General features: G+C 71.7%; 44 protein-coding genes and 1 pseudogene (1 of these 45 running past the window's edge). 21 read left to right on the forward strand and 24 right to left on the reverse strand.

All coding sequences use genetic code 11. The features are described from left to right. Positions 1–83: 83 nt before the first annotated feature. The 3 genes from ABZ078_RS01510 (at position 84) to ABZ078_RS01520 (ending at position 4,363) form a co-directional block, all read left to right on the forward strand. Entirely contained in the window at positions 84–1,142 is a 1,059-nt protein-coding gene (locus tag ABZ078_RS01510) for a salicylate synthase (RefSeq protein WP_356570484.1), read from the forward strand. Between the two features lie 387 nt (positions 1,143–1,529). Then, a complete protein-coding gene (locus ABZ078_RS01515; protein ID WP_356570486.1) occupies positions 1,530–3,356 on the forward strand; it encodes a gamma-glutamyltransferase in 1,827 nt (608 codons plus the stop codon). A 161-nt stretch (positions 3,357–3,517) separates the two neighbouring features. Further along, positions 3,518–4,363, forward strand: coding sequence for an inositol monophosphatase family protein (locus ABZ078_RS01520; protein WP_356570488.1), 846 nt, complete (start codon positions 3,518–3,520; stop codon positions 4,361–4,363). Here ABZ078_RS01520 and ABZ078_RS01525 read toward each other — a convergent pair. Continuing rightward, positions 4,275–4,901, reverse strand: coding sequence for a hypothetical protein (locus tag ABZ078_RS01525; RefSeq protein ID WP_356570490.1), 627 nt, complete (start codon positions 4,899–4,901; stop codon positions 4,275–4,277). The two genes, ABZ078_RS01520 and ABZ078_RS01525, sit on opposite strands and share 89 nt — an antisense overlap. A 97-nt stretch (positions 4,902–4,998) precedes the next feature. Between ABZ078_RS01525 and ABZ078_RS01530 the strand changes: the two genes are divergently transcribed. From ABZ078_RS01530 to ABZ078_RS01570, 9 genes are all read left to right on the forward strand, one after another. After that, a complete protein-coding gene (locus tag ABZ078_RS01530) occupies positions 4,999–6,411 on the forward strand; it encodes an NAD(P)/FAD-dependent oxidoreductase (protein ID WP_356570492.1) in 1,413 nt (470 codons plus the stop codon). A gap of 130 nt (positions 6,412–6,541) precedes the next feature. Next, positions 6,542–7,582, forward strand: coding sequence for an SCO3242 family prenyltransferase (locus tag ABZ078_RS01535; protein ID WP_356570494.1), 1,041 nt, complete (start codon positions 6,542–6,544; stop codon positions 7,580–7,582). Positions 7,583–7,616: 34 nt separating this feature from the next. Continuing rightward, on the forward strand, positions 7,617–8,474 hold the full coding sequence (locus ABZ078_RS01540; protein WP_356570496.1) for a sugar phosphate isomerase/epimerase family protein: 858 nt from the start codon (positions 7,617–7,619) through the stop codon (positions 8,472–8,474). 62 nt (positions 8,475–8,536) lie between these two features. Beyond that, complete coding sequence (locus ABZ078_RS01545; RefSeq protein WP_356570498.1) at positions 8,537–9,232, forward strand: EboA domain-containing protein; 696 nt, start codon at positions 8,537–8,539, stop codon at positions 9,230–9,232. A 2-nt stretch (positions 9,233–9,234) separates the two neighbouring features. After that, the gene (locus ABZ078_RS01550; RefSeq protein WP_356570500.1) at positions 9,235–10,089 is read left to right on the forward strand and encodes a TatD family hydrolase; all 855 of its coding nucleotides are present in this window, start codon (positions 9,235–9,237) and stop codon (positions 10,087–10,089) included. A 7-nt stretch (positions 10,090–10,096) separates the two neighbouring features. Continuing rightward, complete coding sequence (gene eboE / locus ABZ078_RS01555; protein ID WP_356570502.1) at positions 10,097–11,254, forward strand: metabolite traffic protein EboE; 1,158 nt, start codon at positions 10,097–10,099, stop codon at positions 11,252–11,254. Next, on the forward strand, positions 11,251–12,639 hold the full coding sequence (locus ABZ078_RS01560; protein WP_356570504.1) for a nucleotide pyrophosphatase/phosphodiesterase family protein: 1,389 nt from the start codon (positions 11,251–11,253) through the stop codon (positions 12,637–12,639). Before eboE ends, ABZ078_RS01560 begins: the two co-directional genes overlap by 4 nt. Positions 12,640–12,695: 56 nt before the next feature. Then, positions 12,696–13,880: a cytochrome P450 gene (locus ABZ078_RS01565; protein ID WP_356570506.1), complete on the forward strand. Its 1,185-nt coding sequence runs from the start codon at positions 12,696–12,698 to the stop codon at positions 13,878–13,880. A gap of 41 nt (positions 13,881–13,921) precedes the next feature. After that, positions 13,922–14,431 carry an O-acetyl-ADP-ribose deacetylase gene (locus tag ABZ078_RS01570; RefSeq protein ID WP_356570508.1) on the forward strand — a complete coding sequence of 170 codons (510 nt, stop codon included), beginning with the start codon at positions 13,922–13,924 and terminating at the stop codon, positions 14,429–14,431. A 55-nt stretch (positions 14,432–14,486) separates the two neighbouring features. Here the strand turns inward: ABZ078_RS01570 and ABZ078_RS01575 are convergent, their stop codons facing one another. From ABZ078_RS01575 to ABZ078_RS01595, 5 genes are read right to left on the reverse strand one after another with little or no spacing between them, the layout of a single operon-like run. Next, positions 14,487–15,752, reverse strand: a complete 1,266-nt coding sequence (locus ABZ078_RS01575; RefSeq protein ID WP_356570510.1) for a cation:proton antiporter — start codon at positions 15,750–15,752, stop codon at positions 14,487–14,489. Then, on the reverse strand, positions 15,749–16,555 hold the full coding sequence (locus ABZ078_RS01580; RefSeq protein WP_356570512.1) for an alpha/beta fold hydrolase: 807 nt from the start codon (positions 16,553–16,555) through the stop codon (positions 15,749–15,751). Before ABZ078_RS01580 ends, ABZ078_RS01575 begins: the two co-directional genes overlap by 4 nt. Positions 16,556–16,567: 12 nt before the next feature. Continuing rightward, complete coding sequence (locus ABZ078_RS01585; RefSeq protein WP_356570514.1) at positions 16,568–17,359, reverse strand: alpha/beta hydrolase; 792 nt, start codon at positions 17,357–17,359, stop codon at positions 16,568–16,570. Positions 17,360–17,369: 10 nt separating this feature from the next. After that, the gene (locus ABZ078_RS01590) at positions 17,370–18,701 is read right to left on the reverse strand and encodes a hypothetical protein (protein WP_356570516.1); all 1,332 of its coding nucleotides are present in this window, start codon (positions 18,699–18,701) and stop codon (positions 17,370–17,372) included. Next, positions 18,698–31,003 carry an amino acid adenylation domain-containing protein gene (locus tag ABZ078_RS01595; protein ID WP_356570517.1) on the reverse strand — a complete coding sequence of 4,102 codons (12,306 nt, stop codon included), beginning with the start codon at positions 31,001–31,003 and terminating at the stop codon, positions 18,698–18,700. The genes ABZ078_RS01590 and ABZ078_RS01595 overlap by 4 nt, the downstream gene beginning before the upstream one ends. Positions 31,004–31,658: 655 nt before the next feature. On the opposite strand from ABZ078_RS01595, the gene ABZ078_RS01600 reads away from it, so the two are divergent. Beyond that, entirely contained in the window at positions 31,659–33,122 is a 1,464-nt protein-coding gene (locus tag ABZ078_RS01600; protein ID WP_356570519.1) for an MFS transporter, read from the forward strand. A gap of 110 nt (positions 33,123–33,232) precedes the next feature. On the opposite strand, the gene ABZ078_RS01605 is transcribed toward ABZ078_RS01600, so the two are convergent. Further along, positions 33,233–34,423 carry an acetyl-CoA C-acetyltransferase gene (locus ABZ078_RS01605; protein WP_356570521.1) on the reverse strand — a complete coding sequence of 397 codons (1,191 nt, stop codon included), beginning with the start codon at positions 34,421–34,423 and terminating at the stop codon, positions 33,233–33,235. A 153-nt stretch (positions 34,424–34,576) separates the two neighbouring features. Further along, on the reverse strand, positions 34,577–35,635 hold the full coding sequence (locus tag ABZ078_RS01610; RefSeq protein ID WP_356570523.1) for a helix-turn-helix domain-containing protein: 1,059 nt from the start codon (positions 35,633–35,635) through the stop codon (positions 34,577–34,579). 245 nt (positions 35,636–35,880) lie between these two features. Between ABZ078_RS01610 and ABZ078_RS01615 the strand changes: the two genes are divergently transcribed. Further along, positions 35,881–36,267: a hypothetical protein gene (locus tag ABZ078_RS01615; protein ID WP_356570525.1), complete on the forward strand. Its 387-nt coding sequence runs from the start codon at positions 35,881–35,883 to the stop codon at positions 36,265–36,267. A gap of 116 nt (positions 36,268–36,383) precedes the next feature. Here ABZ078_RS01615 and ABZ078_RS01620 read toward each other — a convergent pair whose 3' ends face one another. From ABZ078_RS01620 to ABZ078_RS01640, 5 genes are all read right to left on the reverse strand, one after another. Next, on the reverse strand, positions 36,384–37,094 hold the full coding sequence (locus ABZ078_RS01620) for a GntR family transcriptional regulator (protein ID WP_356570527.1): 711 nt from the start codon (positions 37,092–37,094) through the stop codon (positions 36,384–36,386). A 63-nt stretch (positions 37,095–37,157) separates the two neighbouring features. After that, entirely contained in the window at positions 37,158–38,489 is a 1,332-nt protein-coding gene (locus ABZ078_RS01625) for a Gfo/Idh/MocA family oxidoreductase (protein WP_356570529.1), read from the reverse strand. Positions 38,490–38,593: 104 nt separating this feature from the next. Next, a complete protein-coding gene (locus tag ABZ078_RS01630; protein ID WP_356570531.1) occupies positions 38,594–39,877 on the reverse strand; it encodes an extracellular solute-binding protein in 1,284 nt (427 codons plus the stop codon). Between the two features lie 22 nt (positions 39,878–39,899). Next, complete coding sequence (locus ABZ078_RS01635; protein ID WP_356570533.1) at positions 39,900–40,790, reverse strand: carbohydrate ABC transporter permease; 891 nt, start codon at positions 40,788–40,790, stop codon at positions 39,900–39,902. A gap of 1 nt (position 40,791) precedes the next feature. Next, complete coding sequence (locus ABZ078_RS01640) at positions 40,792–41,769, reverse strand: sugar ABC transporter permease (RefSeq protein WP_356570535.1); 978 nt, start codon at positions 41,767–41,769, stop codon at positions 40,792–40,794. Between the two features lie 423 nt (positions 41,770–42,192). Here ABZ078_RS01640 and ABZ078_RS01645 point away from each other — a divergent pair, with 423 nt between their 5' ends. From ABZ078_RS01645 to ABZ078_RS01660, 4 genes and pseudogenes are all read left to right on the forward strand, one after another. Continuing rightward, entirely contained in the window at positions 42,193–42,486 is a 294-nt protein-coding gene (locus ABZ078_RS01645) for a hypothetical protein (protein ID WP_356570537.1), read from the forward strand. Positions 42,487–42,528: 42 nt separating this feature from the next. Next, a pseudogene (locus ABZ078_RS01650) lies at positions 42,529–42,687 on the forward strand (transposase); the annotation flags it as partial. Positions 42,688–42,811: 124 nt separating this feature from the next. Then, positions 42,812–44,356, forward strand: coding sequence for an FAD-dependent monooxygenase (locus tag ABZ078_RS01655; protein WP_356570539.1), 1,545 nt, complete (start codon positions 42,812–42,814; stop codon positions 44,354–44,356). 32 nt (positions 44,357–44,388) lie between these two features. Continuing rightward, positions 44,389–44,871: a hypothetical protein gene (locus tag ABZ078_RS01660; protein ID WP_356570886.1), complete on the forward strand. Its 483-nt coding sequence runs from the start codon at positions 44,389–44,391 to the stop codon at positions 44,869–44,871. A 23-nt stretch (positions 44,872–44,894) separates the two neighbouring features. Here ABZ078_RS01660 and ABZ078_RS01665 read toward each other — a convergent pair whose 3' ends face one another. Further along, positions 44,895–45,257, reverse strand: a complete 363-nt coding sequence (locus ABZ078_RS01665) for a metalloregulator ArsR/SmtB family transcription factor (protein ID WP_062147904.1) — start codon at positions 45,255–45,257, stop codon at positions 44,895–44,897. A gap of 176 nt (positions 45,258–45,433) precedes the next feature. Between ABZ078_RS01665 and ABZ078_RS01670 the strand changes: the two genes are divergently transcribed. Together ABZ078_RS01670 and ABZ078_RS01675 are read left to right on the forward strand one after the other, a co-directional pair. After that, complete coding sequence (locus ABZ078_RS01670; RefSeq protein WP_356570888.1) at positions 45,434–46,912, forward strand: AlkA N-terminal domain-containing protein; 1,479 nt, start codon at positions 45,434–45,436, stop codon at positions 46,910–46,912. Between the two features lie 18 nt (positions 46,913–46,930). Further along, complete coding sequence (locus tag ABZ078_RS01675) at positions 46,931–47,458, forward strand: methylated-DNA--[protein]-cysteine S-methyltransferase (protein WP_356570541.1); 528 nt, start codon at positions 46,931–46,933, stop codon at positions 47,456–47,458. Positions 47,459–47,617: 159 nt separating this feature from the next. Here the strand turns inward: ABZ078_RS01675 and ABZ078_RS01680 are convergent, their stop codons facing one another. The 4 genes from ABZ078_RS01680 to ABZ078_RS01695 all read right to left on the reverse strand — a co-directional run bounded on the left by ABZ078_RS01680 (position 47,618) and on the right by ABZ078_RS01695 (position 51,109). Next, positions 47,618–48,268: a GPP34 family phosphoprotein gene (locus ABZ078_RS01680; protein ID WP_356570543.1), complete on the reverse strand. Its 651-nt coding sequence runs from the start codon at positions 48,266–48,268 to the stop codon at positions 47,618–47,620. Between the two features lie 230 nt (positions 48,269–48,498). Then, the gene (locus ABZ078_RS01685; RefSeq protein WP_356570545.1) at positions 48,499–49,263 is read right to left on the reverse strand and encodes a Sir2 family NAD-dependent protein deacetylase; all 765 of its coding nucleotides are present in this window, start codon (positions 49,261–49,263) and stop codon (positions 48,499–48,501) included. Positions 49,264–49,423: 160 nt separating this feature from the next. Beyond that, the gene (locus ABZ078_RS01690) at positions 49,424–49,930 is read right to left on the reverse strand and encodes an NUDIX hydrolase (RefSeq protein ID WP_356570547.1); all 507 of its coding nucleotides are present in this window, start codon (positions 49,928–49,930) and stop codon (positions 49,424–49,426) included. A 105-nt stretch (positions 49,931–50,035) separates the two neighbouring features. Continuing rightward, on the reverse strand, positions 50,036–51,109 hold the full coding sequence (locus ABZ078_RS01695; RefSeq protein WP_356570549.1) for an ADP-ribosylglycohydrolase family protein: 1,074 nt from the start codon (positions 51,107–51,109) through the stop codon (positions 50,036–50,038). Between the two features lie 179 nt (positions 51,110–51,288). On the opposite strand from ABZ078_RS01695, the gene ABZ078_RS01700 reads away from it, so the two are divergent. Beyond that, positions 51,289–52,419 carry a glycerate kinase gene (locus ABZ078_RS01700; protein WP_356570551.1) on the forward strand — a complete coding sequence of 377 codons (1,131 nt, stop codon included), beginning with the start codon at positions 51,289–51,291 and terminating at the stop codon, positions 52,417–52,419. 139 nt (positions 52,420–52,558) lie between these two features. Here the strand turns inward: ABZ078_RS01700 and pssA are convergent, their stop codons facing one another. From pssA to ABZ078_RS01730, 6 genes are all read right to left on the reverse strand, one after another. Continuing rightward, entirely contained in the window at positions 52,559–53,419 is an 861-nt protein-coding gene (pssA, locus tag ABZ078_RS01705) for a CDP-diacylglycerol--serine O-phosphatidyltransferase (protein WP_356570553.1), read from the reverse strand. Further along, a complete protein-coding gene (locus tag ABZ078_RS01710; protein WP_003996602.1) occupies positions 53,406–54,065 on the reverse strand; it encodes a phosphatidylserine decarboxylase in 660 nt (219 codons plus the stop codon). Before ABZ078_RS01710 ends, pssA begins: the two co-directional genes overlap by 14 nt. Positions 54,066–54,235: 170 nt before the next feature. Continuing rightward, positions 54,236–55,441, reverse strand: coding sequence for an acyl-CoA dehydrogenase family protein (locus ABZ078_RS01715; RefSeq protein ID WP_356570555.1), 1,206 nt, complete (start codon positions 55,439–55,441; stop codon positions 54,236–54,238). Continuing rightward, a complete protein-coding gene (locus tag ABZ078_RS01720) occupies positions 55,441–55,968 on the reverse strand; it encodes a MaoC family dehydratase (RefSeq protein WP_356570890.1) in 528 nt (175 codons plus the stop codon). The genes ABZ078_RS01715 and ABZ078_RS01720 overlap by 1 nt, the downstream gene beginning before the upstream one ends. A 5-nt stretch (positions 55,969–55,973) precedes the next feature. Next, positions 55,974–56,936 (reverse strand): CoA ester lyase, encoded by a 963-nt coding sequence (locus ABZ078_RS01725; protein ID WP_356570557.1) that lies wholly within the window; start codon positions 56,934–56,936, stop codon positions 55,974–55,976. Continuing rightward, positions 56,933–57,671, reverse strand: the final stretch of a protein-coding gene (locus tag ABZ078_RS01730; protein WP_356570559.1) for a protein meaA. It continues 1,310 nt past the right edge of the window; the window shows 739 of its 2,049 coding nt (coding positions 1,311–2,049); the start codon falls outside the window, past its right edge; it ends in the stop codon at positions 56,933–56,935. Before ABZ078_RS01730 ends, ABZ078_RS01725 begins: the two co-directional genes overlap by 4 nt.

Raw genomic sequence — 57,671 nt, forward strand, 5'->3', positions numbered from 1 at the left:
TGAGGTGTGAAAAACCAATAAAATCCCAAACTGGGCAAACCGGGTGGGGGGGCGCCCCCCCCGCGCCCCCCCCCCACTCCCCTGTGGTCCCCGAGTCGCGCCACCCAGCCCCGGCACCGACTGATCTGCTTCCCGCACGTGGGACGTGGGTCGAGCCGCTACCGCACCTCGGCGGACCGCCCGGCACGAGGACTGCGCACCTGAGCGATCCGAACCTGCTGCGCGAGGACGGCGTGCTGATCCGCAGCCAGGACCCGCACACCGCCCGCAGAGCCGAGGAGATCCTGGCCACCGCCGACGACCTGCCAGACGCGCCCCGCGCCCGGGTCGACCTGGAAGCGGGTGCCGAGGAATACTCCCGCAGCGTCACCGCCGCCGTCGACGACATTCGCGCCGGCCGGCTGCAGAAGGCGGTGCTGTCGCGCAAGGTCCCGGTCGAGGAGGAGATCGACTTCCCCGCCACCTTCGTGGCCGGCCGCCGGGCCAACACCCCCGCGCGGTCGTTCCTGCTGGACATGGACGGCCTGAAGGTCGTCGGTTTCAGCCCGGAGATCGTGGTGGGCGTGCGGGCCGGGGGAGAGGTGGTCAGCCAGCCGCTGGCCGGCACCCGCAGGCTCACCGGAGACCCCGACACCGACCGGCGACTGCGCGAGGAGCTGTGGTCCGACCCCAAGGAGCTCCACGAGCACGCCATTTCCGTGAAGGTCGCCGTGGACGAGCTGGCCGGGCCGTGCAAGCCCGACACCGTCGTCGTGCGGGACTACATGGTGATCAAGCGCCGCGGCTCCGTGCAGCACCTGGCGTCGGAGGTGGCGGGCCGGCTGCCCGAGGGCGGCACCGCGTGGGACGCGTTCGCCGCGGTGTTCCCCGCGGTCACGGCCTCCGGGGTGCCGAAGTACGCCTCCTACGAGCTGATCCGGCGCCACGAGCCGCCGCGCGGCCCGTACGCCGGCACGGTGCTCGTGGCGGGCTCGGACGGTTCGCTGGACGCCGCCCTGGTGCTGCGCAGCGCCTACCACGCCAACGGCCGCACCTGGCTGCGGGCGGGAGCCGGCGTCGTCGAGCACTCCCGTGCGGAACGTGAGTTGGAGGAGACCCGGGAGAAGCTCGGCACCATCGCGGCCCACCTCGTCCGGGCCTGAGCCGCGAACCGGCCCCCGCTCCGCCGGAGCAGGCGAGGAACGGCGACGCGGAACCGTCGCGGCGGTCGCCGCCGCGTGCCGCCCGTGTCGCCGTACTCGCCTGCTCCCACCTCACCGGCGGCCAGATCGGACGCATGATGGCTCCGGCCCGGAAGCTTCGTGCTGGAACAACCGGGACTCGAACCGGGCTCGCCGGGAGACGGGCCGCCAGACGACCATGCCCGAGGCGGGGAAGAAGGGAACGCGGGACGATCGATAGCCTGCTGGGGGAGCGGACGGAGGAGAGCCTGGCCCGAACTCCCCAGACTCTCCCCAGGACTGTCCCCAGGGCCGGTCCTGAGCGCCCACCAGCGGGCCAACGCACGAGACAGCGAGGTGAGAGGCCCTATGTTCACGTCCCGCCCCACTCTCCAGGGCACCTTCGGCATGGTGTCCTCCACCCACTGGCTGGCCTCCCAGTCGGCGATGGCGGTCCTGGAAAGCGGCGGCAACGCGTACGACGCCGCCGTGGCGGGCGCCTTCGTGCTGCACGTCGTCGAGCCGCACCTCAACGGCCCGGCGGGCGAGGTGCCGATCCTGCTCGCGCCCGCGGGCGGCGAGGTGCGGGTGCTGTGCGGGCAGGGCGTCGCGCCCGCGGGGGCGACGGTCGCGCACTACCGAGGGCTCGGCCTGGGCCTCGTACCCGGCACCGGGCCCCTGGCCGCCGCCGTCCCCGGCGCCTTCGACGCCTGGATGCTGCTGCTGCGCGACCACGGGACCAGGACGCTCGCCGAGGTGCTCCAGTACGCCATCGGGTACGCCGAACACGGGCATGCGCCCGTGGAGCGCGTCGGGGAGACCGTCGAGACCGTGCGGGAGCTGTTCGAGACGGAATGGACCTCGTCGGCCGAGGTGTATCTCCCGGGCGGGAAGGCGCCCCGCCCCGGGGAGCTGTTCCGCAATCCCGCCCTCGCCGCCACCTGGAAGCGGCTCCTCGACGAGGTCGCCGGGGCCGGGGACCGCGTCGCGCAGATCGAGGCCGCGCGGGAGGTGTGGCGCACCGGGTTCATCGCCGAGGCGCTGGTACGGCAGGCCGAGCGGCCCACGAGGGACACCAGCGGTGAACGGCACTCCGGCACGCTCACGGCCGCCGATCTCGCCGGCTGGTCCGCGACGTACGAGGTGCCGGCGACGTACGACTTCAACGGCTGGACCGTGTGCAAGGCCGGCCCCTGGAGTCAGGGCCCGGTCCTCCTGCAGCAGCTCGCGCTGCTGCCGCCCGAGCTGCCCCGGTACGGGTCCGCCGAGTACGTCCACCTGCTGATCGAGGGCTGCAAGCTCGCCATGGCCGACCGGGAGGCCTGGTACGGCGACGCGGCGGAGGTACCGCTCACCGAACTGCTCTCGGACGAGTACAACGCGGCCCGGCGGAAGCTGGTCGGCGAGAAGGCCTCCCATGAGCTGCGCCCCGGCAGTCCGCGCGGGCGGGCCCCGCGGCTGTGCGCGCACGCGCACGCGGTGGCCTCCGACGAACCCGGCTTCGACGTGCTGGGAGTGGGGGAACCGACGGTCGCCAAGCGCCCCACGTCCCCGGTGCCGGGCGAGCCGGACGTCGGCGCCGACGGGGGCACCCGCGGCGACACCTGCCACCTCGACGTCGTCGACCGCTGGGGCAACATGATCGCGGCCACCCCCAGCGGTGGCTGGCTCCAGTCCAACCCCGTCGTGCCCGAGCTGGGCTTCCCGCTCGGCACCCGGCTCCAGATGACCTGGCTGGCGGAGGGCCTGCCGAACTCGCTGACTCCGGGCCGCCGCCCCCGCACCACCCTCACGCCCTCGATCGCCCTGCGCGACGGCGTGCCCGTCATGGCCTTCGGCACGCCCGGCGGGGACCAGCAGGACCAGTGGCAGCTGCACTTCTTCCTGGCCGTGGCGCTGCGCGCACAGGTCCGCGGCGGCCTCGACCTCCAGGGCGCGATCGACGCCCCGAACTGGCACAACGACAGTTTCCCCGGCTCCTTCTACCCGCGCGGGATGCGACCGGGCAGCGTGACGGTGGAGTCCCGCATGGACGCCGAGGTGGTGGAGGAGCTGCGCGGGCGCGGGCACGTGGTGACCGTCGGTGACGCCTGGTCGGAGGGGCGGCTGTGCGCCGTCGCGAGGGACCCGGAGAGCGGCGTCCTGTCGGCGGCGGCGAATCCGCGGGGGATGCAGGGGTACGCCGTCGGACGCTGACGACGGCCGCCACGGCGGTGCCCGTGTCGGCGGCCGGTACCTGGCCGGCCGCCGGACGACGCCTTTGACCTGCCGGAACGCGCCCCTTGAGTTCACGCCGACGCCACCTGCCGTCCACCGGGCGGGCGGGGGTTGTCAGTGGGGCGTGCTCTCATGGAGGGGTGATCGAAGACAACGAAACCATCGAAGAGTTTCTCGCACAGCACTCGGCCGACGTGGAGGAAGCGGTCCGTGAGGCGGCCGCGGCCGAGATCATGCCGCGCTTCCGGCAGCTCGCCGAGCACGAGGTCGACCAGAAGAGCGGACCGCACGACCTGGTGACCGACGCCGACCGGCTCGCCGAGCAGCACCTGACCAAGGCGCTCGGCGCGCTCCTGCCCGGCTCGATCGTGGTCGGCGAGGAAGCGGTGCACGCCAACCCGGCGTCCTACGACGCGATACAGGGCGACGCCCCGGTCTGGATCGTCGACCCCGTCGACGGCACCCGCCAGTTCGTGCACGGGGACGACGGCTTCTGCACGCTGGTCGCGCTCGCGCGACGCGGCGTCCTGCTGGCCTCCTGGACATACGCCCCCGCCCGCGACCAGCTGGCCACGGCGATACGGGGCAGGGGCGCCTTCCTCGACGGGGAGCGGCTGCGCTCCGGCGCGCCCGAGCCCGGCCGGGACCTCCGGGTCGCCACCTCCCACCCGGACTACACGACCGACGAGGAGAAGCGCGCGCTGCTCGGCCTGTGGACCGACGGCGTCGACGCCCGCCCCTGCGGCTCGGCCGGCCTGGAGTATCTCGCCGTCGCCCGCGGCGAGTTGGATTCGACCGCCTTCTCCTGGGAGGCCGCCTGGGACCACGCCGCCGGCCTGCTCCTGGTCGAGGAGGCGGGCGGCGCCCACCTGACCCGCGCGGGCGAACCGTTCCGGATCACCGGCCGTAACGCCCTGCCGTTCGCGACGGCCCGGGACGCGGCCACGGCTCGCCGGGTGGTGGGACTGCTGTCGGCCGGAGTCTGATCTGGGGGCGGACTCCGCCGACACGGAGGTCGACCACCTCGAACTCGGCAGGCGTGCCCGCCGCGGGCCAGCGGCACTGCGCTCGCAGCAGCACCAGGGCGTCCACGAATCCGGGGGCGGGCAGCCCGACGTCGACGAACACGCCCGTCACACCGGGTCCCCAGGGGGAGACGGTGAACGTGCCCGGCAGACGGGTGCCGACGGGCAGCGGACCGCTGTCGTGGCGCACCTCGCACTGGCGGTAGGAGCGGGCGCGGCCCCACACGAGGTCGAATTCCCGCCCCTCCACCGTCAGCGCGCCCGGCGGCGCCACGACCGGTTCCCGCTCCGGCAGCCCGTACACGACCTCGTACAGCCCAACGCCCCACTGCCCGCACGCCTGCCGGGCGAGCGCGAGCTCGGCCGGGTCGGCGGCGACCACCGGCACGCCGTCGCGCCCCCGCAAGGAGATCTGCCGCAGCACCAGCCCCGCGTCCCCCACCTCGAACCAGTGCCACACGTCGCCCTCGGGCCCATGGAAGCGGAAGCGGCGCGTCACCCGGCGGACTTTACCCGCGCCCCGGCGCTGTCAGTGGCCCGGCATATCCTGATCCCTCAAGGCCGTCGGCTGACGAAGGGGTCCGAAGGTGCCGTCGATGCTCGATGCGGTCGTGGTGGGTGCGGGGCCGAACGGACTGACCGCTGCCGTGGAGCTGGCCCGGCGCGGCTTCTCCGTGGCCGTGTTCGAGGCGCGCGACACCGTGGGCGGGGGTGCCCGCACGGAGGAGCTGACCCTGCCCGGCTTCCGCCACGACCCGTGCTCCGCCGCGCACCCGCTCGGTGTCAACTCGCCCGCGTTCCGGGCGATGCCGCTGGAGCGCCACGGCCTCGCATGGCTGCACGCCGAGCTGCCCATGGCACACCCCTTCCCCGACGGCACCGCCGCCGTGCTGTCCCGCTCCGTCGCCGAGACCGCCGCCTCCTTCGGCCCGCGCGACGCGGGGACGTACCGCAGGCTGGTCGAGCCGTTCCTGACGAAGTGGGACACGCTGGCCCGCGACTTCATGTCCCTGCCCCTGACCGCGCTCCCACGCGACCCGGTCACGCTCGCCCGGTTCGGCCTCGTCGGCCTGCCCCCGTCGACCTGGCTGATGCGCCGCTTCCGCGACGAGCGGGCCAGGACCCTGTTCTCCGGGCTCGTCGCCCATGTCATCGCCCCGCTCGGCGGCCTCGCCACCAGCGCCATCGGGCTGGTCTTCGCGCTCGCCGCGCACGCCCGCGGCTGGCCGGTGGCCCGCGGCGGCTCCCAGTCCATCTCCGACGCCCTCACCGCCTACCTCAAGGACCTCGGCGGCGCCGTCCACACCGACTACGAGGTCAAGCGGCTCGACGACCTGCCGCCCGCGCGGGCGTACGTCTTCGACACCTCACCCACCGCGCTGGCCCGCATCGCCGGCTTCGGCCGCTACTACGAGGGCTATCGCTACGGCGCCGCCGCCTTCAAGATCGACTACGCGCTGGACGGACCGGTGCCCTGGACCGCGCGGGAGGCCCGGCGCGCCGGCACCGTGCAGGTCGGCGGGAGCAGCGCGGAGATCGCCGCCGCGCTGCGCGCCGCGTCCCGCGAGGGCCGGGCGCCGGACAGGCCGTTCCTGATCACGGTGCAGCCCAGCGTCGTGGACCCCACCCGGGCCCCCGAGGGCAAGCACGTCTTCTGGGCGTACGGGCATGTGCCGAACGGCTGGAGCGGAGACCTCACGGACGCCATCGAGCGCCAACTGGAGCGTTTCGCCCCGGGGTTCCGCGACCGCGTCCTCGCCCGCGCGACGGCGGGCCCGGCCGAACTCGTCGCGCGCAACGCCAACTACGTCGGCGGCGACATCGCCTCCGGCGCGGCCTCCGGCCTCCAACTCCTGCTGCGCCCCAAGCTGTCGCTCTTTCCCTACGCCACCCCGCACCCGGCGGTCTACATCTGCTCGTCGGCGACCCCGCCCGGACCGGGGGTGCACGGGATGTCGGGGCACAACGCGGCCAAGGCGGTGTGGCGGCGACTGCGCCAGGAGCCCTGAGGCTGTGCAAACCACCCACGTTTACCGGTAGTTCGAGCGGCACGGTAACCAAAAACCGTGTCTTCTTTGTCACTTCTCTTACCGGGGGGTAGGTAGCTGATGGTTCAACAGCCACGAGTAAGGTGCGCCCATGAAAGATCGGAAAGCGGTTGCCCGCCTCGGATCCCGGTCTCCCGTGCGCCTCGCCGACCTCGCGCTGCTCGTCAGGGCACCGGCCGCACTGAGTGTCCCGGGTGACGTGATCGCCGGCGCGGCCGCCGCCGGACGCCCTCTGGGCGCCCGCACCCTCGGGGTGATCGGTTCCTCCGTGTGCCTCTACTGGGCAGGCATGGCCCTCAACGACTACGCCGACGCCGCCGTCGACGCCGTCGAACGCCCCGACCGGCCGGTGCCCTCGGGACGCGTCCCCCGCCGTACCGCGCTCGCCGTGGCCGGTGGGCTCACTGCCGCCGGGCTCGGTCTCGCCGCCGCGGCGGGTGGCCGTCGCGGCGTGGGCGCCGCGCTCCCTTTGGCGGGACTGGTCTGGGCGTACGACCTGAAGCTCAAGTCGACGCCGGCCGGTGCGGTCGCCATGGCGGGGGCGCGCGCCCTGGACGTCCTGGCCGGGGCGGTCGCCTCCGGGCCGCGGGACGTGTCGGTCGGGGGCGCGGTGCGGCGGGCCGCCGTGCCTGCCGCGTTGGTCGGCGTCCATACCGGCACGTTGATGGCTCTGAGCAGGCACGAGGTCGGGGGTGCGCCGGAGCGGGTCCCGGCTACGACCCTTGCCGTGTCCGCGGCGACGGCCGTGGCGACCGCCGTTCCGGCCAGACGCGTCGCCGTGGAAACCGACGCGACAGGTCGTCGAGCGTCTGCCGCGCCGTCGTGGCTCCTCGCGCGGCTCCCCGCGCCCCTCAGGGGCGTTGCCGCCGCCGCTCCTTCGAGGAGGCTGCGCGCCGCCGTCACCGCCGCCGGTGCCCTCGCCTATCTCGGGACCTACGGAGCCGCCCAGGTCCGCGCTCTGCGGGAACCGTCGGGGGAGAATGTGCGGCGGGCCGTCGGGGCCGGGATCCTCGGGCTGATGCCTCTCCAGGCGGCGTTGACCGCGCGGAGCGGCGCCCCCGGCGTGGCCGCGGCGCTCGGCGTCGTCCACCCCCTCGCGCGACGGCTGGCCCGGCGCATATCGCCCACCTGAGAACCACCACACCTCCGTGTGAGGAACCGGCACCATGAGACCTCCCCCCAACCCTCTCAAGTTCGGCTACGGCACCAACGGCTTCACCCACCACCGGCTGGGGGACGTCCTCGTCGTCCTCGCCGACCTCGGCTATGACGGCGTCGCCCTCACCCTCGACCACGGCCACCTCGACCCGTACGCCGACGACCTGCCCCGGCGCGTCAGCACCCTCGCCCGGCAACTCGCCCGCCACGGCCTGGACATCACGGTGGAGACCGGCGCGCCCTACTTCCTCGACGCCTGGGGCAAGCACCTGCCGACGCTGATGTCGGACGGCGCCGAGCGCAGAATCGATCTACTGCGCCGCGCCCTGCGCATCGCCGCCGACCTCGGCTCGCCCACCGTCCACCTGTGCAGTGGTCCGGCGCCCGACGGGCTGCCGGAGCGGGACGCCTGGAAGCGGCTCACGGCCGGCGTCGAGACCGTGCTGGAGACGGCGGAGCGGTACGGGGTGGCGCTGGCCTTCGAGCCGGAGCCGTACATGTTCGTCGACACCGTGGAGCGCTGCCTGCGGCTCGCCCGACTGGTCCACGGGCACGAACTGTTCGGGATCACCCTGGACGTCGGCCACGCGCACTGCGTGGAGGAACGCCCCGTGCTCGACTGCGTGCGCCAGGCGGCCCCCCTGCTGCGCAACGCGCAGATCGAGGACATGCGGCGCGGTATCCACCAGCACCTGGAGTTCGGCGCCGGCGAGATCGACTTCCCGCCCGTACTCACCGCCCTGCGCGACCTCGGGCACCGCGGACTGGTCTCCGTCGAGATCCAGGGCGGCTCCCTCGACGCCCCCGAGGTCGCCCGCCGCTCGATCGAGTTCCTGCGCGCGGCCGTACGGACCTCGGCCGCATAACCACCACCCCCCGCACCCCGTTCCCGCTCAACCCCTCCCACCCCCAGGAGGCTGCTCCCCCCATGGCTGTCCCGACCGCCTCCCCCCCGGCCCCGACCGACCCCCACCCTGCCCTGGCCGCTTTACTGCACCCCAGGGCCCGCACCTGGCTGGACGACAGCGCCGCCCAGGTCGCCGCCGAACCCGCCGCCGTACGGCGTCTCTTCCCCGCCGCCCGCAGGCGCTGCGGACACGGCCGGCTCGACGCGTACTGGACCGTCGACGAGGCCGCCCGGGCCGTCCTGCTCACCGCGCTGCCCCTGCGCGACCAGGCCCTCGCCGACGAGGTCACGCGCCTGCACCGCCACGGCGATCCCGCGGAACGGCGTGCCGTCCTGCGCGCCCTGCCGCTGCTCGACCTGGGCGACCGCGCGCTGCCCCTCGTACGGGAGACGCTGCGCGGCAACGACACCACCCTGATCGAAGCGGCCCTCGGCCCTTACGCCGCCGCGCACCTGCCGGACGCCGAGTACCGCCAGGCCGTACTGAAGTGCGTGTTCTGCGAGATCCCGCTCGACCGCGTCACGGGCCTCGACACCCGCGCCGACCGCGAACTGGCCCGGATGCTCGCCGACTACGCGCACGAGCGGATCGTCGCCGGACGGGACGTACCCCAGGACATCCGACCCGTCGTCCGCGCCTTCCCGGACGTCGTCGGCCCGGAACTCAAGCACGCACTGACGGACGTACTCACGGACGTACTCAAGGAAGAGGGCTGACCGTGCGCATCTTCGACCCCCATATCCACATGACCTCCCGCACGACCGACGACTACGAGGCGATGTACGCCGCCGGGGTGCGCGCCGTCGTCGAGCCCGCCTTCTGGCTGGGCCAGCCCCGCACCTCGCCCGAGAGCTTCTACGACTACTTCGACGGGCTGCTGGGCTGGGAGCCGTACCGGGCCGCCCAGTTCGGCATCCAGCACTTCTGCACGATCGCCCTCAACCCGAAGGAGGCGAACGACCCCCGCTGCGTCCCCGTCCTGGACGAACTCGACCGCTACCTCGCCAAGGACCGGGTCGTCGCCGTCGGCGAGATCGGCTACGACTCGATGACCCCCGAGGAGGACCAGGCGCTCGCCCGCCAGCTCCAGCTCGCCGTCGAGCACGAGCTGCCCGCCCTCGTGCACACCCCGCACCGCGACAAGGCGGCCGGCACCCGGCGCACCCTGGACGTGGTACGGGAGTCGGGCATCGCCCCCGAACTCGTCGTCCTCGACCACCTCAACGAGCTCACGGTCGGCATGGTCCTCGACAGCGGCTGCTGGGCCGGGTTCTCGATCTACCCGAAGACCAAGATGAGCGAGGACCGGATGGTCGAGATCCTCAAGGCGCACGGGACGGACCGTGTGCTCGTCAACTCGGCGGCGGACTGGGGGCGTTCGGATCCGCTCAAGACCCGGAAGACCGCCGACGCGATGCTCGCCGCCGGGTTCGACGACGACACCGTGGACGAGGTGATGTGGCGCAACCCCGTCGCCTTCTACGGCCAGAGCGGGCGGCTGGAGCTGGAGGAGCCCAAGCCCGACGAGGCCGCCACCTTCCAGGGCAACTCCATACGCCGCGGGGGAGCGTGAACGTCCCATGCGCTTCCTGCATCCCGACGGTACGACCGTCCACCTCGGCTACTGCAGCAACGTCCACCAGGCGGAGGACCTCCAGGGCGTCATCGCCCAACTCGCCGACCACGCCGAACCCGTGCGCGAGCGCCTCGGGACGGACCGGCTCGGCATCGGGCTGTGGCTGGCCCGCGACGCCGTCACCGAACTCGCCGCCGACGAGCGCGCGCTGCGGCGCCTGAAGGCCGAACTGCGGGCACGCGGCCTGGAGACCGTCACCCTCAACGCCTTCCCGTACGCCGGATTCCACCGCGAGGTCGTCAAGAAAGACGTGTACGAACCCGACTGGGCCGACGAGCCCCGGCTGAAGTACACCCTGGACTGCGCCCTCGTCCTCGCCGCCCTCCTCCCGGACGACGTCGACCACGGCAGCGTCTCCACCCTGCCGCTCGCCTGGCGCACCCCGTGGACGCCCGCCTGCGCCGAGGAGGCCCGGCACGCCCTGGACCGGCTGACCACCGGGCTCGCCGCGCTGCAGGCGTGGACGGGCCGCCGTATCCGCGTCGGCTTCGAACCGGAACCCGGGTGCGTCGTCGAGACCACCGCCCAGGCGGTACGGGAGCTGGGCGGACTGGACCCCGACCGGCTCGGCGTCTGCCTGGACGCCTGCCATCTCGCCGTCCAGTTCGAGCAGCCCGCCGAGGCCCTGCGGCGGCTAGCCGAGGCCGGACTGCCCGTCGTCAAGCTCCAGGCGTCCTGCGCCGTGGAGGCCGAGCACCCGGCCGACCCCGCCGCCCGCGCGGCCCTGCACCGGCTCGCCGAACCCCGGTTCCTGCACCAGACCCGGACCACGACCGACGGCGGCGTCCTCGGCGTCGACGACCTCCCGGACGCCCTCGACGGCCACCTGCCCGCCGACGGCGGCCCCTGGCGCGTCCACTTCCACGCCCCGCTGCACAGCGAACCCGAACCCCCGCTGCGCACCACCGCCGGCCAGCTCGACCAGGTCCTCGCCGGGCTGCTGGGCGGGCCCTCGGCCGGCTGCGACCACATCGAGGTCGAGACCTACACCTGGTCCGTCCTCCCCGAACCGCCCGCCGACCTGTCCGGCGGCATCGCCGCCGAACTCGCCTGGGCCCGCGACCGGCTGACCGGCCTCGGCCTCAAGGAGGACCCCTCATGAACCGCGTGGTCGTACTCGACATCGCCGGCCTGACCCCGAAGCTGCTGAAGCACATGCCGTCCGTCGCCGCCCTCGGCGACCGCGGCTTCCAGGCCCGCCTGGACACCGTGCTCCCGGCCGTGACCTGCACCGTCCAGTCCACCCTCCTCACCGGCGAACCCCCGTCCACGCACGGCGCGGTGGCGAACGGCTGGTACTTCCGCGACCTCGGCGAAGTCCTGCTGTGGCGCCAGCACAACGCGCTGGTCGGCGGCGAGAAGATCTGGGAGACGGCCCGCAGGACCGACCCCGGCTACAAGGTCGCCAACATCTGCTGGTGGTACGCGATGGGCGCCGACGTCGACTGGACGGTCACCCCGCGCCCCGTCTACTACTCCGACGGCCGCAAGGAACCCGACTGCTACACCTGGCCGCCGTCCCTGCACGACGAACTCACCGACCGGCTCGGCCCGTTCCCCCTCTTCACCTACTGGGGCCCGAACGCCGGCATGCCCTCCACCCAGTGGATCCTGGCCGCCGCCCGCCAGATCTTCGACGAGCACCGCCCCGACCTCACGCTCGTCTACGTCCCGCAGATGGACTACGAACCCCAGCGCTCCGGCCCCGACTCACCCGCCACCGTCCAGGCCGCACGCCGACTCGACGACGCCCTGCGCCCGTTGCTCGACCACTTCCTGCGCGAGGGCGCCACCGTCGTCGCGCTCAGCGAGTACGGCATCACACCCGTCTCCCGCCCGGTCGACATCAACCGCGCCCTGCGCCGGGCGGGCCTGCTGGAGGTGTACACGCAGGACGGCATGGAGTACCTCGACCCCTGGACCTCACGCGCCTTCGCGGTCGCCGACCACCAGATCGCCCACGTCTACGTCCGCGACCCGGCCGACACCGAAGCGGTCGCGAAGATCGTCGGCGAACTCGACGGCGTGGAGCGGGTGTTGGACGCCGAGGGCAAGGCGGCCCACGGCCTCGACCACGAGCGCTCCGGCGAACTCGTCGCACTCGCCGACCGCGACGCCTGGTTCACGTACTACTACTGGCTGGACGACGACCGCGCCCCCGACTTCGCCCGCCAGGTCGAGATCCACCGCAAGCCCGGCTACGACCCCGCCGAGCTCCTCTACGACGAGACCGTCCCGGCGGTGAAACTGCGCGCCGTCGGCCAGGTCGCCCGCAAGAAGCTCGGCTTCCGCTACCGCCTCCGGACCGTCCCCCTGAACCCCTCCGGCGTCCGCGGCAGCCACGGCCGCCTGCCCGCCGACCCCGACGACGGCCCCGTACTGCTGTGTTCACAGCCGGAGCCGGCGCGGGAGGCGTACGCGGCCGCGGAGGTCAAGTCCCTGCTGCTGGGCCTCGCGGGCCTGCACGAGACGCCCGACGCACAGTGAGGACCGGAGATGTGAGGACCGGAGAATTGAGGACCGGAGAATTGAGGACCGGAGACTTGACGACCAACCCGCCCCTTCCCACGATCCGCCCCCTGCTCGACCCGGCCCCCGAATACGCCAAGTGGCAGTCCGAGGAGCCGATCCGCCGGGTGACGATCTGGGGAGACAACGCCCCCTGGCTGATCACCCGGTACGAGGACGCCCGCACGGTCCTCGCCGACCCGCGCTTCAGCGCCGACGCGAACCACCCCGACTTCCCCCACACCCGCCCCGGAGCCCCGCCCCAGGCGCCGGGCCTCTTCCACCAGATGGATCCGCCGGACCACACCCGGCTGCGCCGCATGCTGATCCCCGACTTCGCCTTCCGGCGCGTGGAGCGGATGGAGGGCGCGATCCAGCGGATCTGCGACGACCTGCTGGACGCGATGACGGCCGGCGACGCGACGGAGGCGGACCTGGTCGCGTCGTACGCCCTGCCGCTCCCCACCCTGGCCATCTGCGAACTGCTCGGCGTCCCGTACGAGGACCACGGCTTCTTCCGGGAGAAGTCCAACGCCCTCACCAGCGTCGCCGGCGACCCGGCCGAGGCGATGAACGCCCGCATGGCGCTGTACGGCTACCTGCGCGCCCTGATCCAGCGCCGCGTCGACGACCCCGCGGACGACCTGATCTCCCGGCTGGCCACGGAACGGGTGGCGACCGGCGAGGCCACCCTGGAGGAGGCCACGGGCATGGTCGCGCTGCTGCTCCTCGCGGGCCACGAGACCACGGCGAACATGGTTCCGCTGGCCGTGGTGGCCCTGCTGGAGAACCGCGCCCAGCTCGACGCCCTGCGCGCCGACGAGTCGTCGTGGCCGGGCGCCGTGGAGGAACTCCTGCGCCATCTGACCGTCATCCACTCCGGGATACGGCGGATCGCGACGCAGGACGTCGAGCTGTCCGGGACCCGCATCCGCGCGGGAGAGGGCGTGGTGGTGGCGTTGCAGGCCGCCAACCGCGACCCGTCCGTGTACACGGACCCCGACGCCCTCGACGTCCGCCGTGACGCGAGCGGCCACGTCGCCTTCGGGCACGGACCGCACCAGTGCCTCGGCCAGTCCCTCGCCCGCGCCGAACTCCGCCTGGGCCTGTCCACGCTGTTCCGCAGGCTCCCCTCGCTGCGGATGGCGGCCCCGCCGGAGTCGCTCGCCCTCTCGACGAGCACGGTCCACGGGGTGCGCTCGCTGCCGGTCGCCTGGTGACGAACCTGCGGTGGCCGGGCCGCTCTGCTATAGAGGCGGTCATGACCACCATCAGGTTCGTCCAGGGCGACATCACGCGAGAGACCGTCGACGCGATCGTCAACGCCGCGAACTCCTCCCTCCTCGGCGGGGGAGGAGTCGACGGCGCGATCCACCGCCGCGGCGGCCCCGCGATCCTCGCCGAGTGCCGCAAGCTGCGCGCCTCCCGGTACGGCAAGGGCCTGCCCACGGGGCAGGCGGTCGCCACGACGGCGGGGGAGCTGGACGCGCGGTGGGTGATCCACACGGTGGGTCCGTTCTTCACCGGTCAGGAGGACCGCTCCGGCCTCCTCGCCTCCTGTTACCGCGAGTCCCTGCGAGTCGCGGACGAGCTCGGCGCCCGTACCGTCGCCTTCCCGGCGATCTCCACCGGCACCTATCGCTATCCGCTGGACGACGCCGCTCGCATCGCGGTGCACACGGTGCGTGAGACCGAGACCGACGTCGAGGAGGTCCGGTTCGTCCTCTTCGACGAGCGCACGTACGAGGCGTTCGCCGCGCACCTGCGGTGACGGAGCAGGTCGAGAGGGAACCACTGCGGTCGCCCCGCCGCCCCCGCAGGGAACCTCACCCCGCCCCGACCTGCTCGCCCTTCCGGGGCGTCGGTGGTGGGTCCAGTGCTTGGCGGTGGTCGATCAGGGACAGGAGCGGGCCGGTCATCGAGGTGGTGACCACCGCCATCACCAGCAGCGCCAGATACAGGCCGGAGGTGAGCACTCCGGCGCTGTACCCGGCCTGGAGCAGGACGATCTCGGTGAGCCCCCGGGTGTTGAGCATGACGCCGACGCGAAGTGCCTCGGCGTGGCCCTCGCCGCCCAGGCGGGAGACCGCGTAACCGCCGCCGATCTTGGAGAGCACCGCCAGGGCCGTCGCCAGGATCGTCACCAGCCAGGGGATGCCGCCCGAGCCCGTCCATATCGTCAGCCCGGTGGCGATGAAGAAGACCGGCACCAGCCACAGGCCCAGCGTGGACACCCAGCGGACCGGTGCGTCCCAGTGCGGGGAGCCGGGCGGGATCATCAGGCCCACCACGAACGCGCCGAAGATCGCGGTGAGCCCCCGGGACTCCGCCAGGTCCGCCGCCTGGAGCACGCAGATGCCCAGGACGACGGCCACCAGCCAGGGCCACCGGGCGCAGACGCGCTCGGCCTGAGGGGTCTTCAGCAGGCGGCGGCCCAGGGTGGCCGCCACCACTCCGACCACCAGCACGGTGGCCGCGGTCAGGACGCCGCCCGAGCCGGGTCGGGCGATGCCGATCACCACGGCCAGCAGCAGCCAGGCGACGGCGTCGATGAGCGCCGCCGAGGTCAGCGAGAGCCGCCCGGCGCGGGTGGTGGTCAGGCCGCGGTCGGCGAGAATCCTGGCGAGCACGGGCACCGCCGAGACCGCCATGGTGGTCGCCAGCAGCAGCACGAAGGCCAGGGTGGGCGCGGTCCCCCGCAAGGCGGGCTGGTCGTGGAAGACGAGCCAGCCGCCGAACGCCGCGCCGACCACCAGGGAGGGCACGAGGGTGCCCAGCGCCGTCCAGCCGATGGCCCTGTCCCGCAGGCGGGAGTTGTCCAACCGCAGTTCGTGGGCGACGCCCACGAGGAACAGCACCAGTCCGGCGTGCCCGAGGTCGCGCAGCGGCTCCAGCACGTCGGCCGGTAACAGGACCGACTGCGCCTTCGGCCAGGCCAGGCCGAGTACCGCCGGCCCGAGCAGCATGCCGAACGCGATCTCGCCGACGACGCCGGGCTGCCCCACCCGGCGGGCGAGCCGGCGTCCCAGGAATCCGACGGCCAGGAACGCGCCGAGTGCGGCGATCGCGTGCGCGACCACGGGCAGCGTCACCGGCCCGCCGCTCCCTCACCCGCCGCGCCGTCCGCCGTCAGGAAGTCGACGGCACGGTGGACCACGGCGTCGTCGCGCAGCACCTTGGTGTGGCCCAGGTCCCGTGCCCGCATCAGCTCGGCCTGCCCCCAGGCCGCCACCAGCGCCTCGCTGTCGGTGATCGGCGACTCCGGGTCGTTCTCGTCGTGGACGACCAGCAACCGGCTGCTGAAGTCCCGTGCCGCGACAGCCGGTTCGATGGCGTCGAAGGAGATACCGAGCCATTCCTCCGCACGAGAGCGGACCAGCCCGATGGCCTGGGGCGACACCTGCATCACCTCGCCGGAGCGGCGCCAAAGACTGGTGTAGCTGCTGATGGGGTTGACGAACACGGCCCGCTCCAGGGTGACCCCGCGCGACATGGCGTAGGTCGTGGCCGCGGCGCCCAGCGAGTGGGCGACGACGGCATGGAAGGGGCCGAACCGCTCGTCGGCCGCCTCGACCGCCCTGGCGAAGTGGATGACGGAGGACTCCGCTCCCTCCGACTCGCCATGGCCGGGGAGATCCGCGACGACCACCGCGCAGCCCGCCCGGGCGAGCGCGTCCGCCAGGACGGTCAGGTGCCCGGCGTTGCCGGCCCAGCCGTGCACCAGCAGGATCCGCCGCTCGCCCTCGCCCCAGAGGTAGTGGACCACCTTGCCGCCGTCGACGACCTCGACCTCCTTGGCAGCCTGTTCCAGGATCGGCCGGGTGGCGTTCGGAGGCTGCGTCCGCATCGGCGTGAAGGCCAGCCGGCGCAGCTTTTCGGTGATGTCGGTGTCCAATGTGATCGCCCCTTACCTTGTTTCTTCCACGCTCCGCAGGTGCGCGGAGATGATCTTCCGGACCTCGGGTGAGTCCACGATGTCGAAGTGGCCGACGCCCTCGACGAGTTCCACGGCGGCGTTCCGCCAGTTCGCGTGCAGTTCCCCGGCGTGCACCGGCGGCACGTAGTCGTCGGCCGTGCCGTGGATGACCAGCCCGGGCACGTCGATCGCCCGGGCGGCCGCGAGCGCCGAGTACTCGTCCCACACCGTCCGGCCGAACCTTCGCTCGATCTCCCCGACCACCCCCCGGACCTGGTCGTCGTCGAGGGCGTTCATCTCGGCGAACCTCTCGACCAGAAACATCTTGGCCGGAGGGGAGGAGATCGAGACCACGGTCCGGGCGGCCACCCCGGAGTGCCATGCGGTCAGGGCCCACAGGCCGCCCATGGAGTGGCAGACCACCGCGTGGAGGCCGGTGAGCCTGTCGTACAGGGCGCGCAGCAGGGCGCGGATCTCGGTGGGATCGCCCGTGGTGCCCAGTGCCTCCCCGTGCGGCGGCACGTCGAACAGCACCACCCGGTAGCCCTGCGCGAGGAGTTCCTCGGCGATGGCCACCATGCTGCCCAGATTGGTGTTCAGGCCGTGGACCAGGAGGACGGTCGGGCCGCTGCCGCTCTGGAAGTACTTGTAGAAGCGGCCGTTCACCTTGACGGTGTGCGAGCGGCACCGATTGAGGAACGCCTTCGCGAACGGATCGTGCGGCAGCTTCACGACCGTGTAGAAGCGCTCCACGAGGTCGTCCACGGATTCGGTTCGGCTCACCGCGCGTTCCTCACTTGCTCAGCGCCGCGAGGCACTGCCTGGCTCGCTCCGGCAGGACGTACTCGCCCTCCTTCGCGATGCGGTCGTACAGGGCCTCGACCCGCTCGTAGTGGTCGTCGAGGTTCTGGTCCAGCAGGTGGTATTCGGACTTGTTGTAGATGCCGAACTGGAGGTCGGTCATCAGGCCGAACGGATCGAGGTCCGCCGCGCGCCGGGTCCCGCCGAACACCAGGCGCAGGAACTCGTCGACGCTCTCGTAGCCGAGCGTGGCGAGGAGGAACTCGATCGACGCCCATTTGCGCCTGGTCTGGTAGGCGCGCTCGTCCGGGTCGACGATGAAGTCCAGGCCGCTGGTCATGCCCTTCGGGTAGTGCACCTTGTTGAAGCAGCGCAGGTCGATGGTGAGGCGGTCCTTGGTGGTCCGGGGCAGCGTGCTGTCGGCGTGGGCCCGGTAGTTGTCGAAGACCAGGGCGTCGCCCACCCGGCTGTCGCAGTAGTAGCCGGGAGACGGCTTGTCGGCGTACGTCTTCGCCCAGTACATCGCCATCAGGAAGTCCCGCACCGAGGGCAGGTCGATCTCGGACAGCTTCCCTTCCAGGAAGAGGTACAGCGCCTTGTCGACGGCGTCCTTCTCCTCGCCCTGCAGGCCGCACTCCAGCATCTTCTCGTAGACGTACGGGAGGTTCGGGGCCTCCACCTCGGCCTCCTCGAAGATCACGAAGGGCTGCCGGCTCAGCGGTGTCGGGGTCAGAGCGGTGTGGAAGCTGCGGTACTCGGTGGGGAAACCGAGCTGCTTCTTCACCAGCGACGGGATCTGAAGGGCGATCGAGCTGGCCGCGTGGGTGCCGTACGGCCGCTTCTCGGCCGGCACGATGAAGGCGTTGACCACCGCGGTCTCGACCTCGGGGAAATGCTCCTGGACGATGTCCTGGTTCAGGTCGTAGAAGCGCTTCGCCGAGGGCACGAACAGCACGCAGTTCTCGAACATGGTGGAGACCGGGAAGTAGCTGCCGATCGAGGCGGCGGCGAAGCTCTCCTGGATCACCGCCTGGCAGCGCAGCTGGCGTGCCAGATTGTCCGCCAGGCCGTCGTCCAGGTTCATCCGGACGACTTGAGTGGGGTGCACCTCGGGGTGGAAGCAGCTCGTGTTCAGGGTCCGTCGCGGAGGCAGCCTCGACTCCATCTCCCCCTTGTCCACCTGGTACTTGTCCAGCACGGGGGACAGTTGCTCGGCGTGCGCCGCCGCCGAGGAGTGCAGGAAGGTCCCGGTCTTCTGGTAGGTGCCGGTGACCGTGGCGTCGTCGTCCACCGTCGCGTCTGCCGCCTGGGTCGCGTCGCTCATGACGTCGTGTTCTCCGCTCGGTCGGAAGTGTTGATGCGGTCCACATAGGTGCGGACGAAGTCCTCGTCGAGGGGCGGGGACGGGTAGTCCTCCGCGCCGAAGACGGCGCCACCCACGGGGAGCGCGGCGAACATGTCCGCCAGGCCGTCCGCCGTCAGGCCGTCCACCAGGGCGGCGATCCGGGCCATCGGGCTCGCCGGATGCCCGGCGGCGAACGCCAGCGCCCGCTGCCGCCATGCGTCGAAGGGCACTATCTCCGCCCCGCCGCCGGCGGCACCGACCATCTCGAAGAAGCGGTCGAAGGCCGGGGCCCCGGAGTTGACGAAGTCGTAGTCCCTGCCGATGCGCGCCAGGTCGCCGGTCATCGCCTCGGCGATCGTCCGGCCCAGGTAGTCGACCGGCAGCACCGCCGTGAGGTCGGCGGCCAGCGACGGGAAGCTGCCCATCTCGAGGCTGCCGGTGATCAGGTTGTGCAGGAAGTCGCCGCGGTCGAGCCGGAAGTGCCCGGTGCGTGTCGAGGCGCCCACGAACGGCAGCCGGTACGTCGACGCCTTCGCGCCGCGCCAGCGGGCGGCGGCGACCATCTGCTCCGCCTGCCACTTGGAGGTCAGGTAGCCGTACTCCCGGTCGTCCTCGGTGACCTCGTACCCCAGGTACTTGGGCAGCGTGGCGAAGGTGGAGACGAAGTGGAACGCCTTGCCGCGACCGCGCGAGGCCAGGCGCAGCGCCTCGTGGGTACCGACGACGTTGGGGCCGATGTAGTCCTCCAGCGGCCGCATCCAGTCCACCAGGGCACCGGAGTGGCAGATGGCGTCCACCTGGTCGGCCAGCTCGTCGAAGTCCTCCTCGTCCAGGCCGAACAGCGGCCTCGCGAGGTCGCCCACCACCGGGTTCAGCAGCGGCGCGAACTCCTCCTTCCACAGGCCGTAGCCGTCGAGGGTGCCGACCAGGCGCTCCATGGCCTGGCGGGCGTCGTCCGCCCGCACCAGGCAGTAGGCGACCACCTCGGAGGCGAGCAGCTCGTGCAGCAGGTAGGCGCCGACGAATCCGGTGGCGCCGGTGACGAAGACCGCCTCCGGGCGTACCGGCGCCGCGGTGGCGTTGTCGAAGCGCAGGTCGGGGTGCAGGCAGCCCTTCCGGGCCGTGGTCAGGTCCACGTCCGCGGCGGCGGCCGACTCGGCCACCTCGTCGGCCGCCGTGCCGCCGGCCGTTCCGGGCGCCGCGTCCAGCCCCGCCTCCAGCAGCTTCGCCAGCAGGAAGTCGCCCAGTGAGGTGAGGTTGGGATGATCGAAGGCGATCTTCGCGGGCAGGGCGAGTCCGGTCAGGTCCGCGAGCTGGTTGCGCATCAGCACCGCGGTCAGCGAGTCGATGCCGATGTCCTGGAGCGGCACGTCGACGTCCACGGCCTCCGGCGAGGCGAAGCCCAGGGTCTTGGCCACCTCCTCGCGGACCACGCCCAGCACCACGGCCGGGTACTCCTCCGGCGCGGCCTCACCCAGCAGCTTGCGCAGGTCCGTTCCGCCGCCGGCCCGGGAGCGCCGGCCGGCGTTGCCGCTGAGCAGCGCGCGGAACAACGGCGGTATGCCGCCGCGGTTCTCGAAGTAGTGCTGCACGCGGTTCAGGTCCAGCGCGGCGGCCATGGTCAGCGCGCGGCCACTCCTGACGGCGAGCTCGAAGAGTTCCAGGCCCTCGTCCGGTGCCAGCCGGTCCAGGCCGAGCTGGGCGAAGCGCGCCCGGTCGAACTCGCTGAGCCCGGCGGCCATGCCCTCACCCTCCCAGGGACCGAAGGCCACCGAGGTGGCCGGCAGGCCCTTGGCCCGGCGCAGGTGGGCGAGCGCGTCCAGGAAGGCGTTGGCGGCGGCGTAGTTGCCCTGGCCGGGTGCTCCCATGACGCTCGCGATGGAGGAGAACATCACGAAGAAGTCCAGCTCCATGTCCTGCGTCAGCTCGTGCAGATGCCACAGGCCGTCCACCTTGGGCAGGAAGACCGCGTCGAACCGCTCCGGCGTCAGGTCCGTCAGGGCGCCGTCGTCCAGCACACCCGCCGCGTGGACCACGCCGCGCAGCGGGCGCCTGTCACCGAACAGGGCCATCACCGCGGCGACGTCGTCGCGATCGGCCGCGTCGCACGCCACCACGGTGGCCGTGGCGCCGAGTTCGGACAGCTCCTCCACCAGGGACTGCGCGCCCGGGGTCGCCATCCCGCGACGGGAGGTCAGCACCAGGTCGCGTACGCCGTGGGTGCCGGCCAGCCACCTGGCCACGCGCCGGCCGAGGTCGCCGGCGCCACCTGAGACGAGCACCGCGCCGTCCGGCCGGACGAACTGCCGCTGCCGGGCCGGGACCAGCACCACCTTGCCCACGTGCCGCGCCTGGGCGATGAAGCGCAGGCCGTCGGAGGTGTGGGTCATGGGGAAGGCCCGCAGCGGCAGCGGCGCCAGCTCGCCCCGCGTGAACAGCTCGGCGATGGAGGCCAGCATCCGCTGGATGAGGTCCGGCCCCGCCTCGGGCAGGTTGTAGACGGTGTAGGTCACGCCCGGATGGCTCTGGTCGATGGCGGCTTGCTCGCGCACATCGATCTTGCCCATCTCCAGGAACCGTCCGCCGCTGCCCAGCATGCCCAGGCTCGCGTCGATGAACTCGGTGGCCAGGGAGTTCAGCACCACGTCGAAGCGTCCGCCGGACTCGCCGCCGCCGGTGTCCTTGCCGAAGTGCTCGACGAAGCCCAGATCGCGCGAGGACGCCAGATGGGCGTCGTCCAGACCGAGTTCGCGCAGCGCGGGCCACTTGGGCTCGCTGGCGGTGCCGTAGACCTCGGCGCCGTGGAGCCGCGCCAGCTGCACCGCCGCCATGCCGACGCCACCGGCCGCGGCGTGGATCAGCACCCGCTCGCCCGGACGCAGGGCGCCCAGTTCGTGCAGGCCGTACCAGGCGGTGAGGAAGGTCATCGGGATGGTGGCGGCCTCCTCGAAGCTGAGGTGCTCCGGCATGCGCACCACCTGCCGCGCGTCCGTGACGACCTCGGAGGCGAAGGAGCCGCGGGCCAGGCCCAGCACGGCGTCGCCCACCTTCACCTGGTCGACGCTGCCGCCGACCTCGGTGACCACACCGGCGAACTCCAGGCCGAACGCGGGGATCTCCACCATGCCCAGGGCGTTGAGGACGTCCAGGAAGTTCACCCCGGCGGCCCTCACCTCGGCACGGATCTCACCCGGTGCGAGGGCCCGTTCCGGCAGGGACTTGACCGTCAGCGGCTCGTCCAGGCGGCCCTTGACGGCGATCTCCAGCTGCCAGCGGCCCTCGGCCGGTATCTCCAGGTCCTGGGCCGAGCCCACCCGCAGCAGTTGCGGCACCAGCACCTCGCCGTGGCGCAGCGCGCACTCCGGTTCGGCCTCCAGCATCAACGCGGTGGGCAGCGCCTTGCGGTCCGCCTCCTCCTCGCCGAGGTCGATCAGGCGCAGGTTCAGCTCGGGATGCTCGTTGCGGGCGGTCCGCATCAGGCCCCACAGCGGGCCGGCGCCCAGCCCGGAGACCAGGTCGTCGGCTCCGGTGCCCACCGCGCGGCGGGTGACCCAGACCAGCGGGGTGCGGAACTCGGTACCCACCGCCTCCTGGAGCTGCTCCAGTGCCCTGGCGGCGAACGCGTGGGCCTGGGACGGCACCTCCGCGTCGGAGTCCCACAGACAGACCAGTCCGTCCAGGTCCTCGGCGTCCTCCAGTTCCCGGACCTTGATCACCTGGATACCGGCCCGAGCCAGAAGGGTCTTGACCTCCCGCGCCCACGGCACGTCCCCGGCCGGGGTCATCATGCCCCAGGAACCGCCCAGTTCGACGTTCTCGGTGTCGGCATGCCGCCAGTCGACATCGAACTGGAAGCGGTCCACCCCGGCCGCGGCCAGACGGCGCAGCACCGCCCGGTCCACCCGCCGCGCGTGCAGGCGGTGCAGCCGGCCGACATGGGCGCCGTCGCCGTCGTGGATGTCGAGGGAGGCCCAGAACTCGCCGTCGCCCAGCTCGAAGTCGGCGACCCGGACCCAGATCTCCGCCAGGCCCTTCACCCGCAGCGACAGGCGCTCGGCCTCGAACGGCACGAAGAGGTCCTCGCCGGTCCGGTTCTGCAGCCGCTGGGTCAGCAGCAGCGAGTGCATGGCCGAGTCCAGCAGGGCCGGGTGCAGGACGTAGCCGGCGGCGGACTGCTCCGCGCTCTCCGGCAGCGCGACCCTGGCCCACACCTCCCCGCCCACGTGCCAAGCCTCCTTGATGCCCCGGAAGGTCGGCCCGTAGCCGTAGCCGAGCGCGTCCAGGTCGTGGTAGAGGGCGGACGCGTCGAGGGGCTCGGCACCCCGCGGCGGCACCGTCACCGCGGTGCCGGCACCGGCGCCCTCCGCGGGCGTGATCCGGCCCTCGGCGTGCAGCTGCCAGGCGCCGTCCTCACCCTCGGGCGCGCTGTAGACCTGGACGGGACGGGATTCACCGATCGCCGGACCCACGGTGACCTGCGTCCGCACCGGCACCCCGGAGGCGAGCACCAGCGGCGAGGCGATGACCACGTCCGACAGGTCCCACTCGCCCTCGTGGGCCGCGTCGCCCGCCGCCCGCATGGCCTCGAAGAACGCCGTGCCCGGCATCAGGACGGCGTCCATCACCCGGTGCTCCTGCACCCACACCGGCTGGTCCGTCGCCACCACGTTGGTGAACAGCGACAGTTCGGTGCCGGCGATCTCCACACCGCCGCCCAGGAGCGGGTGGCCGGTGGGGTTCAGACCGGCGCCGACCTCGCGGGACAGCGGTGGCTCGAACCAGAACCGCTCCCGCTGGAAGGCGTACGTCGGCAGCGCCACCCGGCCACCGCCGAAGGGCGCGAAGTAGCCGTCCCAGTCGACCGCGACGCCCCGCACGTGCAGCTCGGCCAGGCTCCGCTGGACGACCGAGGCGCCGTTCCTGCCCGGGGTGCAGGACGGCAGCCAGGACACCGGCCCCTCGTCGGCCAGGCAGGACGCCCCCAGGCCGGACAGCACGGCCTGCGGACCGAGCTCCAGGAAGGTGTTCACGCCCTCTCGGCGCAGGCTGCGCATACCGTCGCTGAAGCGGACCGCGTGGCGGACCTGGCGGACCCAGTAGCCGGGCTGCTCCAGTTCGCCCGGCGCGGCGAGCTCGCCGGTGAGGCTGCTGACGAGGGGGATCCGCGGTGGGCGGAAGCGGACGGTCTCCGCCACGGCCCGGAAGTCGGCGAGCATGCCGTCCATGTGGTGCGAGTGGAAGGCGTGGGACACCGTCAGCCGCTTGGCCTTGCGGCCCCGCTGCGTGAAGTGGGCGGCGATCGCCTCGACGGCGTCGGTGTCACCGGACAGCACGGTCTGCGTGGGCGTGTTGAGTCCGGCGACGTCCAGTTTGCCGCGCAGCCCGAGGGCGTCGATGGCGGTCTCCGCCTCCTCGCCGCCGGCTTCCAGCGACACCATGGCGCCGCGGGCGGGAAGGGCCTGCATCAGCCGGCCGCGCGCCGCGACCAGCCGGCAGGCGTCGTCCAGGTCGAACACCCCCGCCACGTGGGCGGCGGCGAGCTCACCGATGCTGTGGCCGAGCAGCAGGTCCGGCCGCACACCCCAGCTCTCCCACAGCCTCCACAGCGCCACCTCAAGGGCGAACAGGGCGGGCTGGGTGAAGTCGGTGCGGTGCAGCAGGGCTGTGCCCTCGTCGTCCGCGCTGTCCGGGTCGGCCCACATCACCTCCAGGAGAGGCTTCTCCAGCCCGGTGAAGCGGGCGGCGACCTCGTCCAGCGCCTCGCGGAAGACGGGGTGGACGTCGTAGACGTCCTTGCCCATGCCCGGAAGCTGGCTGCCCTGGCCGGTGAAGAGCAGGGCCGGCCGGGGTTCCTCGGTGTGGTTCCCGGTGCGCACCGACTCCGCGGGCAGTTCCCCGGTACGGGCGAAGGCGGCCAGTTTGTCGAGGAGTTCGGCCTTGTCCTTGACGAGGAGCACCAGCCGGCGGCGGAAGTGGCTGCGGGTGGTCGCCAGGGAGAGGGCCACGTCGCCGAGGCGGTCCTGGATGTTCATGCCCATGTGCCGGTGCAGGTTCTCCACCTGCCGGCGCAGGGCGGCGTCGGTGTGGCCGGACACCACGAACGGCACCGTGGGCGGCAGCGGCGCGGGCACGTCCTCCTCGGCGTCCTTCGCGGCGGGCCGCGGCGGCTCCTCGACGATCACGTGGGCGTTGGTACCGCCGATGCCGAACGAGCTGACGCCCGCGCGGCGCGGCACGTCCTTCGCCGGCCACGGCCGCTGCTCCTGGACCAGCGCCATGCCGGCGCCCTTCCAGTCCACGGCGGGGGTGGGCTCGGCGACGTGCAGGGTCCGGGGAAGCGTGTCGTGGCGCATGGCCAGGACGACCTTCATCACGCCGGCCAGACCGGCGGCGGCCTGGGTGTGGCCGAGGTTGGACTTGGCCGAACCGACCCACAGCGGCACCTCGTCCGAGTGGCTGCCGCCGAAGACCTCCGCGAGCGCGGTGCCCTCGATGGGGTCGCCCAGCTTGGTGCCGGTGCCGTGCGCCTCCAGGTAGTCGATGTCGTCCGGCTGGAGTCCGGACGTGGCCAGGGCGGCGCGGATGACCCGCTGCTGGGCGGGACCGCTGGGCGTGGTCAGGCTGGCGCTGTGACCGTCGTGGTTGACGGCGGTGCCGCGCAGGACGGCCAGGACGGGGTCGCCGTCGCGCTGGGCGTCGGACAGCCGCTTGAGGACGACCGCGGCGGAGCCCTCGCTCCAGCCGGTGCCGTCGGTGTCGGAGGAGAACGACCGGCAGCGCCCGTCCGCCGACATGCCGCGCAGGCGGCTGAACTCCACGTGGAGTTCGGGGGTGAGCATCAGGCTCACCCCGGCCGACACCGCGAGATCGCATTCGCCGCCTCGCAGCGCGTTGCAGGCCAGGTGGGTGGTGACCAGGGAGGAGGAGCACGCCGTGTCCAGGGTGAGGGTCGGGCCCTCCAGGCCGAACACGTACGACACCCGGCCGGACATGGTGCCGCCCGCGGAACCCGGCCCCACGTAGCCGTCGAGGTCGGTCAGCCCGCCGGCCATGGTGAGGCCGTACTCGTGGTACGCCGAACTCTTCCCGACGCCGATGAACGCGCCGGTCTGGCTGCCGCGCAGCCGGTCCATGGTGTAGCCGGCGCGTTCGAACGCCTCCCAGGTGGTCTCCAGCACCATGCGCTGCATGGGGTCGAGGGAGCGGGCCTCGCGCGGCGAGATGCCGAAGAAGGGGGCGTCGAAGAGGTCGATGGGTGTGACGAACCCGCCCCGGCTGCAGTACGAGGTGCCGGGCACCTCCGGGTCGGGGTCGTACAGGGCCTCGGCGTCCCAGCGGTCTTTCGGGACCTCGACGATCCCGTCCCCGCCGCGCTCCAGCAGCTCCCAGTACTCCTCCGGGGTGTTGGCGTCGCCGGGGAGGCGGCAGGCCATGCCGATGATGGCGATGGGCTCGTCGTGGACGGCGCGGCGGCGGTCGGGCACGACCTCCCGGCTGGTCCTGGTGTCGCCGGCCAGGTAGGCGGCCAGGGTCTTGACGGTGAAGTGCTCGAACAGCTTGGCCCCGAAGACCGGGCGGCCCAGCAGTTCCTCCAGCCGCCTCTGGACGCGGACGACCCGCAGCGAGTTGCCGCCTATCTCGAAGAAGTTCTCGTTGACGCCGATCCGGTCGTGGCCGAGCACGTCCGCCCAGATGGCCATGATGTCCCGCTCCAGTTCGGTGGCGGGCTTGGCGGTGGCGTCGACCTCCACGACGGGGTCCGGCAGCGCGCTCTCGTCGATCTTGCCGTTCGGGGTCAGCGGAAGCTCGTCCAGCTCCACGATGAACGCCGGCACCATGTACTCCGGCAGCCGCTCGGCCAGCCAGGGGCGCAGCACGCGGTGCAGCGGGGTCCTGGGCGCTTCGCCGACCGCGGGCGTGTTGGCGTACCCGGCGAGCGCGTCGCGGGCCGGCGCTTCGGCGGGGTGCGGGCTGAGGTCGGGGGTCTGGCCGGTCCGCCAGAACAGGGCGTCGCACCGCCAGGTGCCACCGGAGCGGCTGGGCAGCAGAGCCAGTTCCAGGCCCGCCTCATGGGCGAGGTCGGCGAGGTCGGTGGGGTCGACCCAGGACGTGGGCACCACCGAGGTGTTCGCGCCCATGATGTCCAGGGCCGAGGCGACCCGGCCGCACACCTCGCCCAGCCGGCCGTTGGGGATGCCGTTGAGGCGGAGCGGGCGGTCGGCGACGGAACCCAGCTCGGCGCGGAGCGCGGCCGGGTCGAGGCCGTCGGTCTCCCAGTCCTTCTCCGCCGCCGGGGTGGTGGGCCGGGCGTCCTCGCCGATGTGCAGGGTGACGTCGTAGCGGTAGCGCGTCATCTCGTTGACGTAGCGGCCGTCGCGCAGGGTGATGTCGACGCGGGTGATCTGCGGGAACAGGTGCGGCAGGCCGGCGAAGTAGTCGCGGGTGAGCACCAGTTCGCGCTCGGCGCGCATACCGCGCTCGGTGCGGCGGGCCAGTTCCCCGGCGGAGATCCCGCCGGCCTCCCCGTCCGCGCGGAAGTGGGCCACGTCGGCGTGGAAGACGTCCAGCAGCGACAGGTCGCGTACGTCACCGAGGAACACCCGCCCTCTCGTGACCGCCCTGGTCGCCCACTCCAGCACCGAGGTCAGGTAGTCGACGCTGGGGAAGTACTGGGCCACCGAGTTGAGGACCACGGTGTCGAAGGCTCCCTCGGCGACCTCGGGGAGTTCGTGGGCGGCGCGCTGCTCGCAGGTCACGTGCGGCAGCGAGGCCAGGTGCCGCCGGGTCGTCTCGACGGCCGCTGCGGAGGCGTCCACGGCGTGGTAGGTGCGGCAGTGCGGTGCCAGGCTGAACAGCATCAGGCCGCTGCCGCAGCCGATCTCGAAGACGTTCTCCGGTGCGTGCGAGAGGATGCGCCGGACGGAACCGCGCTGCCAGTCACGCATCTCCCCGGCCGAGAAGGGGAGGCCGTCGTAGCTGTTGCGCCAGCCCGCCAGGTTGAACGTGGCGTCGGCGGTGACGGGATCGGTGCCGGGGCCGGAGACAGCGGTGGCGGTGTCGGTACCGGCTTCGTAGGCGCGGTCCCAGGCGGCGGCCCACTCGGCCAGGGCGGTGCTCTGGTCCGCCGGGGCGGGAACCGGATCACCGGCCGCGGCCGCGTCGCGGACGCAGTAGGCGACCAGTTGCTCGTCCCGGCCGACCACCACGGCGCGGCGGACCGACTCATGGCGGCTGACGGCCGCCTCGACGTCGGCCAACTCGATGCGGTGGCCGCGCAGTTTGACCTGGCGGTCGTTGCGTCCCAGCAGTGTCAGCCTGCCGGGTTCGACGAAGCGGGCCAGGTCGCCGGTCCGGTAGAGGGTGCCGGGGTGGAAGGGGTTGTCGGCGAAGCGGAGCCGGGTCTGCCCGGGGTCGTTGCGGTAGCCACGGGCCACTCCGGCGCCGCCGACGCACAGTTCTCCGGGGAAGCCGAGCGGCAGCGGCGACAGGTTCTCGTCGAGGACGTAGACCTGGGTGCGGTCGATCGGGCTGCCGATGAGGATGCCGTCCTCCTCTGCCCGGTCCGCCACCTCCCAGACCGTGGACCACACGGTGGTCTCGGTGGGGCCGTACATGTTCCACACCGTCCCCGCGGCTCCGGCGGCGAGCAGCCGGTCCGCCAGGTCGCGGGGCAGCGCCTCACCGCCGCAGAGGATCTTCCTCAGCGTGGGGGTGCCCTGCCAGCCTCCGTCCAGCAGCAGCTGCCAGGTGGCGGGGGTGCCCTGCATCATGGTGATCGCGTGCCGCTCCATCAGCCCGGTCAGGGCCTTGGCGTCCAGGGTCTCCTGGGCCTGCGCGATGACCGTGGTCGCGCCGCACAGCAGCGGCAGGAACAGCTCCAGCACGGAGATGTCGAAGGACACGGTGGTGACCGCCAGCAGCCGGTCGGTGGCGGCGCACCCCGGCCGTTCGCGCATGGCTGCCAGGAAGTTGCACAGTGCCCCGTGGGTGATCTCGACTCCCTTGGGGCGGCCGGTCGAGCCCGAGGTGTAGATGACGTAGGCCAGGTCGCCGGAGCCCACCTCGGCCGCGAGGTCCCCGTCGGCGTTCAGCTCTCCACCCAGGTGGACGCTCACGCAGCGGGTGTCCCAGGCGGCGAGGCCGGCCGGTGCGGCGGCGGGGGTGACGATGAGCTTGGGATCGGCGTCGTCGATCATCTGGCGAATGCGTTCCGCCGGGAACCTGGGGTCGACGGGCACATAGGCGGCGCCCGTCTTCATGACCGCCAGCAGGGCCACGACCAGGTCGATCGAGCGGTCCAGGGCCACGCCGACCAGATCGCCGCGGCCCACGCCCCGGTCGGTCAGCGCGTGGGCGAGCCGATTGGCGCGGGTGTTGAGCTCCGTGTAGGTCAGGCTGGTGTCCGCGCAGACCAGTGCCGTGTCCTCGGCATGGTCGCGCGCGGCCTGTTCGAAGAACCGGTGCAGGCCCTGCTCGGGGAGGTCCGCGGTGGCGCCGGCCGTGTCGTTGAACTCCTCGACGAGGGCCGCGCGTTCGTCTGGCGCGAGGAGGTCGGCGGCGGACGGACGCTGCTCCGCGGCGGCGGGGAGTCGGCCGCACCACGCGGCGAACTGGCCGGCCAGCCGGGCGACGTCTTGGGCCGGCAGGCGTGTGGCGTCGTAGTGGAAGGCGACGAGCGCACCGTCCTCGGCGCCGTCCTGCTGGACGTGGAGTTCCAGTTTCGGACGGTGGCCGTCGTGGCCGGCGGAGCCATGGCCGGCGGCGTCGCGGGCGCCCCATGAGATCAGCACGTCCGGTGTCAGTGCGCCGCTGTTCCAGCGTTCCCGAAGCGCTTCGTCCCGGCCGACGGCGTCGCGGCGGATCCATCCCCGCTCCTGGCCGCGGGCGAACTCCCGCCGCACCGCCCGCAGGTTCTCCGAGATCGTCGCGTCGGTGTCGACGCGGCACAGCAGGGGCAGCCAGGCGGCGAACAGGTCCCGGTGCGCGGCGTCGACGCCCTCGCGGGGGGCTGCCATCGCGAGGGGGACCTCCCGCCTGCCGCTCGCCCGGCTCAGGAAGATGCCCAGCGCACCGGCCAGGTGGGCGGCGGCCGCCGCGGACGCTTCCAGGCCGTCGCCGCCGTCGACGCCTTCGTGGAGCGGGACTTGGCATCGTACGAGGACGGGGTCCGGCTGCTGTGCGCTCTCGGTGCTCTCGACGCTCTCAGCACCGGCCCCCGGGCGGGGCTGCGGGTAGGGAAGGCGATAGGGATGGTCGCCGCTCTCGATCAGGCGCTCACGCCATCGGCCGGCGGCCTTGGAGGCTCTGACGCCCGCCTCGGTCAGGCGCGCGCTCGCGTCCTCGCCGGGGACGTCCAGGATCGTGCCGGGCCGGACCCCCTGGGCCGCCGCGATGGCGCCGACGGGCCGCTCCTCGCCCTCCAGGGTGCACAGCCGGGTCAGGGTGAGGCTTCCGGCACCTGTGGCCACCCGCAGGCCCGACGCGTCGTCGCAGGAGAGGACCGTACCGGGCGCGGCGGCGGTGTCCTCTGCGGCGGAAGCGGCGCCGGTCTGGGAGCGGGCTCCCCGGACGGCGTAGAAATGCCCGTCGAGGTTGACCTTGGGCCACACCAACGGGCTCGCGAACGGGCCGTAGTCGGTGGCCCGGACCATGGCGGCGACGCGCTCGGCCGGAAGGCTCCAGTCGATCAGTCCCTCGGCGGCGAACTGGGTGTGCCGCGAGAAGTAGCGGCGTGTCGCGGAGTCCTGGGGGGTGGAGGTCTCGCGGCCCTCCGCGATCTCGTCGATCAGTTCGGCCAGGCCGGCGACGGCCGCCTCGTCGCACTTCAGGCCCAGCGACAGCGCGGTGTCCTCGGGCTCGATCGCCACCGGTACCCGCCTCAGCACCGCACCGCCGTCGACCACTTCGGCCATGCGGTGCCAGGTGATGCCGTACTCCCGCGCCCCGTCCGCGATGGCCCAGGACGGCGTGTGCAGGCCCGCGTACTCGGGGAGCGGACCGTAGTGGTAGTTGACGGCGGCCCGCGTCGCGCAACGCAGCAGCGCTTCGGGTACCACCGCGTAGTTGCCGACGCTCAGCAGGAGGTCGCAGGACAACCGCGGTGCGAGCGCCACGGCCTCGGCGAGTCCATGGTGCGGAATGCCCGCCTTGACCGCCCAGGACCGGGCGGTGGCGTCACCGGTCACCACGGCTGCGATCCGGTGCCCTTCCGCCACGAGTACCTCGCCGCAGCGAGCGAGTACGCTCCCGCCACCGATCAGGACGGAACTCAAAGAAGTCATTGCCGTGCCTCCCCGTGATGACCGCGGCGCGTCCGACGGGCGCCGCCCGTCCCGGGGCAGGGCAACGGCACCCGAGGCAGACCTATGAGGGCCTACAGGTGCCGGATTCAAGCGCGCGCACAGGGCTGATCCCCCGTGCACCCGTGCCGATTCCCCCGTGATCGAGCGGCGTGCGCCTCACCAGCAGTCGTGCGAGCCGCTGCGCCGTGAGTCGTCCGCGCTGTCAGGATTGCAAGTACGCCAAGTGCTGAACTGCCGAACTGCGCAAGTGCTGTTGTGCAGAAACGCTGTCGTGCAGTAGTGCAGTAGTGCCGTCGTGCAGAAGATCCGTCGTGCAGACGTGCGGAAGTTCCGGGCTGCAGAGGCGTGCTGTCGTGCGATGGGGCGGTAGCGGCCCCCGCCGTTGCGCCTGTTCCTCCCCCGGGCGCCCCGACCCATCATTGGCCTGCCGCGAGAGCCACCGCAAGGCATGGCGGCAAAGATCTTCGAGTGAATCGTGAGTGATGGTCATCACATGTACTGATCACGCAATTCGCCCCGCCATCGACGGGGGACGGGCACACTTGCTCGGGCTGCATCGCTTCAACCACCCTCCCCACGCACCGAGTTGGACCGCAGGCGAGTTCGACGACGCACACGAGCTGAGGGGAACGGCATGCCCGACGAGTCGGCTGAGCGCACACGCACGACGCAGGAGGTCAACCCGGCTCACGTCCTTGCGCTGTGCAGCGGCGCGAGCTTCATGGCCTTCCTCGACCTCTCGATCATCAGCATCGCGTTTCCAGACATTCTGGACGAATTCCCCGGTACGTCGCTCAACACCATGACGTGGGTCCTCAGCGGCTACACGATCCTGCTGGCGGCCGTGCTCACACCCGCCGGAAGGATCGCCGACAGCGTCGGCCGGCGCACCGTCTTCCTCTGGTCCCTGGCCGCCTTCACCGTCGCCTCCCTCGTCTGCGCGGTGGCGCCGTCCATCTGGTGGCTCATCGCGGCGCGGGTCGTCCAGGGCGCGGCGGCCGGCGGCATGATCCCCGCCGCGCTCGGCCTGATCCTCGCCACGACACCGCGCGAGCGCATCGCCAGAGCGGTCGGCACCTGGTCCGCGGTGGCGGGCTTCTCCGCCGTCATCGGACCGGCCGCGGGCGGACTGCTGCTGCGCGCCTTCGACTGGCGCTCGGTGTTCTACGTCAACCTCCCGCTGTGCGGCGCGATGCTGGTCGCCGCCGTGGTGATGCTGCCGAGGCAGCGGTTGCGCGGCACCGGGGACCGGCTGCCGGACGCGGTGGGCAGCATCGCGCTCGCCCTGGGCATCGGCGGGGTGGTGAGCGCGCTCACCGAGGGGGACGCCTGGGGCTGGGGAGATGTCCGCACCATCGGACTCGGGCTGGCCGGGCTGGCGCTCGTCGCCGTGACCGTGCTGCGGTCGCGCACGCACCCGGCACCGGCCCTGGAGATGACGGTGTGGCGCAGCCCCGTCTTCCGGACCGCCAACCTCGGCCTCGGCATGCTCAACATGACGATGTTCGCGTGGATGCTGGCCGCCCCGCTGTTCGCCGCCGACATCTGGCACTGGTCGGTCCTGCAGACGGCCGGTGCCCTGAGCATCGGAGCCGTCTCCTCGATGGCGGGCTCACTGACCGCCGGACGGCTCACCCGACCGGCGACCCAGGTGAAGGTGACGGTCCTGGGCGCGCTGTCCTTCACCGGCAGCAACGCCATCTGGGCGTCCGGCCTCTTCGGATCCACGCCCAACTTCTGGGGCGGCTGGCTACCGGCCGCGATCCTCGGCGGCGGCGGACTCGGCCTCGCCATCACCTGCCTGTCCTCGCTGGCGGCCGGGACGGTGCCCCCGCAGAAGTTCGCGGGCGGCCTCGGCATGACCCTGACGGTGCGCCAGGTCGGCGGTGCCGTCGGCGTCGCCGGATTCGCCTCGATCATGGCGGCGGGCCCGGCCCCCGGCGGCATCCCGTCCTTCCACCACGTCTATGTCGCCGCGATGGCCGTCAACATCCTGTGCGCGGCCGTGGTGTGCACGATGCTCATCATGCTGCGGCCGAAACCCGCGCCGACGGCCGCGGCGCAGGCGCCGGAGGACCGGGTCACGCCCACCCAGTGACCCCCGGTTCCACGTGCGGATGGGGCCCCTGGGCGCGGCCCTCACGTGCCGCCCCCAGGGGACCGTGTCGTTCCTCCGGCTCCCGGCCGCGCTGCTCCGACCGGCAGCCGTCAGGCGGACGGCACGCGGATCAGCAGGGCGTCGCCCTGCCCGCCACCGCCGCACAGCGCCGCAGCGCCGAGACCGCCGCCACGGCGGCGCAGCTCATAGGCCAGGTGGACGATGAGCCGGGCGCCGGAGGCGCCGATCGGGTGGCCGAGCGCGATGGCTCCGCCGTCGACGTTCACGATGTCCGCGCTGATGCCCAGCTGCTCGGTCGAGACGATGCCGACGGCGGAGAACGCCTCGTTGATCTCCACCAGGTCCAGGTCGGACGGCTCCAGCTCGGCCTTGGCCAGCGCGGCCCTGATCGCGTTCGACGGCTGCTCGTGCAGGCTTCCGTCCGGTCCGGCCACCACGCCGTGGGCGCCGATCTCGGCGATCCAGGGCAGCCCCAACTCCTCGGCCTTGGCCTTGCTCGCCACCACCACGGCCGCGGCGCCGTCGGAGATCTGCGACGCGGTCCCCGCCGTGATGGTGCCGTCGGCGCTGTACACGGGACGCAGCTTCGCCAGGACCTCCGCCGTGGTGTCGGGACGCACGCCCTCGTCGGTGTCGCACACCACTGGGTCACCCTTGCGCTGCGGGACCGTCACCGGCACCATCTCCTCGGCGAACCGCCCGGCGGCCGCCGCGGCGGCCGCCCGCTGGTGCGAGGCCGCGGCGAAGGCGTCCTGCTTCTCCCGGGTCACCCCGGGGTAGCGGCTGTTGTACTTCTCGGTCGAGACGCCCATGCCCAGCTGGTCGAAGGGGCAGAACAGGCCGTCGTGGACCATGTGGTCGACCAGCGGTACGTCACCGGCCTTGAAGCCCGCACGCGACTTGGGAAGCACGTGCGGAGCCTGCGACATGGACTCCTGGCCGCCCGCCACCACCAGGTCGAACTCACCGGCCCTGATGAGCTGGTCGGCCAGCGCGATCGAGTCGATCCCGGAGAGGCACACCTTGTTGACGGTCAGCGCCGGGACGCTCATCGGGATGCCGGCGGCCACCGCGGCCTGGCGGGCCGGGATCTGGCCGGCCCCCGCGGTGAGCACCTGCCCCATGATCGTGTACTCCACTTGCTCGGGCGCCACCCCCGCCTTCTCCAGAGCCGCCTTGATCGCGATGCCCCCGAGCTGGGCACCGGAGAAGTCCTTCAGAGCCCCCAGCAGACGACCGGTGGGGGTACGGGCCCCAGCCAGGATGACGGATCCGGACACAACGTCCTCCGTGGTAGAAGTCGTGGAGCACAACACGGCTACATTACCGACGAGTTGGGCCAAGGAAATGCGGCCTCCGGCGGTGTGAGCGACGGCACAGCCGACCTGGCCGACGAGCTGGGCGCCCGGACGGTCGCGCTCCCCGGCGCGGTGTCAGAGTTCCTTGGCGGGCCAGTCGAGCAGGCGGGCGCCGATCACCGCCGTCTGGAGCATGTAACGGTGGGCCGGATCAGCCGGGTTGGCGCCGGTGAGCTTCTGGATGCGTTCCAGCCGGTAGGTCAGGGCGCGCACGCTGAGTGAGAGACGGCGGGCGGCCTCGGCGGCCACGCACCCCGAGTCGAAATAGGCGGTGAGGGTGTCCAGGAGGGGCTGGGGGCCGCCTCGGGCCGTGGTGAGCGGGCCCAGGGTGTTCCGCACGAGGTCGGCCATGGCCTGCCGGTCGCGCGTCAGCACGGGGTAGACGAGCAGATCGGCGGCGCGCAGGACCGGGTCCTCCAGCTCCAGCCGCTCGGCGAGTTCGAGGGCGTTGAGCGCTTCCTCGTACGAGTGCACGACACCGCCGGGTCCGGGCTGGGGGCGACCGATGGCGACCCGGCCGCCGTCGGTGGCGGCGTGGGCCTGTTTGGCGAAGTGGGCGAGGACCTCGTCCTGGTGGCCGGGGGCGATGCACAGCAGCCGGCCGTCCTTGGTGGTGAGCAGGATGCTGCGGTCGCCGAAGCGGGAGATGAGGGCGTGTTCCACCCGGCGGGGGATCGGGTCGCCTTCTTCATAGGCGGTGGGGCCCTGGGCGACGGCGACGGCGTGGGCGTGGGAGAGACGCAGGCCGAATCGCTCGGCGCGTTCGGCGATGCGGCCCAGGTCGCTGCGGCCGTAGAGCAGGTCGTCGATGAACTCGCGGCGCGCGGCCTCTTCCTGGCGTACGGCTTGGCGCTGGGCGCGTTCGTAGCCCTCGGCGAACGCGTCGATGACCTGGTGTACGGCTGCCAGGGCGCTGTCCGCCGAGCCGGAGGTGGTGGGCCATGTCGCGCGGGCGGCGGTCAGGTGGGCGCTGACGAGGGCGCGCAGTCCGTGGCCGGCGTCCGCGGCCTGTTCCCCGAGGGCCCGGCGGGAGGTGAGTTCCTCCCGGGTGAGGCGTCGGCCCGTGGCCGAGACCTCTGCCAGGATGCGGGCATAGCCCTCCAGATACTGCTCGGGAATCTCCCGATCAGTCACGCCACCCCCAGGTTTCTTGACGCCCCGGTGACGGTTTCTTAGCGGCTCACCGGCACACAGACCCTAATGAATGCTGCCGGGAACCGGCAATGCGCGGGTGTGTCCCGGCCGTGCACCATGACAGCGGGGAGCACCACGGGGGTCACCGGTGCCGGACACCGGCAGGTGTCCGGCACCGGTGACCCGGAGCGAACGGTGCACCACCGAACACGACTGATGGCACGCGGGCGGACGGGGGACGAGCTGTGTGGACCTTTCTGGCGGTCGCCACCGGCCTGCCCACGATCCTCCTGACGGCCGCCCTCGTCGTGGTGGTGTGCTTCTGGTTCCTCGTCGTCGCGGGCTTCACCTCCGTCGGCAGCTTCGACACGGACATGGACCTCCGTCGGTGGGGCATGGGCGGCGTTCCTGTGACGGTGGCCGTCTCCTCGCTGACGGTACTGGCCTGGTCCCTGAGCGTCGGCGGGACTCTCGCGCTGGTCCCGCTCACGCCGCCGGGACCCGCCACCGGGCTGCCGCGCCTCATCGTGCCGGTCCTGGCGCTGCTCGTGGCATGGCGACTGACCTGCCTGTTCGTACGGCCCCTGCACCGGATCTTCCCCGCGCCCCCGAGTGCCTCACCGTCCCGCTGAAAGCGCCGCTGCCCGGGTGACGCCGGCCACCGCACCAGGCTTCCCGGCACACCGCGGGAGACTGGGAGACGAGCCGACCTCCGCTTCCGGTCGGCCCGCCGCCGGCCAAACCCCCGTTACCCGCCGGCCGCCTCGGACCGGTGCGCGATGTCCGGCTGCCGGCTCTCGCCCGTTGCGGATTGCGGGAAGGCGCGGCGCACGAAGCCCGCGATGTGGTCGTGCAGCAGGTGCGCGGCGCCGCTCGCGTCGCCCTCCCGCGCGCGGCCGAGGATCCGCCGGTGCTCCTTTGCCTCCCGCTCCCAGCTGGGGGTGGACTCCCAGGCCGCCACCGAGACCAGCGCCGCCTGGTCGCGCAGGTCGTCGAGCATCCGCACCAGGAGCGGGTTGCCGCAGGAGCGGTAGAGCGCGCGGTGGAAATCCCGGTTGGCCAGGGAGCGGTCGGCCCGGTCCTCGGCGGCGTCGGCGCGGTCCAGGGCCTCCTGGGCGCCGGGGAAGTCCGAGCATGCGAGAACGCCGCGGCGCAGCGCCTCCGGTTCGAGCATCAGCCGCACGTCGTAGACGGAGCGGGCCATGGTCGCGTCCACGGCGCGCACTGCCGTGCCCTTGAACTCGCTCATCACCACCAGTCCGCGTCCGGCCAGCGTCTTGAGTGCTTCGCGTACGGGAGTCTTGGACACCCCGAACCGCCTGGCCAGCTCGATCTCGACCAGTGGCTGTCCCGGCGGCAGTCGGCCGGTGAGGATGTCCTGCGTGAGGTGTTCGAGGACGAACCGGGTCCTGGAGGGGATGGGAACGGCCGGTGTGGTGCCAGGCACGGGCGCATTCATGCGGCAACAGCTCTCAGGTCTCGTCCACCGTATGGCATACGTGACGTACAAGTATGGAGAGGGTCATCCGAGTCGGGTGCCGTTCTCCACCAGCGTCACCGGTCGGTGCGTGCGGGCCGAGGTGCTCGCCGCGACGCCCACGAGCACGCTGCGGATGCCGTCGCGGTATCCCGCCCGCCGGCTCAGGGGGTCACGGTCGGGGCGGCCGCGGAAGACGTCGTCGAGCAACAGCCGGTCCCCGCCGCCGTGTCCGCCGCCCGCCCGCTCGCCGTCCCCTTCGTCAGGGAGGGCGATCTCCTCCCGCGGAGACCAGTGCCGTTGCAGGGTCAGCCGTTCCCACGCTCCTTCGGCGTGCTCCTTGCCGCGCGCCGAGGGGTCGATGGCGGCGTGCGTCGGCGTCCAGGCGCGTTCGCAGACCTCCAACTCGGCCCGGCCCTCGGTGCCGTTCACCGCCACTCGGTACCCCTCGAAGGGGGCGTGGGCGTGCAGCGAGTACGTCAGCAGTGCGCGGTTGTCGTAGCGGACCAGCACCGCCATGGTGTCGTCGATGGTCACGCCGTCGCCGAACACGTCCTGGTCCCGCTGGTAGCCGTCCTCGTGCTCGGCGTCGAGGTAGAGCCGCGCGAGCCGTTCGTCGCGGGACATGTCCAGCAGGAAGGGGTCCGTGTCGGCCGAGGGCGCTCCGGTGCCGCGCGGGGGCCGCGGGCCCAGGCCGCGACCGCGGGCGTTCTCGCTGCCGTAGAAGCGCAGGTCCGCCTGGGCGAACACCAGCTCGGGGCTGGCGTCCAGCCACCAGTTCACCAGGTCGAAGTGGTGCGTGGACTTGTGCACCAGCAGCCCGCCGGAGCGCGTCCGGTCCCGGTGCCAGCGCCGGAAGTAGTCGGCGCCGTGGACGGTGTCCAGCGCCCACTCGAAGTGCACGGAGGTCACCTGGCCGACGGCGCCGTCGGCGATGAGTCGCCGCAGCTCCGTGTTCCGCGGCGAGTAGCGGTAGTTGAAGGTGACGGTGATCCGGGCGCTGCTGCGCTCGGCGGCGGCCGCGATCGCCGCGCAGCCCTCCGCGTCGATGGTGAGCGGCTTCTCCACCACGACGTCCACCCCGGCGTCCAGGGCGGCGCACACGTAGGGGGCGTGGGTGGCGTCCACGGAGGTCACCACCACCGCGTCGGCGCCCGCCAGCATCGCGGTGAAACCGTCCGGGCCGAAGCACGGCACGAGGCCCCGGCCCGTCGCGGCGATGCGCTGGTTGTAGAAGTCCATCCGGGTCCGGTTGGTGTCGCACAGCGCGACGATCTCTCCGGTGTCGCTCCAGTCACCGAGCAGCGCGTCGACGTACAGCTGCGCGCGGTGGCCGAGCCCGACGACGGCGTAGCGGCGTTTCCCACGCGATTCCACAGGCGGCTCCTCCAAAGCGGGTCTCCCAAGCGGGTCTACGAAGCGGTCTACGAAGCGGGTCTTCGGACGCGGACGGTTCACCCTGAGCGACGGCGTACCGGGGGTCAGCCGAGCGTGCTGTCCGCCTCCTCCAGGAACCCCTCGGCGGCGGCCTCGGGGGTCTTGGCGCCGGAGATGACGTCCTGGCCGTAGCGCTTCAGCATGTCCGGGATGTCGGCGGCGCCGTCCGGATACGCGGAGGGCGGATCGGCCAGCTTGTCGCGGACCTTGTCGACGTAGTCGAGCGACGCCTGGTCGGCCGCGGGCAGGTCGCCGCGGATCTCCTCAAGGACCTTGCTGTTCATCGGCAGGCCGCGGTCGCTGCCCAGGATCCTGCCCGCCTGCGGGTCGTTGACGAGGAAGTCGATGAGCTTGCCCGCCGCCTTCTGCTGCTCGCTGCGTGCGCCGACGGCCCAGAACATCGCCGGCTGGAGGAACATGCCGCTGCTCGTCGCCCCCGGTTCCCGCGGCATCTGCAGCAGGTCGATCTTCTCGCCGGAGGCCGTGCTGGCGGCGCTGAGCTGGTTGGTCCAGAACATGCCCATGCCACCCTTGTTGGTGCCGATGAGCGACTGTTCGATGCTGTTGGCGTCCAGCTCGTTGCTGAGGGAGGCGTCGGGGGAGCCCTTGCTCTTGATCATGTCCGCGCTGAGCTGGTACCAGTCGGCGAGGGTGCCGGTCGAGACGCCTATCTTGCCGTTGTCGTAGAACGATTCGCCGCGCTGTGTGGCGAAGGCGTTCAGGAAGGCGTCGTTGAAGTTGATCTGGGTGCCGTAGAGGTCGCTGCCGCCGGCCTTGGTGACCTGGGTGCTGACGTCCTGGTAGTCCTTCCAGGTCCAGGACGAGTCATCGGGGAGGGGCACCCCGGCCTTCTTGAAGACGGAGGTGTTGGCCATCACGGCCCAGGCGTTGGCGCCGGTGGGGATGGCGTACTGGGCGCCGTCCACGGTGCCGCTGGAGAGCAGCTTCGGATCGAGGTCGGCGGTGTTCACCAGCCCCTTGAGATCGGCGAGCGTGTTCTTGCGGGCGAACTCGCCGAGCTTGCGGATCTCGATGGCGAAGACGTCCGGGGCGTCCCCGGCGGCGACCTTGGTGGTCAACTGGTCGTAATAGGAACTCCAGTCGGAGTACGACGACTTGACCGTGACGTCCGGATTCTGTTTCTCGAAGAGGTCGATGGCCTGCTGAGTGATCTTGTGCCGGCTGTTCTCACCCCACCAGCTCACGCTGAGTGTGACCTTGCCGTCGTCGCCGGACCCCGAGTCGCCTCCGCAGGCAGCGGTGCCGGCCAGGGCGCCGGTGACCGCGAGGGCCACGCAGAGTCTTGCCGTTCTGTGTCGGTGCAGCACGGAAATCTCCTTCGGTACGTTGCTATTTCAGGCCGGTGACGGCGACCCCGCGGACCAGGTACTTCTGGCCCGCCAGGAAGAAGCCGAAGATGGGGCCCAGGGAGAGCACCGACATCGCGAACATCGGCCCCCAGGCGGACTGACCGGACGAGTCGAGGAAGGTGCGCAGAGCCACCGGCACGGTGTGCTGGTCCGGATCGGTCAGGAAGATCAGCTGGCTGAGGAAGTCGTTCCAGGTCCAGATGAAGGTGAAGATGGCGGTGGTGGCCAGCGCCGGCAGCGACAGCGGAATGATGATCCGGCTGAAGATCCGCCAGTGGCCGGCCCCGTCGATCCGCGCGGCCTCGTCCAGATCGCGCGGCAGCGTCCGGATGAACTGCACCATCAGGAAGACGAAGAAGGCGTCGGTGGCGAGGAACTTCGGGACGATCAGCGGGTAGAACGTGTTGATCCAGTCCAACTGCTTGAACAGGATGTACTGCGGGACGATCACCACCTGCAGGGGCAGCATGATGGACCCCAGCATGACCGCGAACCACAGGCGCTTCAGCGGGAACTCCATGCGCGCGAAGGCGTAGGCGGCCAGCGAGCAGGCGGTCAGATTCCCCAGCACCGCGCCGCCCGTGATGATCAGTGAGTTGACCAGGTAGTGGCTGAAGGGGCTGCTCAGCGCGTTCCAGCCGTCGACGAAGTTCTGCCCGGTGACGCTGGTGGGGATCAGCCCCTGCTCGCGGAAGATCAGCCCCTCCGGTTTGAGGGCGCTGGAGATCATCCACAGCAGCGGGTAGAGCATCACCAGGCCGAAGAGGATCAGGCCGAGGTGGATCAGGAGCTTCTTCCCCCGGAGCGCGAGCAGAGCCCTGGCCAGCAGGGTGTCGTTCAGCCCGGCCCGGGCGGCGTTGTCGGTCTTCACCTCAGTTGTCACCGTAGAACACCCAATACTTCGACATCAGGAAGTTCAGTGCGGTCAGGCAGGCGATGATGATCACCAGGAACCAGGCCATCGCCGAGGCGTAGCCCATCTCGAAGGAGTTGAAGCCCTTGGTGTACACGTACATCGTGTAGAAGAGGGTCGAGTCCGAGGGGCTTCCGTTTCCGCCGCTGACCACGAACGCCTGGGTGAAGGACTGGAAGGCGCCGATCAGTTGCAGAATCAGGTTGAAGAAGATGACGGGGGTCAGCAGCGGCACCGTGATGTGGAAGAACTGCCGCACCTTGCCCGCTCCGTCGATGCCGGCCGCCTCGTAGTAGCTGACCGGGATCTGCCGCAGACCGGCCAGGAAGATCACCATGGGTGAGCCGAAGGTCCACACGTTCAGCACGATGAGCGTCCCGAGCGCGGTGGACGGATCGCCGATCCAGCTCCGCCCGTCGACGCCGAACAGGCCCAGGAAGTGGTTGACGAGGCCGTCGTCCCCGAAGACCTTCCGCCACAGGATGGCGATGGCCACGCTGCTGCCGAGCAGCGAGGGAAGGTAGTACACCGAGCGGTAGATGGCGAGGCCCCGCACACCCCGGTCCAGCACCAGCGCCAGCAGCAGCGCGAAGGCCAGTTGGAGGGGCACCGAGACGAAGACGTAGATCGTGGTGTTCTGGAGCGCCTTCAGGAACCGCGGGTCCTCGGTGAACATCCGGGTGTAGTTGTCCAGGCCGATCCACTGCGAGCCCCCGATGAGGCTGTAGTCGGTGAACGACAGGTACAGCGAGGTCAGCAGCGGCCCCGCGGTGATGAACAGCAGCCCGCCGAACCACGGTGCCAGGAAGAGGTACGCGGCGAGCGCCTCTCTGCGCCGTCGCCGTCCGCGCGCCCGGTCGGCCTCGCTCGCACTCGCGGAGCGTCGGCCGTCGGGTAACGCCCCCTCCGGGCGCGGACGCACCTGAGTGCCGTTCATGCGGGGCCTCCTGACATCGTGACAGCGGCCCGCCCGGACCGCCGTGGAGCGCTGCCGGCGGATGGGTCGGGATGGCTCAACGGCATGTCATATATGACGTATGAAGTACGTTGTATGGCGTGGGAACGTAGAGCCGTCCGGGGGAGACGTCAACACCGCGCGCACGAATCCGATCTCAGCCGGTTCGGACGGGCTGAGCCGTGCGGCGCCGGGCGCACGGTCCGCGGATTTCCGCACCTGATCCAGGAGCTTGCGCCGGGCCGTTGCCGACCCGTCTCCATCAGGTCTTCGGCGGGCGGGCGACCGAGATCGCGGATCTCGGCGCGTCGCATGGGCATATCGGTCTATTAACACTAATCTGCCGTAACTGTACGAAGTCGATCTGTCACGGATCGCACACCCACTCACTCCATCGGAGATGACATGCACAAGCTTCACAAGGCCGCGGTCGTGGTCGTCGCCCTCGGCAGCGTCGGTCTCCTGAGCGCCGGCACCGCCACCGCCCAGGGCCTCGACGGCGGCGGCAAGGGCAAGGGCGGCCACTACAGCGTCCTGCAGAGCTCGAGCTGCAAGTCGCACGACCTGAACGTCGACGTCCTGGGCCAGGTCGGCCTGCTCAACGGCGTGCTCGGCAACGCTCTCAACGGTGAGGGCAACTCGGGCGGCCAGGACACCCACCTCGGCTCGCAGATGGGCTGTGACAACAGCGCGTTCTGAGCCGCGTTCCCCGAACGGGCCAGTGCTGAACCGCTGTCGCCCATGGCACAGGTCGTCAGGCCGTCCGCAGGTCGACGGAGGCTGATCGACACAATCCGTCGGCCGTGCGGGACCGGTGCCCCATGGCGAGACCTACCGGTGGAGTACGGGCCGTGGCAGACAGTCCATGGATTGTTTTGCCGAGGGCAGCGCACCGGTGTCTGGCGAGCCGTGCCGACCGGGCTGCGGTCCGATGCCGCAGCTCGGGAACCAGCCAGGGGCCTGATCCGCTTGCGCGGGTCAGGCCCCTGGCCTCGTTTTTCCGCCTCCGCCTACCGTGGACAACATGACGGCACCGCTGGATGCGCTCGTCGTCGGCGCGGGGCCGACGGGACTCGCGCTCGCCGCTCAACTGCGCGCTCACGGGGCCGGGTTCCGTCTCGTCGACCGCTCCCTCGACCGGGCGCGCGAGTCCCGGGCGCTCGGCATCCAGCCCCGCACACTGGAGGCGCTGGCCGGGTTCGGCGTGACCGACCTGCTGGTGGCCCGCGGCAATCCCGCGATGCGGCTGCGCCTGCACCTGACCCGGCGCACGGTGTCCCTGCCGCTTTTCGACATCGGGCTGACCGACACCCCCTACCCCTTCCTGCTGTTCCTCTCGCAGGCCGAGACGGAGAGTGTCCTCGGTGCGCACCTCGCTGCCCGCGGCGTGACGATCGAGCGCGGCACCGAACTGATCGGGCTCAAGCGGAAGGAGGCGGACGTCGTCTGCCGCCTGCGCCATCGCGACGGCACGGAGGAAGCTCTCGCGGCGCGCTACGTCGTCGGCTGCGACGGCGCCCACAGCACCGTGCGCACCCTGGCCGGCATCGACTTCGAGGGCTACGCCTATCCGCAGACGTACCTCCTCGCCGACCTGGACGTCGACGGGCTGGAGCCGGGCGCCGTGCACTCGTACATGACCGGGGCCGGCATGCTGTTCTTCTTCCCGCTCGGGTCGCCCGCCCCCTGGCGGATGCTCGCCATGCGCCCGGCCGACGCCCCGCACGGCGAGGTGACCCTGCCGCTGCTGCGACAGATCGCCGACCGGTACGGGGCGCGGGGGCTGGTCCTGCGGGATCCGGTCTGGATGACCGACTTCCGGCTCCACAACCGCGGTGCCGCCCAATACCGTTCCGGACCCTGCTTCCTGGCCGGCGACGCGGCCCACATCCACAGCCCGGCCGGGGCGCAGGGCATGAACACCGGCATCCAGGACGCCCTCAACCTGGGCTGGAAGATCGCTCTCGTGTGCCGGGGCGCCGCGCCGGAGGAACTGCTGGAGACCTACGGCATCGAACGCGCCCCGGTAGGCCGCGGCGTCCGGCGCTTCACCGACCGCGCCTTCGTCATCGGCACCAGCCCTCATCCCCTCCTCCGGCTGGCCCGCGCCCGACTCGCCCCGCACATCGCCCCGTCGGCGGTGCGCGCCACAGCGCCGCGCGCCTGGGTCTTCCGTACCGTCTCCGAACTCGGCATCCACTACCGGCGCAGTCCCGTCTCCGCGACGGGCCCACGACCGCCCCGGCGCGGACCGCGGGCCGGGGACCGGCTGCCCGACCTGCCGCGAGGGCTCCAGGCGCGGATCGCCGCCCCGGGCTGGCACCTGCTCCTGACCGGGCCGCCGCACCTCTGGCCGGACCGGGCTGTGGACCCGGTGCTGGCGGGCCGGGCCGACCTGATCACCGTGCACCGCCTCGACGACCGCGGCCCCTGGCCGGGCGTCGCCCACGGACTCGTACGCCCGGACGGCCACCTCGGCTACGTCGCGCGCGGTGCCGGCCTGGACGGGCTGCGGGGTTACGTCGACCGCTGGTTGCCGATCGAACCCTCCACCCGACACACGAGGTGAACGGCTCCCGGCGGCGATCCGTACCACTCTGCGTGCAGTCACAGCGTGAAAACACCGGCCGCATCGCCTCGGCCGGCAGTCTGGTTCTCCTGTTCCTGCTGCTGGTCACGGCGTGCGGCGAAGGCAAGGGCGAAGAAGGCAAGGACGAAGAGGGCGCCGCGAAGACCGGCCCGACGAACGTCGCCGCCACCGCGGCCGGCGTCGTGGCTCCGGCGAAGGTCGAGGTGATCGCCGCCCTGACGGGCTGCGAGGTGGAGATCCGCACCGAGGCCGACGAACTGCGTGAGGGCGTCTGCCGCACCAAGAAGGGCGACTACCTCATCACGACGTTCCCCGCCGAGAAGTACAAGCGGACCTGGCTGGACGCTGCCGCCGTCTACGGGGGCAGGTACCTCGTCGGCACCCGCTGGGTGGTCAGCGCCGAGCCGGGGCTGCTGGAGCAGCTCCGCCCCCGGCTGGGCGGAACCATCCAGCAGGCGCGGGGCATGGGCCCGACGGCTCCGAGCGGCTCATAGCGTCGCCGGGCGGGCGCCGCGGCTCATTCGGTCGCGTCGCTGATGCCCAGGCGCAGATGCTCCACGTGGTACACGGCCTGGTCGAGCAGCTCGGCGACATGGTGGTCGTGCAGCGCGTACACGACCGAGCGGCCGCGTCGCTCGCCCACCACCAGGCCGAGGTTGCGCAGCAGGCGTAGCTGGTGCGAGCAGGCGGACTGCTCCATGCCCACCTCCGCCGCCAACTCCGTGGCCGGCAGCGGCCCCTCGCGCAGACGCGCCAGGATCAGCAGGCGGGACGGCGTGGACAGGGCCTGGAGGGTGGTGGCCACCTTGGCGACGTTGGCCGCGTCCAGGCGTACGCGTTCGGTGGCGTCCTGCGCGGCGGTGACGGCTCCATGACCCATGAGGGGTATCTTACTCATCGTACACAAACACATGAATGATCCTTCATGTGTGGGAGGGGAATCCCGGGTCCGGCTTCCCCGACGATCCGGCGGCTCCCAGCACAACCGAGGTTGATGTCGGATTCTCGCCAGTCCTCGTCCGGCCGGTGGTCGATGCTGGGTGCATGCAGAAGGGGATGCACACCGACACCGAGCGCTGCGTGCGCGCCGTCCAGTCCAAGGATGCCCGCTTCGACGGCTGGTTCTTCACCGCGGTCGTGACGACCGGGATCTACTGCCGGCCCAGTTGCCCCGTGGTCCCGCCCAAGGCGGAGAACATGCGGTTCTTCCCGAGTGCGGCGGCCTGCCAGCAGGCCGGGTTCCGGGCCTGCAAACGCTGCCGCCCGGACACCAGCCCCGGCTCACCGCAGTGGAACCAGCGCGCCGACCTCGTGGCCCGCGCGATGCGACTGATCGCCGACGGCGTCGTGGACCGCGAGGGCGTGCCGGGCCTCGCCACCCGGCTCGGCTACAGCACCCGGCAGATCGAACGCCAGCTCCTCGCCGAACTCGGCGCCGGTCCGCTCGCCCTGGCCCGCGCCCAGCGCGCCCAGGCGGCCCGACTCCTCATCGAGACGACGCCCCTGCCCATGGCGGACATCGCCTTCGCGGCCGGTTTCGCCTCCATCCGCACCTTCAACGACACCGTGCGCGAGGTCTTCGCCCTCGCCCCGACCGACCTGCGCGCCCGCGCACCGCGCAGCAACCCGGGGACCTCGGCCGACACCGCCGGCACCCTGACCCTGCGCCTGCCGTTCCGCGCCCCGCTCAACCCCGACAACCTCTTCGGCCACCTCGCGGCGACCGCCGTCCCCGGCGTCGAGGAGTGGCGGGACGGCGCCTACCGCCGCACGCTCCGGCTGCCGTACGGCCACGGCATCGTGTCCTTGTCGCCCCGGCCCGACCACATCGCCTGCCGCCTCACCCTCAGCGACCTGCGCGATCTGACCGTCGCGATCAGCCGGTGCCGCCGGATGCTCGACCTGGACGCCGATCCGGTCGCGATCGACGACCAGTTGCGCACGGATCTGCTGCTCGCCCCGCTGGTCGACAAGGCGCCCGGCCGCCGTGTCCCGCGCACGGTCGACGAGGCGGAGTTCGCCGTACGGGCCGTGCTCGGCCAGCAGGTCTCCACGGCCGCCGCCCGCACCCACGCCGCCCGCCTGGTCACCGCCCACGGCGAGCGCGTCGACGACCCCGAGGGCGGCCTCACCCACCTCTTCCCGGCCCCCGAGACGCTGGCCTCGGTGGACCCGGAGTCACTGGCGATGCCCCGCACCCGCCGCACGACCTTCACCACACTGGTACGCCGACTCGCCGACGGCGACGTGCGGCTGGGGCCCGACAGCGACTGGCCCGCGACCCGGGCCCGACTGCTGGAGCTGCCCGGACTCGGCCCCTGGACGGTCGACGTCATCGCGATGCGCGCCCTCGGCGACCCCGACGCCTTCCTCCCCACCGACCTCGGCATCCGCCGCGCCGCCCAGGAGCTGGGCCTGCCCTCGACCCCGGCGGCCCTCACGGCCCGCGCGGCCGCCTGGCGCCCCTGGCGGGCGTACGCCGTCCAGTACCTGTGGGCGACGGACAGCCACCCGATCAACTTCCTCCCCGTATAAGGACGTAAGGAACCGCAGATGAAGCAGCACACCGTCATCGACAGCCCCTACGGCCCCCTCACGCTCGTCGCCGAGGACGGCGCCCTGTGCGGCCTCTACATGACCGACCAACGCCACCGCCCGCCGCAGGAGACCTTCGGCACGCGGGACGAGGCCCCCTTCGCGGCCGTCGAGGAGCAACTGAAGGCCTACTTCTCGGGCGAGTTGAAGGAGTTCACCCTCGAACTCAGCCTGCGCGGCACGCCGTTCCAGCGCAGCGTCTGGGCGGAACTGCGGAAGATCCCGTACGGCGAGACCCGCTCCTACGGCGAACTCGCCGACGCCCTCGGCAACTCGGGCGCCTCCCGCGCGGTCGGCCTCGCCAACGGCAAGAACCCGATCGGCATCATCGTGCCCTGCCACCGCGTCGTCGGCGCGAACGGCGGCCTCACCGGATACGGCGGCGGCCTGGCCCGCAAGCGACGGCTGCTGGACTTCGAGAGCGGAACGGCGCTGTTCGCGGAAGCCGTAGACCTCGGCATCAGCGCCGGCAAGAGCAGGCCCTGAGATCCGTGACGCCTACGGCTACGCCTGAGAGGGCTCGGAGGCGACCCCAACGCCGGTGTCGACCCTGGTCTTCAGGACGGTGGGGGTCGTCCTGCTCGGGGGATTGCTTCTGCTCGTCAAAGCGAAGGAGCGAATACGTCGCCCTGCCCGGCGCCTTGCCTACAGGGCGGCTGTCGAGGCGATGACCGCGGTGATGGCGGCAACCGTGGTGCGGATGGTGTCTCCGAGTGCCGCGGCCTGGCCTTGTCCCTCGGCGATCGCGGCCAGACGGTACTCGCGTGCCTCCGCCCCGGGGCTCTGCGGCATGACGGTCTGGAGGCCCGCGTGGTGCAGTACGGTGATCAGCGCCGCCGTGCGCTCATCGGGGTCCTGGTCCTGTGCGAGGACGGCTGCCAGCCGCGCTCGCAGCGCCGCGAGTTCCGACAGGCCCGTGACCGGGTGCTTCACCGATCCGAAGGCGCCGAGGACCCGTCGTCCCTGCTCCCGTACCAGTCTCTTCTCCAACAGCCCCTGGTACGCCGTGTCGAGTGCCTGCTCGCGTACGGCCAGCAGCCACTCCCGGGGCGTCTCCTCGGGATGGCTCCGCATGTGCTCGGCCATGGCCGCGGCCGCCGGATCCACAGGCGTCGACCCTCCAGCGACGACGAGTGCGCCGTCACGCTCCGTCAGGTACCCGGAGAAGCTCAGCTCCAGCAAGGCGGCCGCCGAAACCGCCAGGGACACCCGCAAGTGCGCCTCGCGCAGGGTGCCGGTCTCTTCGTCCAGTGCGAGCAGCACGATCTGCTCGCCGATCGTCAGATCCTCAGTCATGGGATCCCCCCTCTCGAGAGAGAGGAACGCGCCCCAGGAAGCTGGGGTTCCCGACACGCGTTCCCGCCCCTGGCGGAGGCACTTTCCAGGGCCGTGGTCTCGCAGGCCGGTTCGGTCCTGCTGCCGCAGACCGGGCTCCGGGCGCCGACGGGCAGGTGACCGTGGACCTGGACGGAGTACTGGTGATCGCGCACTCGGACAAGCAGGATCGAGCACCGCCGCCGACCGCGTCAGTGGCCGCGCGCCTCGCCCGCGCAGCGGCTGTTCCACTCGCCCAGCCCGCGCAGCAGCTTCGGCAGGGCGGTGCCGATCGGCTCCCGGATCACCTCGTCGGCGCGGTCGTCGTACGGCGTCGGCTCGGCGTTGACGATGACCAGCCGGGCGCCGTGGTCGGCGGCGACGCCCGCGAGCCCCGCGGCGGGCTGCACCTGAAGGCTGGAGCCCACGGCGATGAACACCTGGCACGCCTTGGTGATCGCGACCGCCTCACCGAGGACCACCGGATCGAGCCGCTCGCCGAACATCACCGTCGCCGACTTCAGGATCCCGCCGCACTCCAGGCACGGAGGATCCGCCTCACCGGCCTCGACCCGCGCGAGGGCGTCTTCCATCGCCCCGCGCGCATGGCACTTGGTACAGACCACGCTGCGTGCGCTCCCGTGCAGTTCCAGCACCTTGCGCGCGGGCATCCCGGCGAGCTGGTGCAGCCCGTCCACGTTCTGCGTGATCACCCGCACCGGCACCCCGGACCGCTCCAGCTCGGCCACCGCCCGGTGCGCCGCGTTGGGCTCGGCCTTGAGCGTGCGGTTCGCCCGCCGCATCCGCCAGGAGCGCCGCCGGATCTCCGGATCACCCATGTAGTACTCGTACGTCACGAGCTTCTCGGCCTCCGGATCGCGCCGCCACAGTCCGTTGGGCCCGCGGTAGTCCGGGATACCGGAGTCGGTGGAGATACCGGCGCCACTGAGGAGGGTGACGAGGGGCGGCTTGGTCATGTCACCGAGGGTAGGGCGGGCCCGGTGGCCGGGGCGAACGGATATCGGCCGTGGTCGAGACCGGTGACTCCGCGACGGGACGGCGCCGGAGACACGGGACGGACTCGTACCGCTCCGGAGACACCGGAGACACCGGAGACACCGGGCACTCAGCACGCACTCACACGGCTCCGGAGTTCACCGGGTGCCCGTTCTCCAACTCCACCGTGCCCCCGCCGTCCGCGAGGACGTCCAGCGCGGCCAGGACGCGACGGCCCAGGGCGCCCGGCAGATGAGCGGTGAGCTCCTCGCGCGGGACCAGCCGCCAGGACAGCAGCTCCTCCTCCTGCAACCGGATCGCCTTCAAGTCGTCCTCGCCGAGGACCCCACCGTCGTACAGGTACGCCACCAGCGGCGGCCGACCCGTCCCGCGCACCCAGTCCACCGCGAGCAGCCGGCCCGGCTCCCGGTCCAGGCCGATCTCCTCGGCCGTCTCGCGACGCGCGCCCTGGCGGGGCGTCTCGCCGTCGTCCGACTCGATCGTGCCGCCCGGAAGCGCCCAGCCCTCACGGTAGTTGGGCTCCACGAGCAGCACCCGGCCCTCGGCGTCCCGGAAGAGGGCGGCCGCACCCGCGAGGACACGGGGGAGACCCGCGATGTACGTGGCGAAGTCTGGCGTGATGGTCATCGATGTAGGGTAACCAGCCGCCGCGGCCACACACCGGCCACCGGCCCCGCCTGCGGAAGCACACGCCCCGCGCAGCGACGCGCCCCCGGCGCACCCCGCCCGCACCTACACCCCGGCCTCCGCCAGTCGCACCGTCCGCTCCGCCAGCTCGCTGATCCGCACCCCGTCGAACCCGAACACCGCGCTGCGGACCGTGTCCTCCAGCGGCGCGGTCCACTGGTCCGGGATCGCCTCCGCCCCCGTCAGCACACCGGCCACCGAACCGGCCGTCGCCCCGTTGGAGTCGGTGTCCAGGCCGCCGCGCACCGTCAGTGTGATCGTCCGCGTGAAGTCCCCGTCGCCGTACAGCAGCCCCGCGGTGAGCACGGCGGCGTTCGGGACGGTGTGGATCCAGCCGAGCCCGGCGGTCTCGTCGGCGACCGTGGCGAGCGTGTCCTCCCAGGTCATCCGGGTGTCGTGGAGCGAGACGACCCGGCGTACGGTACGGGCGAGGCGACTGCTCGCCGGAATGACGGTGAGCGCCTGGTCGACCGCCTGCCGGACGGTGGACGCCGTGAACGCCGCCGCGATCAGCGCCGCCGCCCACATCGCGCCGTACACGCCGTTGCCGGTGTGCGACAGCACCGCGTCCCGGCGGGCGAGCGAGGCGGCGCGGTGCGGGACGCCCGGGCAGGTCCAGCCGTAGATGTCGGCGCGGATGAGGGCGCCGATCCACTCCTGGTACGGATTGTCGTACGTGGCCGTGAGCGGCGGCTTCAGACCGTTCGCGAGGTTGCGGTACGCGGCCCGCTCGGCAGTGAAGGTCTGCAGATACGGCAGCCGCAGCAGCCACAGGTCGCCGACCTGCTCGGTGCTGAAGGCGAAGCCGTGGGTCTCCAGCAGGTCGAGGCCGAGGATGGCGTAGTCGACGTCGTCGTCACGGCAGCTGCCGTGGATACGGCCGCGCACGCACTGGCGCCACTCGGGGCGCAGCTCGAAGCCGTCGCTCTCGCTGATCGGCTCGGGCAGGTAGTCGGTGAGGGGCAGGGCGGCGGCCTGCCGCAGATAGCGGTCGATCCTCTCCCGCGTCCACAGGTCGCCCTGCTCGACCGGTTTGCCGAGCATGTTGCCGGCGATCCGGCCCAGCCAGCCCCCGAGGATGCGGTCGGCGAGCTCTGGCTCAGTGCCCACAGGGGTCATAGGACCGGTCTACCCAATTCCGGGGGCGCCCGCGCGGGGTCCGACGGTACGCGTTCGGGGGGCGCGGGGCGTTCTCAGGCTCCGGGCAGGGCATGACGCCACGGGCGTCCTCCGGTTAAGGTCGCAGCGGCGCGACTGGCCTTGACGTGCGCGAGGCCCGGAGAGCAAGGGGAAAACAGGTGACACAGCGCGTGCTCATCGCCGCGGACAAGTTCAAGGGCTCACTCACGGCCGTGCAGGTCGCCGAGCGGGTGACGGCCGGTCTGCGCCGCGTCCTGCCGGGCATCGAGATCGAGGCCATGCCGGTGGCCGACGGCGGCGACGGGACCGTGGACGCGGCGGCCGCGGCCGGCTTCGAGCGGCGGGAGGCGCGGGTCGCCGGCCCCCTCGGAGACGAGGTGACGGCGGCGTTCGCGCTGCGCGGCGACACCGCGGTCGTGGAGATGGCCGAGGCGAGCGGCCTGCAGCGGCTGCCCGCCGGCGTCTTCGCTCCCCTCACGGCGTCCACGTACGGCTCCGGCGAGCTGCTGCGCGCCGCCCTGGACGCCGGTGCCCGCACGATCGTGTTCGGCGTCGGCGGCAGCGCCACCACGGACGGCGGCGCGGGCATGCTGACCGCGCTGGGCGCGCGTTTCCTGGACGCGGCCGGGGAGCCGGTGACCCCGGGCGGCGGAGGACTGGGTGACCTCGCCACCGCCGACCTGTCGGGCCTGGACCCGAGGCTGACCTCCGTCGAACTGGTGCTCGCCAGCGACGTCGACAACCCGCTGACCGGTCCGAAGGGCGCACCGGCGGTGTACGGCCCGCAGAAGGGCGCCTCGCCGGACGACGTGGCGACGCTGGACGCGGCCCTCGCGCACTACGCGAAGATCCTTGAGGAGACCGTCGGCCCCGAGGCCGCCGAGCACGCCGCCGCGCCCGGAGCAGGCGCCGCGGGCGGCATCGGCTACGGCGCCCTGCTGCTGGGTGCCCGTTTCCGGCCCGGCATCGAGGTCATGCTCGACGTCCTGGGTTTCGCCTCCGCCCTGGAGCGTGCCGACCTCGTCATCACCGGCGAGGGCTCCCTCGACGAGCAGACCCTGCACGGCAAGGCCCCGGCGGGCGTCGCGGCGGCGGCCCGCGCCCGCGGCATCGAGGTCGTCGCGGTCTGCGGCCGTTTGGCCCTCCTCCCGGAGGCCCTGGGCCACGCGGGCATCCGCCGCGCGTACGCCTTGTCGGCGCTCGAACCGGACCCGGCGAAGTCCATGGCCCAGGCGGGCCCTCTCCTGGAACGCGTGGCGGAGTCGATCGCGCGGGACTTCCTGACCTGACCGCCGACGGGCGCGGCCGTCCCGCATGTCCTGGGATTGTCCGCGGGCGGTAGGGCGTCGAGGGTGCTGCCGCGGGAAGCCCGAGGGCCCGGACCGAATCGTGATTCGGTCCGGGCCCTCGGGCGACGTACGAGCCGGACTACGGGACCTGCGCCGCCCGCGCCTCGCGGCTCTCGCGTCGGTTGTCACGGAAGGTGTTCACCCGGCGGGCCGTGGCGAACAGCGGGATCGTCGCCGCCATCACGATCTGCAGCGCGCAGCCCATCTGCAGCAGCACCTGGCCGCCCGGCGCGTCGAACGCCCACGCCGCCAGCAGGCCCATGGCGGACACGATCCAGCCGAGCACCGCCACAGCGAGGATGCCTCGCGGCTTCGGGTACTCGACCCGGCTCACCATCAGCCACGCGGTACCGACGACCGCCAGCAGTGTCGCCTCGAACGGCAGTTCGAGCAGCACGATCGAGACGACCGTGAGCGCACCGAATGGCGAGGGCATGCCCTGGAACGTGCCGTCCTTCACGGTGACGCACGAGAAGCGGGCAAGCCGCAGCACCACCGCCAACAGCACAACGATCGCGCCCACCGCCGCGACCCGCTCATGCGCGTCCCGCGCGACCATGCCGTACACGAGGACGAAGTACGCGGGCGCCAGGCCGAAGCTGATCAGGTCGGAGAGATTGTCCAGCTCCGCACCCATCGGCGACGACCGCAGCTTGCGGGCGACAAGGCCGTCGAACAGGTCGAAGACAGCCGCGCACAGCATCAGTATCACGGCCGTGGCCGCGCTGTTGCGGGCCATGCCCAGATCGTCACCCGAGAGGTGCGGGATCAGGATGCCGGTGGTGGTGAAGTACACCGCCATGAAGCCGCACGTGGCGTTGCCGAGAGTGAGGGTGTCCGCTATCGACAGGCGGAGAGAAAGAGGCATCTCCTCCTCTTCGTCGACCTCGTCGGCCTCGGGCACCCAGCCGGGCTGGGTCTCAGGATCAATCACGGTCAATGCGAGTCACCCCAGCCACGGTCTTCTGCCCCACCTCGACCGCGACCTCCACGCCCTCGGGCAGGTAGATGTCGACACGCGAGCCGAAGCGGATCAGGCCGATCCGGTCGCCCTGCTCGACCTTCGTGCCCTGCGGGATGTAGGGGACGATCCGACGGGCCACCGCGCCGGCGATCTGGATCATCTCGATGTCGCCGAGTTCGGTGTCGAAGTGCCAGACGACGCGCTCGTTGTTCTCGCTCTCCTTGTTGAACGCCGGAACGAACCCGCCGGGGATGTGCTCCACGGACGTGACCGTGCCGGAGAGCGGCGCACGGTTGACGTGGACGTTCAGCGGGCTCATGAAGATCGCGACGCGAGTGCGGCCGTCCTTCCACGGCATGATGCTCTGCACCACACCGTCGGCGGGCGAGATGACCCGGCCCTGGGCGATCTCACGCTCGGGGTCGCGGAAGAACCACAGCATGCCCGCCGCGAGAGCGGTGGCGGGCACGGCGACGGCCTTGGCGACGCCGGAGCGGCGTGCGCGCAGCAGGCTGACGGCTGCGGTGGCGACGGTCGGGAGAAGCCACGGCGATGCTCCGCGCGCGAGGCGTACGCCGCCGACCTGGCTGTCGCGTGGTGCAGAGGTTTGGCTGTGGGGCATGGATGACCTTCGTAGCGGATGATGCCGCGCGGTATCAGGGGACGGCGGCTTTCCCGGGATCGTACCGGTCGCGGACCACAACTGGGCAAGCCAGGAAGCCGAGTCGGCGGCCGAAGAGTGTTGACGGGGTGTGATCTTCTTCTCCAAGAAAACACCCCGTATCCGGACAATCAGCCCTGGAATCGATACTCTTCGAGCAGCCTGCGACCGATGATCATTTTTTGGATCTCGGCAGTACCTTCACCGATCAGCAGCATCGGGGCCTCTCGGTAGAGGCGCTCGATCTCGTACTCCTTGGAGAAGCCGTAGCCGCCGTGGATCCGGAAGGCGTCCTCCACGACCTCCTTGCAGTACTCGGAGGCGAGGTACTTCGCCATACCGGCCTCAAGGTCGTTTCGCTCCCCGGAGTCCTTTTTGCGTGCCGCGTTCACCATCATGGCATGGGCGGCCTCGACCTTGGTAGCCATCTCGGCCAGCTTGAACTGGATCGCCTGGTGTTGGGCGATCGGCTTGCCGAAGGTGTGGCGCTGCTGGGCGTACCGGACACCGAGTTCGAACGCACGCTGAGCGACCCCACAGCCACGCGCCGCCACATTGACACGCCCGACCTCGACGCCGTCCATCATCTGGTAGAAGCCCCGGCCGGTGACGCCGCCGAGCACTCGATTGGCCGGAATTCGCAGGCCGTCCATGATGAGCTCGGTCGTGTCGACGCCCTTGTAGCCCATCTTGTCGATCTTGCCGGGGATGGTGAGGCCGGGGCGGACCTCGCCGAAGCCGGGCTCCTTCTCGATCAGGAAGGTCGTCATCGACTTGTGGGGCGCGGTGCCCTCGGGGTGTCCTTCGTCACTTCGGACGAGTACGGCAACCAGAGTTGACGTCCCGCCGTTCGTCAGCCACATCTTCTGACCGTTCAGGACGTACTCGTCGCCGTCCTTGACCGCCTTGGAGGTGATGGCCGACACATCCGAGCCCAGGCCCGGCTCCGACATCGAGAAGGCGCCGCGGATGTCGCCGGCCGCCATCTTCGGCAGGAAGTGGTCCTTCTGCTCCTGCGTGCCGTGCTGCTTGAGCATGTACGCCACGATGAAGTGCGTGTTGATGATGCCGGACACCGACATCCAGCCCCGCGCGATCTCCTCGACGCACAGGGCGTACGTCAGGAGGGACTCGCCCAGGCCGCCGTACTCCTCGGGGATCATCAGGCCGAACAGGCCCAGTTCCTTGAGGCCGTCGACGATCTGCTGCGGGTACTCGTCGCGGTGCTCCAGCTCGGTCGCGACCGGGATGATCTCCTTGTCGACGAAGTCCCGGACGGTGGAGAGGATCTCCTGCTGGATGTCCGTCAGACCGGCGGTCTGGGCGAGGCGCGCCATCACTTCTCCGTCTTCTTCTCCGCAGGTGCGGTCAGCTCCGGGCGGCCCGGCTGCTCGCCGCCGCGCTCCTTGATGTACGTCTCGGTGGGCACCATCACCTTGCGGCGGAAGACGCACACCAGCGTGCCGTCCTGCTTGTAGCCCTTGGTCTCGACGTAGACGATGCCGCGGTCGTTCTTCGACTTCGACGGCCACTTGTCGAGCACCGTCGTCTCGCCGTAGATCGTGTCGCCGTGGAAGGTCGGCGCCACGTGCTTGAGCGACTCGATCTCCAGGTTGGCGATCGCCTTGCCGGAGATGTCCGGGACGGACATGCCGAGCAGGAGGGAGTAGATGTAGTTGCCCACGACGACGTTCTTGCCGAAGTCCGTCGTCTGCTCCGCATAGTTCGTGTCCATGTGGAGCGGGTGGTGGTTCATGGTGAGGAGACAGAACAGGTGGTCGTCGTACTCGGTGACCGTCTTGCCCGGCCAGTGCTTGTACGTCGCCCCGACGTCGAACTCCTCGTAGGTGCGTCCGAACTGCATCGCGCTCACGCCTCCGGGATCTCGAACTTGCTGGTGCGCCGCATGCCCGCCGCGCGTCCCTTGCCGGAGATGACCAGCGCCATCTTGCGGCTGGCCTCGTCGATCATCTCGTCGCCGAGCATCGCGGAGCCCTTCTTGCCGCCCGCCTCGGACGTGTAGTAGTCGTACGCGTCCAGGATCAGCTCGGCGTGGTCGTAGTCCTCCTGCGAGGGCGAGAAGATCTCGTTGGACGCCTCGACCTGACCCGGGTGCAGCACCCACTTGCCGTCGAAGCCGAGGGCGGCGGCGCGCTGGGCGACCGCGCGGTAGCCGTCGATGTTGCGGATCTGCAGGTAGGGGCCGTCGATCGCCTGGAGGTTGTTGGCGCGGGCGGCCATCAGGATCTTCATCAGGATGTAGTGGTAGGCGTCCGCCGGGTAGCCGGGCGGCTGCTCGCCCACGACCAGCGACTTCATGTTGATCGACGCCATGAAGTCGGCCGGGCCGAAGATGATCGTCTCGACGCGCGGGGACGCCTGCGCGATCTCGTTGACGTTGTTCAGGCCCTGGGCGTTCTCGATCTGCGCCTCGATGCCGATGCGGCCGACCTCGAAGCCCATGGTCTTCTCGATCTGCGTCAGCAGCAGGTCGAGGGCGACGATCTGCTGGGCGTCCTGGACCTTCGGCAGCATGATGCAGTCGAGGTTCTGGCCGGCGCCCTCCACGACCGTGACGACATCGCGGTACGTCCACTCGGTCGTCCAGTCGTTGACGCGCACGACCCTCGTCTTGCCCGTCCAGTCGCCCTCGTTGAGGAACTTGACGATGGTGTGCCGCGCCTCGGGCTTGGCGAGCGGGGCGCACGCGTCCTCCAGGTCGAGGAAGACCTGGTCCGCCGGGAGGCCCTGTGCCTTCTCCAGGAAGCGGGGGTTCGAGCCCGGTACCGCCAGGCAGGAACGCCGGGGGCGAAGGCGGTTGACCGTGGTCATGCGGGGACCTCCAGGGGGTCGAGCTTGTTCGCTTTGCGGATCTCGTCGACGATGCGGCCGATGATCCCGGTGATGTCGAAGTCCTTCGGGGTGAAGACGGCGGCCACTCCGGCGGCCCTGAGCTGCTCGGCGTCACCATTCGGGATGATGCCACCGGCGATCACGGGTATATCTGTGGCACCGGCCACACGGAGCCGCTCCAGCACGTCCGGCACCAGCTGCGCGTGCGATCCGGAGAGGATGGACAGGCCGACCGCGTGCACGTCCTCCGCCAGGGCCGCGTCCACGATCTGCTCCGGCGTCAGACGGATGCCCTGGTAGACCACCTCGAACCCGGCGTCACGCGCGCGGACGGCTATCTGCTCGGCGCCGTTGGAGTGCCCGTCCAGGCCCGGCTTGCCGACCAGGAAGCGCAGCTTGCCGACGCCGAGGTCCTCGGCCGTCAGGTCGACCTTGCGGCGGACCTCGGACAGGGCCGAACCCGCCTCGGCGGCGACCGCCACCGGCGCCGACGAGACACCGGTCGGCGCCCGGAACTCGCCGAACACCTCGCGCAGGGCCCCGGCCCACTCGCCGGTCGTGACGCCGGCGCGGGCGCACTCCAGGGTGGCCTCCATGAGGTTGGCGGTGCCCTTCGCTGCCTCCTTCAGCCGCTCCAGCGCCTTGCAGGGGCGCGGGTGGTTGAAGGGCGGCTGGTAGCGGGTGTCGCGCCAGTGCTGGAGGGCGGCGATGACG

The organism is Streptomyces sp. NPDC006385 (assembly GCF_040612485.1).
Classification (GTDB): Bacteria; Actinomycetota; Actinomycetes; order Streptomycetales; family Streptomycetaceae; genus Streptomyces.

Excerpts from the sequence above, each read along its gene's own strand:
- ABZ078_RS01710 (WP_003996602.1), bottom strand. The coding sequence starts at position 54,065 with ATGCCCCACAGCCAAACCTCTGCACCACGCGACAGCCAGGTCGGCGGC.
- ABZ078_RS01570 (WP_356570508.1), top strand. The coding sequence starts at position 13,922 with ATGACCACCATCAGGTTCGTCCAGGGCGACATCACGCGAGAGACCGTC.
- ABZ078_RS01645 (WP_356570537.1), top strand. The coding sequence starts at position 42,193 with ATGCACAAGCTTCACAAGGCCGCGGTCGTGGTCGTCGCCCTCGGCAGC.
- ABZ078_RS01620 (WP_356570527.1), bottom strand. The coding sequence starts at position 37,094 with ATGAATGCGCCCGTGCCTGGCACCACACCGGCCGTTCCCATCCCCTCC.
- ABZ078_RS01725 (WP_356570557.1), bottom strand. The coding sequence starts at position 56,936 with ATGACCACGGTCAACCGCCTTCGCCCCCGGCGTTCCTGCCTGGCGGTA.
- ABZ078_RS01530 (WP_356570492.1), top strand. The coding sequence starts at position 4,999 with ATGCTCGATGCGGTCGTGGTGGGTGCGGGGCCGAACGGACTGACCGCT.
- ABZ078_RS01545 (WP_356570498.1), top strand. The coding sequence starts at position 8,537 with ATGGCTGTCCCGACCGCCTCCCCCCCGGCCCCGACCGACCCCCACCCT.
- ABZ078_RS01595 (WP_356570517.1), bottom strand. The coding sequence starts at position 31,003 with ATGACTTCTTTGAGTTCCGTCCTGATCGGTGGCGGGAGCGTACTCGCT.
- ABZ078_RS01540 (WP_356570496.1), top strand. The coding sequence starts at position 7,617 with ATGAGACCTCCCCCCAACCCTCTCAAGTTCGGCTACGGCACCAACGGC.
- ABZ078_RS01590 (WP_356570516.1), bottom strand. The coding sequence starts at position 18,701 with ATGAGCGACGCGACCCAGGCGGCAGACGCGACGGTGGACGACGACGCC.
- ABZ078_RS01695 (WP_356570549.1), bottom strand. The coding sequence starts at position 51,109 with ATGACCCCTGTGGGCACTGAGCCAGAGCTCGCCGACCGCATCCTCGGG.
- eboE (WP_356570502.1), top strand. The coding sequence starts at position 10,097 with ATGCGCTTCCTGCATCCCGACGGTACGACCGTCCACCTCGGCTACTGC.
- ABZ078_RS01600 (WP_356570519.1), top strand. The coding sequence starts at position 31,659 with ATGCCCGACGAGTCGGCTGAGCGCACACGCACGACGCAGGAGGTCAAC.
- ABZ078_RS01670 (WP_356570888.1), top strand. The coding sequence starts at position 45,434 with ATGCACACCGACACCGAGCGCTGCGTGCGCGCCGTCCAGTCCAAGGAT.
- ABZ078_RS01665 (WP_062147904.1), bottom strand. The coding sequence starts at position 45,257 with ATGGGTCATGGAGCCGTCACCGCCGCGCAGGACGCCACCGAACGCGTA.
- ABZ078_RS01690 (WP_356570547.1), bottom strand. The coding sequence starts at position 49,930 with ATGACCATCACGCCAGACTTCGCCACGTACATCGCGGGTCTCCCCCGT.
- ABZ078_RS01640 (WP_356570535.1), bottom strand. The coding sequence starts at position 41,769 with ATGAACGGCACTCAGGTGCGTCCGCGCCCGGAGGGGGCGTTACCCGAC.
- ABZ078_RS01720 (WP_356570890.1), bottom strand. The coding sequence starts at position 55,968 with ATGCAGTTCGGACGCACCTACGAGGAGTTCGACGTCGGGGCGACGTAC.
- ABZ078_RS01535 (WP_356570494.1), top strand. The coding sequence starts at position 6,542 with ATGAAAGATCGGAAAGCGGTTGCCCGCCTCGGATCCCGGTCTCCCGTG.
- ABZ078_RS01560 (WP_356570504.1), top strand. The coding sequence starts at position 11,251 with ATGAACCGCGTGGTCGTACTCGACATCGCCGGCCTGACCCCGAAGCTG.
- ABZ078_RS01680 (WP_356570543.1), bottom strand. The coding sequence starts at position 48,268 with ATGACTGAGGATCTGACGATCGGCGAGCAGATCGTGCTGCTCGCACTG.
- ABZ078_RS01715 (WP_356570555.1), bottom strand. The coding sequence starts at position 55,441 with ATGGCGCGCCTCGCCCAGACCGCCGGTCTGACGGACATCCAGCAGGAG.
- ABZ078_RS01685 (WP_356570545.1), bottom strand. The coding sequence starts at position 49,263 with ATGACCAAGCCGCCCCTCGTCACCCTCCTCAGTGGCGCCGGTATCTCC.
- ABZ078_RS01515 (WP_356570486.1), top strand. The coding sequence starts at position 1,530 with ATGTTCACGTCCCGCCCCACTCTCCAGGGCACCTTCGGCATGGTGTCC.
- ABZ078_RS01655 (WP_356570539.1), top strand. The coding sequence starts at position 42,812 with ATGACGGCACCGCTGGATGCGCTCGTCGTCGGCGCGGGGCCGACGGGA.
- ABZ078_RS01675 (WP_356570541.1), top strand. The coding sequence starts at position 46,931 with ATGAAGCAGCACACCGTCATCGACAGCCCCTACGGCCCCCTCACGCTC.